The following is a 49,068-nucleotide window of genomic DNA, read 5'->3' on the forward strand; positions in this document are numbered from 1 at the left end:
CCCCGCCCGCCCATGACAGCCGACGCTGGCGCGTCCTGGCCGAGCGAATACCCACCCGCGCCCCCGACGAGGTGGTCTTCGACCACCTCTTCCGCTCCTCCCGGCACGCGTTCTGGCTGGACAGCAGCGCCACGGACGCCTCCCTCGGCCGGTTCTCCGCCATGGGCGACGCCGAGGGGCCGCTGGCCCGCGTGGCCACGGCCGACGTCTGGCAGGGCACGGTCACGGTGACCTCCGCCAACGCGGTGGAGATCGTCGGCGGCCCGTTCTTCGACTGGCTCGACCGCGACCTCGCCGGCCGCCGCGTGGACGTCCCCGAGCTGCCGTTCGCGTTCACGCTGGGCTGGGTCGGCTACCTCGGGTACGAGCTCAAGGCCGAGTGCGGCGGCGACCGCGTCCACCGCTCCCCCGAGCCGGACGCCGTCATGATCTACGCGGACCGGGCCGTGGTCTTCGACCACCTGACCGCCACCACCTACCTGCTCGCCCTCGCCGCGCCCGGCGCCGAACGCCCCGCCCGCGCCTGGCTGGACCGCACCCGGGCCGAGCTGGACCGCCTCGCCGGCCGTCGCCCCGACCCCGCCCCGGCCCCGCAGCGCCGCCTCGCCGCCCCGCGGCTGCGGCACGGCCGCGACGCCTACCTCGCCGCCATCGACACCTGCCAGGAGGCGATCGGCCACGGCGAGACCTACGAGGTGTGCCTGACGAACATGCTGGACACCGACGGCACCCTCGACCCCTGGGACGCCTACCGGTTCCTGCGCCGCACCAGCCCCGCTCCCTTCGGCGCGCTGCTGCGCCTGGACTCCCTCTCGGTGCTCAGCACCTCCCCGGAACGCTTCCTGCGGGTCTCCGCGGACGGGCTGATGGAGTCCAAGCCCATCAAGGGCACCCGGCCGCGCGGCGCCACCTTCTTCGAGGACGAGCTGCTCCGCGAGGACCTGCGCACCAGCGAGAAGGACCGCGCGGAGAACCTGATGATCGTCGACCTGGTCCGCAACGACCTCGGCCGGTGCGCGGAGGTCGGCTCGGTCCACGTCCCGGAGCTGTTCGCCGTCGAGACCTACGCCACCGTGCACCAGCTGGTCTCCACGGTCCGGGCCCGGCTGCGCCCCGGCCGTTCCGCCGTGGACTGCGTCCGGGCGGCGTTCCCCGGCGGGTCGATGACCGGGGCGCCGAAGATCCGCACCATGCGGCTCATCGACGAACTGGAGGCCGGGCCGCGCGGCGTGTACTCCGGCGCCATCGGCTACCTGTCCCTGTCCGGCGCCGCCGACCTCAGCATCGTCATCCGCACGGCCGTCGCCGCCCCGGGCCGGGTGTCGTACGGCGTCGGCGGGGCGATCGTGGCACTGTCGGACCCCGCCGCCGAGTTCGAGGAGACCGCAGTCAAGGCCACCCCGCTGCTGCGGCTGCTGGGCGCGGAGTTCCCCGGCCGCCGGCCCGCACCCGCCCACTGACGGCCCACCACCGGAAGAGAGGGAACGCCATGCGCACGGTCCGCACCCAGGTCGCGATCGTCGGCGCGGGCCCGGCCGGCCTCGTCCTGGCCCATCTGCTGCACCTCGACGGCGTACGGTCGGTCGTGCTGGAGCGGCGCGACCGCGCGTACGTCGAGGGGCGGGTGCGGGCCGGGCTGCTGGAGCAGGGCACCGCCGACCTGCTGCGCGACACCGGCGTGGGGCGGCGCATGGACCGCGAGGGCCAGGTGCACGAGGGTTTCGAGCTCCGCTTCGACGGGGAGCGGCACCGGCTGTCCACCGCGGAGCTGTGCGGCCGGACGGTGACGATGTACGGGCAGCAGGAGGTGGTGAAGGACCTCATCCGCGCCCGTACGGAGGCGGGCGCGCCCCCGTACTTCGGCGTCGACGACATCGCGGTCGGCGACCTCACCGGCGACGCCGCGACCCTGCGGTGCACCCTCGGCGGCCAACCCGCCGTCGTCCGCGCCGACTTCGTCGCCGGCTGCGACGGCTTCCACGGCGTCACCCGCCGCAGCGTCTCCGCCGGGCGCCTGACCGCCTACGAGCGGACGTACCCGTTCGCGTGGCTGGGCGTGCTGGCCGCCGCGCCGCCGGCCGGCGAGGAGCTGATCTACGCCGTCCACGAGCGCGGCTTCGCCCTGCACAGCATGCGCTCTCCCACGGTCAGCCGCCTCTACCTCCAGGTGGCGCCCGACGAGGACCTGGCCCGGTGGCCGGACGACCGGATCCGGGCCGAACTGCGCACCCGGCTCTGCCCGGCCGGCGAGCCGCTCCACGAGGGGCCGCTCAGCCGGCACGGCATCACGTCCATGCGGGGCTTCGTCGTCGAACCGATGCAGTACGGGCGGCTGTTCCTCGCCGGCGACGCCGCCCACATCGTCCCGCCGACCGCCGCCAAGGGCCTCAACCTGGCCGTGTCGGACGCCGTCGTGCTCGCCGGGGCACTGGCCGCCTGGTACGCGCGCGGCGACCGCGGGCCGCTGGACGGGTACACCCGTACCTGCCTGCGGCACGTCTGGCGGGCCCAGGACTTCTCGGCGTCGCTGACCCGGCTGTTCCACCCGTATCCCGGTGAGGACGCGATGGAGGCGCGGCTGCGGCGGGCCCGGCTGCGGCGGCTGGTCGGCTCGGGCGCCGCGGCGACGAGCTTCGCCGAGGAGTACACCGGGCTGGCCCGCGACCCGGCGGCGGCGCGGCGGGGCGCGGGCGCCTGAACCGGGCCGCCGGTGCTGTACCGGACCACCGCCCCGGCCGTTCCGTACCCCGACGCGCCCCTCACTTCATCCGCCGATCACACCGCGGGTGCCGCCGTGTCGGTTACGCTCCTTCGGTGCACGAATCCGCCGCGCCCGCCCCCGGTCCCACCGAGCGGCGCCTCGTGCGTGCCCTCGCCTCCCCCTGGTCCCGGCTGGCCCTCCTGGTACTGATCGTCGCCGGCGCGGTGGCCACCGTCCTGGCCTGCCACCCCGAGCGGCTGCTGAGCGGGGGCCTGCCGACCGGGGTGCCGTACGGCCTGGCCTTCGTCCTCTTCGCGGGTGCGTACGGGCTGTGCACGGCGGCGTTCGTGCCGCGGCCGGTGCTGAGCGTCGCGGCCGGCACCCTCTTCGGGACCCAGGCCGGCGCGGTGGCCGCCCTCCTCGGCACGGTCCTCGGCTCGGCGGTCTCGTTCGGGCTGGCGCGGCTGCTCGGGCAGCGCGCCCTGCGCCCGCTGCTGCGGGCCCGCTGGCTGCGGGCGGCGGACCGGCAGCTGAGCCGGCACGGTTTCCGCTCGATGCTGGCGGTGCGCCTGTTCCCGGGAGTGCCCTTCGCCGCCGCGAACTACTGCGCGGCGGTCTCGCGCGTCGGCTGGGGGCCGTTCCTGCTGGCCACCGCGCTGGGCAGCGCGCCGAGCACCACCGCGTACGTGATCGCCGGCAGCCATGCGGCATCGCCGGGCTCCCCCGCGTTCGTCGCCGCCGTGGCGTTCATCGCGATCACCGGCCTGGCGGCGGTACTGGTGGCCTGGCGCCGCCGAGGCCGCGCCTTCGCGGCGACGGGCCGGCAGCGGGCTTCCCGACCGGCTTCCTGACCGGCTTCCCGACCGGGCTTCCCGGCTTACGGGCGGCCGTCAGCGCCCGCGCGGCTCCTCGTCCTCGTCGTCCCGCTCGCCCTCCGCCTGGGACGGGGTGGTGTGCGGCGTGGCGGGGTGCACCCGCTCCGGGGGCTCGTCGTCCCGTTCCCCTTCGGCCTGCGACGGTGTGGTGTCGCTCATGCTGCTGTCCCTTCCGCGGCGCTCTGCGTGGACCACCCGAGTACCCGGGCCGCCGTCCGGCATGCCGGTCAGGCGCCGGTCACGGCCCGTCCCGCCGGGCGGCTTCCGGCGTCCCCTCGCGTGGGCGGCGGCCTGAGGTCGCCGCCCTTGCGGAGGACTGCGTAGCCGATGCCGATGCCGGCGGCCACCGGCCACTCCAGGACCCCCGCCACGCCGAGGGCGCCGACGCCCAGGTAGAGGGGCAGCCCGCCCTTGGCCGGGAGGATCCGCTGCGCCGCCGTGATCGGCAGTTTGACGGCCTCCACGGCGACTCCGGCGAGGGTGTCGACGGGGATGGTGACGGTGACCGTCCGCCCGCCGTCCCGGTGGACGACGCCCGCGGCGGGCCGGCGCGCCTCCGGCTCCTCGGGGCCCTGCTCCGCCCGCTCGTCCTGGGCGGGCCCGCGGTGGCCGGTGGGGTGCCGCTGCCGGGAGGAGTGCTGGTGCGACGAGTGCTTGTGGGCGTGCTTGGTGTGGTGGCTCACGGGTGTCCCTCCAATGCCCTGCCGAATTGACCGGCATTCATGCACTTTTCTCATTATGTTCATATTTGATGCGCGCGCCTCTCGCTCTTCCGGCCGGCGGGCGCCGCCTCGTGGAATGCGGTGGGTCCGACGTGCGGGAGGTGCCGGTGGGGTCGTGGAACGCGCTGGTGCCCGCCCTCGTCGGCACTGCCCTGCGGGCGGGCCCGGTCCGGGCGTGGGACACGGCGACGGGCGCCCTCGACCAAGGCCGGCGGACGGCCGGCGGAGCGCTCTCCGCCCTGACGGCCACCGTGGCGTCCGGCTTCGCCGAGGCCGCCGCCGCGCTCGCCGAGGGCGGCCGGGAGCGCACCCGGCGCCGGGTCTGGACGAGCGGCGGCCGGACGCACGTCGAGGTGCGGGGCCTCGGCCGCGGCGCGCGGCACGACCGGCTCGCGGCCGCCCTGTGCACGGCGCTGCACCGGCTGGAGGGGGTGAACTGGGCCGAGGTCAACGCCGTCCTGGGACACCTGGTGATCGACGCCGACGAGGACGCCGTCGACGCGGCGGATCTCCTGGAGCTGGTGGACCGGATCGAGGAGGAGCACTTCGGGGCGGGTCCGTTCGACTCCCATGCCCCCCGCCCGCCGTTCGACCCGGTGCCCGCCACGCTGGCGCGGGTGGCGCTCGCGGCCGACTGCGTGGGCCTGGTGTGCGCGACGGCCCGCCGGCTGTCCCCGCTGCCGGCCCTGCCGCCCGCCCTGCGGCTGCCCGTCGTGCTGGCCGAGACCCAGCCGCGGCTGCGCCGCCTGCTGGAGGACCGGCTCGGCCGCGAGCACGCCGACGTCCTGCTCGCGGCGTCCAACGCGGCGGCGCACGCGTTCACGCGCGGGGCCGGTCCGCTGGCCCTGGACCTCGTGCACCGGATCTGGCAGCTCGCCGAGATCCGGGCCCGGCGGGACGTCTGGGCCCTGCGGGAGCCAGAACTGGTGGGATGCGGCGCGGACTTGCCCCGGCGGGCCCCCGAGCGGGCCGCCCGGCCGGTGCCGCTTCCGGAGGGCCCGGTCGAGTCCTGCGGCCGGCGCACCGCGCTGACCGCCCTGCTCGGCGCGGGCGGGCTGCTCGCCTGGACCCGCGATCCCGAACGGGCCGCCCGGACCGTCGTGGCCACCGCGCCCAAGGCCGCCGAGGCGGGCCGCGAGGCGTTCGCCGCCCGGCTCGGCCGCGACCTGGCCCGGGCGGGCGCGCTGCCCCTGGACCCCGCGGCACTGCGCCGGCTCGACCGGGTCACGACGGTCCTCTTCGACGCGGCGGCGCTGTGCGCGCCACGGCCCCGGCTGCTGTCGGCCGCCCCCACGGGCGGCCTCGACGAGGCCGCCCTGTGGAGCGCCGCCCACCACGTTCTCGCCCGCTTCTCGCTCGGCGGCCTGTCCGGCCCCGGCCCCTGGACGGCCGGCGACTGGCGCCTGGAACGCCCCCGCGACGCCCCGACGGGCCGCCCCGACGCCGCCGGGGGCCTGCCCCTGGACCTGTGGGCCCCGGACGGAGCGCGGGCAGGCCGCATCCTCGTCGGCTGCGAACTGGACCCCTTGGCCGAAGCCCTCCTCACCGCCGCCCACGGCCCCACCCGCCGCGTCCTCCTCACCGAACACCTCAGCACCGCGGAACTCCTGCCCCGCGCCCACCGCACGGTGCCCGCGGGGGCCTCCCTGTACGAGGAGGTGCGGCGGCTCCAGCAGGAGGGGGAGGTGGTGCTGCTCGTCGCGTCGGGGGGTGGGGATGCGGGTGACGGGGACGACGCGGCCGGGGCCGAGGCCGGGGGCGGACCTGTCGGGGCGGGAGCCGCCCGGGCGGACGCGGCCGAGGACGGCCCTGTCGGAGCCGACACCGCGCGGGACGAAGCCGTCGGAAAGGACACCTCCCGGGCGGATACCGCTGGAGCCAACGTCGCCGGGGGCGACCCCGCCGGAAGCGGCACCGCCCGGGAACGGGCCGCGGCCGCCGCCGACGTGGCCGTGGCCGTGCCGCCGCGGCCCGGCGCGCCGGGCCGGCCGTGCTGGTCGGCCGACCTGGTCTGCGGACCCGGCCCCGCGCTGGTCTGGCGGATCCTCGCGGCGCTGGAACCGGCTCGCGAGGTGAGCGCCGCCTCCGCCCGGTTGTCCCTGGGCGGTTCCCTGCTCGGGGCACTGATCGCCACCGGCGGGGCCCGGAGCGAGCGGACGGGACTCGCCACCTCTCCGGTGCACGGCGCCGCCCTCCTGGCCATGGCGGGCGGGATGCTGGCCGCCCGCCGGGTGGCCGGCCGGCCGCTGCCGCCCGGCCGCGTCCGGGGGACCTGGCACGCGCTCGGGGCCTGGGAGACGCTGTGCCTGCTGCGGTCGTCGACCGGCCCGCCACCGGCGGCGCCGCGCCCCGCCCGGCGTCCCGCGCCGCTCGCGGCCACCGCCCGGCTTCCTGTGATCGGCCCGGCGGCCAGAGGCTCCGGCCGGCTGCTGGGCGCGGTCCGCGAGGAACTGCGCGACCCGCTGACCCCCGTCCTCACCCTCGGCGCCGCCGCCTCCGTCGCCGTCGGCTCGACGGTCGACTCCGCGCTCGTCGGCGGCGTGATGACCGGGAACGCCCTGATCAGCGGGGTGCAGCGGCTGCGCGCCGAACGCGCCCTGCGCGGGCTGCTGCTCGCCGAACGTCCCACGGCCCGCCGGCTGCACTGGTCCCCGCGCGGCGAAGCGCCGAACGGGCTCCTCTCTTCCCTGGCCGCCGCGCCCGTCCGGACCGTCCCGGCCGAGGAACTGCGCACCGGGGACGTCGTCGCGCTGGGCCCCTCCGACGTGGTCCCCGCCGACGCCCGGCTGCTGGCCGCCGACCGGCTCGAACTCGACGAGTCCCCGCTGACCGGCGAGTCCACGCCCGTCCCCAAGGACCCGCGGGCCACCCCGGCCGCCGACCTCGCCGACCGGTCCTGCATGGTCTACCAGGGCTGTACGGTGCTGGCCGGCACGGGGTACGCGGTCGTCACGGCCACCGGCGCGCAGACGGAGGCGGGCCGGGCCGCCGACCTCGTCGGCGAGGCCACGGCCGCGCCCGGCATCGAGGCCCACTTGGCGGCTCTGACCCGGGCCGCGCTGCCCGCGGTCGGCGTGGGCGGTGGCGCGGTGACGCTCCTCGGGCTGGTGCGCGGCCTGCCGCTGCGGCAGGCGGTCGCCTCGGGCGTGGCCATCGCGGTGGCCGCCGTCCCGGAGGGGCTGCCGCTCGTCGCGACCGTCGCCCAGTCGGCCGCGGCACGGCGGCTGTCGCGGCACGGCGTCCTGACCCGCTCGGCGCGGGCCCTGGAGGCCCTGGGACGGGTGGACACCGTCTGCTTCGACAAGACGGGCACCCTCACCCGCGGCCGTCTGTCCGTCACCCGCCTGGCCGCCCCGGGCCAGCCCCCGCCGCCCCTCGACAGCCCTTACGGCCGGCGCCTGCTGCGCACCGCGGCCCGCGCCTGCCCGCCGCCCGAACCCGACCGGCCACCGCCGCACGCCACCGACCGGGCCGTCCTGGACGCGGCCACCGCACACGCCGCCCCCGACCGCACCTGGCGGCTGCTCACCGAACTACCCTTCGAGACCGGCCGCGGCTACTCCGCGTCCCTCGGCACCGAGGACGGCACCCCTGTGCTCGCCGTCAAGGGAGCCCCCGAGACGGTACTCGCCCGCTGCACGGCGGTGGCCACAGGCGACGGCGACGCCTCCCTCCCCCTCGGCGCGAAACGACTGCGCGCCGCTCAGGAGCTGGTACAGGCCCTCGCCCGCGACGGACTGCGGGTACTCGCGGTGGCGGAGGCCAGGCCGGCGGGCACGCCCGCGGACGGGCGACACCGTCCCGCCCCCGAGGACCCGGGGCACCGGCCCGCCACCGCCGTGGCGGGCGACAAGGCGCGGCCCGCCGACACCGCACCGGGCAGCGAGCCCCGGCCGGCCACCGTCGACTCGGGCGAGGGGAACGGGACTTCCGTCGCCGACCCCGGGAGCGGGTCGGCCACCGCCGACTCGGGCGCGGGGGGACGGACCGCTCTTGCGGGGAGCCGGTCTTCCGCCGCCGCCGCGGGCTCCGGGAGCCGACGCCTCGTCACCGTCGCGACCGGCGAGCCTCGACTCGCCGACACCGTCCCGCACCGCGAGGCCCAGCCCACCGGCGGTGACGGCGATAGCGGCGATAGCGGCGGTGACAGCGGTGACGGTCCCGAACTCCCCGACCTCGTCCACGACCTGACACTCCTCGGCTTCCTGGCGCTCGCCGACACCCCGCGCCCCGGCGCCGCCGAGGCCGTCCGCCGACTCACGGAGGCGGGCACTCGCGTCGTCATGATCACTGGTGATCATCCGGCGACGGCCGCCGCGGTCGCCCGGGAACTCGGCGTGCCCGCCGGGGAGGTGGTCACCGGACCGCGGCTCGACACGCTCCCCGAGCCGGAGCGCACGGCCCGTGTCGCCGGGGCCACCGTGTTCGCGCGCGTCTCTCCCGAACAGAAGGCGGGCATCGTGCACGCCCTGCGCTCCGCGGGCCGGGTGGTCGCCATGACCGGGGACGGGATCAACGACGCCGCCGCCATCCGGCTCGCGGACGTGGGCATCGGCCTGTCCGCCCACGGCTCCACGTCCGCCCGGGCCGCCGCGGAGCTCGTCCTCGCGGAACCCGACCCGCGCCGCATCGTGGATGCCCTGCTGGAGGGCCGGGCGCTCTGGCGGAGCGTGCGGGACGCGGTGGCGGTGCTGGTCGGGGGCAACGCGGGCGAGGTCGCGTTCACCGTGCTCGGCACCGCCGTCTCGGGCCGGGCGCCCCTGGGCACCCGGCAGTTCCTCCTGGTCAACCTGTTCACCGACATGCTGCCCGCGCTCGCCATCGCGGTCGCCAGGACCGGCGCGGCGGAGGACGACGAACTCGCCGCGGGCCCGGTACCCGCCCCGCTGGGCCGCGAGCTGGCGCGCGCCCTGGCCGTCCGGGGCACGGCCACCGCGCTCGGCGCCGCCGCGGCCTGGCAGTGCGGGCGCGCCACCGGCCGCGCCGGGCGCGCGAGCACCATGGGACTCGCCGCCCTGGTCCTGACCCAGCTCGGCCAGACCCTGACGACGGACTGGCGCAGTCCGCTCGTCCTGACCACCGCCGGGCTGTCCGCCCTCGCCCTCGTCGGCGTGGTGCAGACGCCGGGCGTCAGCCACTTCTTCGGCTGCGCCCCGCTGGGCCCGGTGGCCTGGGGCACCGTCCTCGGCGCCTCGGCCGCCGCGACCGCCGCCGCCGCGCTCGCGCCCCGGCTGCTCACCCCGGACGGCCGCGAGCCCGGCGCCGTGGCACCGGCACCGGGCGGCGTCCCCGCGCCGGACGGCACCCCGCCGGTACGGCCGCCGTGCGACCCCCGCCCGCACTCCGGCCGATCGCCGTCGGACCGGACGGGGACCGGCTCCCCCCGGCCGCAGCCCGACGTCCCGCCCCACGCCGCGACGGCCTCCGCCCCACCATCCGGTTGATGCCGAAGTGACGCTGCCCGGAGCGGAAGCGCGCCCGTCAGAGACGCGAAGCACGGCACCATAGACCGGCCTTGGAGACCACCGGTATGCGACCACGCCGTGGACAGGGCGCTCAGCGCCGGTCGTCGACGATGACCGAGGCGTGCCGGCAGACCGGACCCGCGGCGCTGGAGTGGAGGACCGCCGGGGAGACCAGGAGGGCGCCCGGGGTGAGGCGGGTGACGGACTTGAAGTCGCGGATGAGGTGCGACTGGTCGTAGTAGCCGCAGCGGGCCGCAAGGGCAGCAGGGCTCGGAGACCCACCTCCCGGAGACCGGCCCCTCGGAAAGCCGCGGTGGCGGCCATTCCTGCGAGGCGCGGCGCCACGCTCGCCGGGATCCCGCCGCAGACCCACGGAACGTGGACGGCGCCGCCGCCTGCCCTCTGGGCACGGCTTCCGAAGCATCGCCGATCGAAGGCTGCTCAACTCCCTAGTTCTGTAACCCCTTTGGGGTTACCTTGGGGTCATGCCAAAAATCAACGTCTATCTGCCCGACGATCTCGCCGAGGCGGTCAAGAAGGCCGGCGTGCCGGTGTCGGCGGTGTGCCAGCGGGCGCTGGAGCAGGCCGTGCGCCGGGTGGCCGTCATCCGGGAGACGGTCCTGGCCGATCTCGACAACGCGCCGACTGGGGCGCCGGTGAACTTCACCGCACCGACCCGGGCCGTACTCAAACTGGCGGCGGAGCGGGCGCAGGTCGCCGGCGCGCCGATGATCGGAACCGAGCACCTGTTGGACGCCCTGCTGGCGGAGGGCAACAACCTGGCGCTTCACGTGCTCCGCGCCATGGAGATCGAACCGACCCAGGTAGGAGGCGATCTGGCTCGCCGCCGGCCTGGGAACAAGGCAGGCTCCGCGTCGGCACAGGAGAGCAGCGATCCGCGTCGGCTCGACGGGCCTGCGGCCAACGCCCTCGAACTGGCGGTCTCCGAGGCGACCGCCCTCGGCCACAACTACCTTGGCTGCGAGCACCTGCTGCTCGGGATGACCGTCGAAGCTGATGGCGTCGCCGGCCGGGTACTGCGGTCCCTGGGAGCCGATCCCAAGCTTGTCCGCCGCGCCGTCACCGCCGCACTCGCGGGCTACGTCCATCTGCGGGCCGCGGCCGGGCAGGACCGGCCGACGCCCGCCGACGTGCGGCAGGAACTCGCCACGGCCGTCCGCGCCGAACTCGCACCGCTGAACCGGCGCATCGCACGGCTGGAAGAGCGCCTCGGCCTCACGGCCGAAGGCTGACCGCCGTGGCCGACCCCTTCGACAGCCTTCCCTCCCATCCCCTCCACACCCTGGCCGCCGACCCTCAGGCGGCGGCGGAGCTGCTGGCGGCGTCGCCGTCGGTGGTGGGCGTGCAGGTCGCCGGTGTCGTCGACGGCGCGCCGGCCGTCGGCGCCGCGGGCGTGGCCGATACGGAGACCGGCGAGCCGGTGACCGCCGGCACCGGCTTCCGGATCGGATCGATCACGAAGCTGCTCACCGCCGACCTGGTGATGGGCTGCGTCCGGGACCGCCTCGTCGGCCTGGAAGACCCCTTGGCCCGGTTCGTCCCCGGCCCGTGGGACGGCGTACTCGTGCGCCATCTGCTGTCCCACTCCTCGGGGTTGGACGCCGGAGACATCTTCGTCGACACCGGGGACGACGATGAGGCCATCACCCGGTACACCGACATGCTCCGGGGAGTGGGCTCACTCTTCCCGCCGGGCGCGACGTTCTCCTACTGCAACGGCGGCATCGTCCTGGCCGGCCGACTGGCCGAGATCCTGCTGGGGCGGACGTGGCGGGAGGCACTGCGTGAGAGGGTGCTCGACCCGGCGGGTATGCGCGAGACGCGATTCGTCGCCGGTGCGGACGCCGAGCACGACACGGGTACCGTCCGAGGCCATGTGGTCCGCGACGGTGAATCGACCCCGCTGCCACGGCGGATCGGCAACCCGATGTGCACGCGGGGACTCGACCCGGCCGGCGGCACAGTGGTGTCCACCGCCGCCGACCTCGGCCGCTTCACTCAAGCACATTTGCGCACGCCCGGCACCGAGGTCATGCGGACGCTGCACGCGCCCGCCCCCGGAGGCGTGGCCGCCATGCGCGGGGCCGGGCTTGGCTGGATGGTTTGGGCCGATCCCGCCCGGTCCGGCCAGTCCGGCGTGCGCGTCGGCGGGGCCAACCCCGGCCAGTCCGGCCTGATCGCCGCCGACCCCGCCACCCAGACCGCCCTCGTCGTACTCACCAACTCCGACCAGGGGATCGACGCCGTCAACGCGCTGCTGGACGCGCCCGGACCGCCACCCGGCCCTGTTCCGGAGCCCGCCCCCGCCGATCTGTCCCGCTACGCCGGCCGGTACAGCTCACACGCCGTCGCCATGGAAGTGACCACGGGCGGCAACGGGCTGCTCGCCAGGGCCCCGGGTTATCCCGCCATCCCGCTCGCCCCGCGCGACCGCCAGACCTTCGACTCACCAGGCGGTCCCGTGGCGTTCCTCGGCTTCGACGAGCACGGCGCACCTGACAGCCTGCGCTTCCGCATGCGCGTCATGCGCAGGGACGGGCCCGCGCTGCCTCAGTGAGGTGGTTCCCGCTGAGGCGGTCGTTCACCTCGCCTCGACGAGGGCTTCCCAGCGGTCGCCCGACCGGGAAGGAAGGGGACCGTGCGGAAACCCCGCCGCGACTCCGCCTGCTGCCTGCCTATGACCCACTCCGGCTGCTCTCGTCGTAAGGCAGGCCCGCCACCGCCCGGTTGCGGAGCCAGAGGGCGGCGCGCAGTGGGGGCCAGTGGGGTGAGAAGTCGTGGGCGGCGCAGACGGGGCGGTGGGCGACCCGGCAGTCGGGGCGGCGCGCCGGTGCGCCGGGGGTGCGGGCGACAGTCCGTCCGTCGTCCGTGTCGAACCAGCGCCGGGCGGTGGGGACCTCGGCTGCCGGGTAGAGCTCCGGTTCGAGCGGGATCCAGTGGCCGGTGTCCGTCGGGCGGAGGTCGCGGGGGCAGCCGCAGTCCGGGCAGGCCGGGGTCTCCGGCCGGCGGGTGGAGAGCCCCTCTCCGTCGTCGAAGTCGAAGTCGAAGTCGGTGTGGGTGTGGGTGTGGGTGTCGATGTCGCCGTTGAAAGCGGACTCGTCAAGGTGCTCCGGCCGCGCGTGCCCTCCCTCGTGTTCCCCCATGAAACGGAGGGTGCCGCCGGAGGAGCCGCTTCACCAGGTGCGCGACCGGCCGTTCCCTGGGGCGGCCACTGCCCCGGCGTGGGGCGGAGCGCGGCTCGCGGGGCGCCGGGCGGCCCGCTGGCGGGCGGGCGGCGTGGCCGGTGCGGCGCCCTTGCCGGGGCTGCCCGCCGACACGGCCGCCGTCGTGGTCGGCGTCGTGGTCGGCGTCGGGCGGGAGCGCGCGAAACCGCTGATTCGGGCGATCCCCCGCGTCGCCCGAATCAGCGGTCATACCGGGTTCTCCCTGCTCAGCGGGCCGACCGACCGGTATGCTCCTGAGTATATTGGCTCGGAGCCAGTCAACGCAGGAGTTACAGCATGTCGCCCCGCAGTGCGTCGGTCAATGAGGAGTTGCGCCGCAGGTCCCGTGAGCGGCTCCTCCAGGCGACCGTCGAGCTGATAGACGAACGCGGTTACGAGGCGACGACCCTCGCGGACATCGCCTGCCGGGCCGGCGCCGCGCGAGGGCTCGTCTCGTATTACTTCCCCGGCAAACGGCAGTTGCTGCAGTCGGCGGTGCACCGGCTGATGCACATGGAGCTCGCGGCGGCCCTGGAGCGCGAGCCGGTGAGCCGGGACGGGCGGGAGCGGCTGGCGCGCGCCATCGACGCGGTGCTGGGCCTCGCCCGGGACCGGCCGCGGCTGATGCGCACCCACATGGCGGGCATCCTCCAGTCCGAGGGCTTCATCCAGTGCCCGGAGCAGCAGCGGCTCGCGGCGCTGCTCCGCGACACCGTCGAGCGGTACGGCTCCGCCGACCCGGAGACGGACTACCGGCTGCTGCGCGCCCTGATGATGGGCGCGGTGGTGGCGATCCTGCTCCCGGGCGCGCCGATGCCGATGGAGCGGCTCAGGTCGGAGCTGTTCCAGCGGTACGGGCTGGACTGGCGGCTCGGCCGCCCGCCCGGCGCGGAGCCACCGCCGCCCGGGGTGTGAACCGGGGCGCGGACGGCGGCGTGAACGGCGTACGGGGGGCTGCCGGGCGCGGACGCCGGTGGGATGCTGGACGCAGCCGCCGGAAGGAGACACCTCCGTGCTTCGCGTCGCAGTCGTGGGTTCCGGGCCGAGCGGGGTCTACACCGCCCAGGCCCTGGTGCAGCAGGAGGCCGTGCCCGGGGTGACGGTCGACGTGCTGGACCGGCTGCCCTGCCCGTACGGGCTGGTGCGGTACGGGGTCGCACCGGACCACGAGAAGATCAAGTCGCTCCAGCACACCCTCCGTACGGCCCTGGAGCACCCGCGGATCGCCTTCCTCGGCAACGTCCGGGCCGGTGAGGGGCCGGGCGAGGTCTCGCCACGGCGGCTGCGGGAGCTGTACCACGCGGTGGTGTACTGCGTGGGCGCCGCGTCCGCCCGCCGGCTGGGCATCCCAGGCGAGGACCTGCCGGGGAGCTGGTCGGCCACCGAGTTCGTCTCCTGGTACAGCGCGCACCCGGACGCCCCGCCGGACGGGTTCTCGCTGCCCGCCCGGTCCGCCGTGGTCATCGGGGTCGGCAACGTCGCCGTCGACGTGGCCCGGGTGCTGGCGCGGGGCGCGGACGAGTTCCGTACGACCGACGTGCCGCACGCGGCGCTGGCGGCGCTGGCCGCGAGCCGCGTGACGGACGTCCACATGGTGGGCCGGCGCGGCCCGGCGCAGGCCAAGTTCACCACCAAGGAGCTGCGCGAGCTCGGCGGCCTGAACGGGGTGCGGACGCTGGTCCGGGCCGAGGAGGCGGCGCTGGACCCGGCGTGGGACGACCCGTCCGGCCTGCCGGGCGCGGCCCGGCGCAACGTGGAGGTGCTGCGGGAGTGGGCGAGACGGCCGGCCCCCGACGACGGCCGCCGCATCCACGTGCGCTTCTTCCTGCGGCCGGTCGCCCTGCTCGGCGACGACGCCGTACGGGCGGTGCGCTTCGAGCGGACGGCCCCCGACGGCGCCGGCGGGGTGGCGGGGACGGGCGAGTTCGAGGACGTCGAGGCGCAGTTGGTGCTGCGGTCGGTGGGGTACCGGGGGGTGCCGATCGGCGGGCTGCCGTTCGACGAGGAGAACGGCACCGTGCCGCACGAGGCGGGCCGGGTGCTGCGGGACGGCGTCCCGTCGCCCGGCGAGTACGTGGCCGGCTGGATCAAGCGCGGCCCGACGGGGGTGATCGGCACCAACCGCCCCTGCGCCAAGGAGACCGTGGCCTCCCTGCTCGCCGACGCCCCCGCGCTGCTCGCGGCCCGCGGCCCGGACGCCGATCCACGCGCGGCGCTGCGGGCGGCGGGGCTCGAACCGGTGGAGTGGCACGGCTGGCTGGGCATCGAGGCCGCGGAGACCGCCCTCGGCCGGGACCTGGGCCGGGGCACGGTGAAGATCCCGGACTGGGAGGGCCTGTTGGTGGCGGCGCGCGCGGGTATCGGGGGCTGAACGCGGGCACCGGAGGCTGAACGTGAGTACCGGGGCCGAGCGCGGGCCCGTAAGCGGCGCGTGCTTGACTGGTGGGAGCCAATCACCTTGTGGGGGTGGGAACTTGGAGATCGAACTCTCGGCCGGAACGATCGACTACGAGGACACGGGTGGTGAGGGGCCGGTACTCGTGTTCGCGCACGGGCTCCCGATGAACGGCAGGCAGTGGCGCAAGGTGGTGCCGCTGCTGGACGGCTACCGCTGCGTCCTGCCCACGCTGCCGCTCGGCGGCCACCGCAGACCGATGCGCCCGGACGCCGACCTGTCGCAGACGGGAATCGCCCGGCTGCTCGACGAGTTCATGGAGCGGCTCGGCCTGGACGACGTGACGCTGGTGCTCAACGACTGGGGCGGCGGCCAGTTCATGATCTCGGAGGGACGGGCCGGGCGCCTGGCGCGGCTGGTGCTGGTGGCCTGCGAGGCGTTCGACAACTTCCCGCCGGGACCGGCCAAGGCGCTGTCGGCGGTCTGCCGCCTCCCGGGTGGGGTCCGGCTGCTGACGCGGCTGATGAGCGTCCCGGCCTTCCGCGACCACCCCAAGGGGTACGGCGGGATGAGCAGGCGCGGGCTTCCTCCGGAACTCGTCGCCGAGTGGTTCGGCCCCGCGTCCCGGAGCAAGGCGATCCGCAGGGACTTCGCCAAGTTCGCCACCTCGGCGCCGGATCGCGGCACTCTGCTCCGCTGGAGCGAGCGGCTCCGTGCGTTCGACCGCCCGGTGCTGGTCGTCTGGGCCGCCGAGGACCGGCTGATGCCGCGCGAGCACGGCCCTCGGCTGGCGGAGCACTACCCGAAGGGCCGGCTGGTGACGATCGAGGACTCGTCCACCCTGATCCCCGAGGACCAGCCGGAGCGGCTCGCCCGCGCGCTCGTCGACTTCCTCGTGGAGACCGGGGCCGAGCCGGCGGGGCGGCCCGCCGGCTGAGCGGCCCTCGGGCGTGCGTTCTCCCCGGCCTCGTACGGGTGAAGGCGGGCATGGCGAACGGCGGCGCGGGAACCTTCGTCGTGTCTCCGACTGCCCTACGAGAGAGGGCTGTTCATGCGCCGCTTCACCGCCGCACTCCTGGGGGTCGCCGCGATCGTCGCCCTGCTCGCCACGCCCGTCCGGGCCGCCGGCGTCCCCGGCCTCCACACCCTGCGGGCCCACATCCGCCCCGCCCCCGGCCACCCCGGATCCCCCCGCTCCGCGCACTCCGACCGCTCCGACCACTCCCACCGCTCCGGCACCGGCCGACCCGGGTCCGGACCGGCGGACTCCGACCACTCCCCCTGCCTCCTCAACCTCCTCGGCCTCGTCTGCCTCCTCTGACCCGCACGTGGCACGGGCGGTGCTTCCGGAGGCTCCGCCCGCACCTCCTCGGCATCTCCCCGGCGCCTCCCTGACGTGCGGCCGGCCCCGCCCGCTCGCGTACGATCTCTCCCCTACGCGGGTCCTCTGCCGGACGGACCGTGCTCCGCACACCGGCCGCGCCGGCCCCCGCACCGCTCCGCAACTCCATGGACAGGGAGGGGTCGCAGCAGTGGCTGCACGTCCCTTGCACGAGATCATCGAACCCGGCTGGGCCAAGGCGCTGGAACCGGTGGCCGGCCGGATCGCCGCGATGGGCGACTTCCTGCGCGCCGAGATCGCCGCCGGCCGCACTTACCTGCCCTCCGGCGCGAACGTGTTGCGCGCCTTCCAGCAGCCGTTCGACGACGTCCGGGTCCTCATCGTCGGACAGGACCCCTACCCGACGCCCGGCCACGCCGTGGGCCTGAGCTTCTCCGTCGCGCCCGAGGTGCGTCCGCTGCCCGGCAGCCTGGAGAACATATACCGCGAGCTCCACCAGGACCTGGGGCTGCCCCGGCCGTCCAACGGCGACCTGACGCCGTGGACCCGGCAGGGCGTCCTGCTGCTCAACCGGGCCCTGACGACCGCTCCGCGGAAGCCCGCCGCCCACCGGGGCAAGGGTTGGGAGGAGGTCACGGAGCAGGCGATCCGCGCCCTGGTCGCCCGCGGCCGGCCGCTGGTGGCGATCCTCTGGGGACGGGACGCGCGCAATCTGCGCCCGCTGCTGGGCGGCGTGCCGTGCGTGGAGTCGGCGCACCCGTCGCCCATGTCGGCGGACCGGGGCTTCTTCGGTTCGCGGCCCTTCAGCCGGGCCAACGACCTGCTGACCGGGCAGGGTTCGGCGCCGGTGGACTGGCGGCTGCCCTGACCGGGGGCGCTTCCGAGGAGTAGGGTGGCCGGCCGTGACCGGTAATCCGACTGTCCGTACGAGGCCATGGAGTTGACGCCGCGGCGGCGCCCGCCGCGGAGCTCCGCCCGGGTGCTGGCGGTCGACTCGGGGGGCTCGGGCGTCCGCGTCGCCGTCGCTCCGACGGAGGGCGACGGGCCGGTGCTCACCTGGTCCTCTCCGGAGCCGGTGCCCGTCGGCGACCGTGGGATCGACGCGCGGGTCCTGCTCGACCGGATCCTGCCGCCCGCCCGGGAGTTGCTGGAGCGAGCGGGCGTCGAGCACTGTGCGGCCGGCTGCGTGGGCGCGGCGGGCATGGTGGCGCTCGGCGCCGACCTGCGGGCCGTCCTCCCGGGTGCGCTCCGCGCCGAACTGGGCGTGCGGCGGCTCGCGCTGGCCTCCGACGCCGTGACGGCGTACGCCGGGGCCGTCGGGCAGCGCCCCGGCGTGGTTGTGGCCGCCGGGACCGGACTGGTCGCGCTCGGCACCGGGCTCGTCCCGGGCGGCGGCTGGCGGCGCGCGGACGGCTGGGGGCATCTGCTCGGCGACTGCGGGGGCGGCGCCTGGATCGGCCGGGCCGGTCTGGAGGCGGCGCTCCGGGCGTACGACGGGCGGGCCGGCGGCTCGACGGCACTGCTCGGCCGGCTGGAGGCCGTGTTCGGCCCGGCGCCGGACCTGCCGGAGGCGCTCTACCCCCGGCCCGACCGGGCGGCGGTACTGGCCTCCTTCGCCCCGGAGGTCGGGCGGTGCGCGGCGGCGTGCCCGGTGGCGGCGGACATCCTGCGGACGGCGGCCCGGCACATCGCCGAGGCCGCCGCGGCCGCTTTCCCCCCGATGAGCCGCCCTCCGGCGGGCGGGGCGGGGCAGGCGGCCGTCAGGGGCACGCGGGGCGGCTCGGCCGGCCCGTACGCCGCCGACGCCTCGGATGCCCGGGGCGCCTCCGATGTCACTGACGCCTCTGAGGCCACGAGAACCACTGACGTCACGGGAGCGCGGAGCGGCCCGGGCGTCTCGGACGGCGCAGACGCCTCGTACGCAGCGGGTGTCTCGGACGACGCCGCCCACCCCGACCGCCCGGCCGACCGCCCGGCCGAGCGAGCGGCCGCCCCCTGGCGGCAGCCCCCCGTCGTGGCGCTCACCGGAGGACTGGCGGGAATCGGCCCCCCGTTGCTGCTGCCGCTCCGTCAGGAGTTGCGAAAGCAACTTCCGTATGCCCGTCAGGTGCCCGCGGAGGGATCGCCGCTGGACGGCGCGGCGCGCATCGCCGCCGCCCTGGTGACGGGCCGTCTGCTGCTGCCCGTGGACGGATCGCTGCTGCGGGTCGCGTCAGGGGCGGCACCCGCCGCGTCACCCGGACACACCTTCGGGTGATCGGATCAGCCACCGAATAAATCAGGACAGAGGCAGGTCAAACGCCCCCCGCCCGAACAGGGCCGTTCCCGACCGGATAACATGCGGCGCCATGAGCTCCCCCACAGGGCCCACGTCCGGCCTGCCTGTACGAATGCCCCGACCCCGCCAGTCCGGACGGCACCGGAGGCCGGAGCCCGTGACCGCACCGGTGGCCGCGCCGCCGCTCGTGCTCGCGGTGCCCGGCGCCCCCGGCCCGGCCGCGCGCCGGCTGGCCGAGGAGACCCTGAGCATCGCCCGCTCCGAGCTCCCCGGCCTGGACGCCCGGATCGGCTACGTGGACGTCGAGGGCGACGCCGGCGGGTATCCCGCGCTGGACTCCGTCCTCGGCTACGCCGCCGCCCAGCACACCGCTCGCACGAGCGAAGCGCAGGCCCTCTCGGACGAGGAGGCCGCCGCCTGGGCCCGCGGGCCCGCCGCCGTCGTGGTGCCGCTGCTGGCGGGCCCCGACACGGCCGTGCTGCGCCGCATACGCCAGTCGGTCGTGAGCAGCGGCTCGGCCTTCGAGCTGACGGACACCCTCGGGCCGCACCCGCTGCTGGCCGAGGCCCTGCACGTGCGCCTCTCGGAGGCGGGCCTGGCCCGTGCCGACCGCGCCCGGCTGTTCACCGTCGCAACCGCCGCCGACGGGATCGTCCTGGCCACGGTCGGCGGCCCCGAGGCGGTGCAGGCGGCCGGCATCACCGGCATGCTGCTCTCGGCGCGCCTGGCCGTCCCCGTGCTGGCCGCCGGCCTGGACGAGGAGGGTGCCGTGGCCCGCGCCGCCGACGAGCTCCGCTCCTCCGGCTCGCGCAACCTGGCCCTCGCGCCGTGCCTGATCGGCCCGGAGGCCGACGAGGCGCTGCCGTCCATGGCCGCGAAGGAGGCGGGCTGCGCGGCGGCGGAGCCGCTGGGCGCGTACCCGGCGATCGGCAAGCTCGTCCTCGCCAAGTACACCGAGCTGCTGGGCATCGCCTCCCAGCCCTCGCCGGCGGGCGCGCCGCTGCGCTGAGCCCGTACAACGAGCACGACCGCACGTCGAGCACGACCGAGTGACCGCCGGGAAGGGCCTCTGAGGAGGCCCTTCCCGCGTTTCACGGCCGGGTGTCCCCCGCGCCGGTGCTCAGCGGAAGACCACGCACGAGGCGGCCGGCGCCGCGACCGAGCCGGCCCGCTCCGGTATGCCGGTGCCGGGGTCGACCGCGAACCAGGTGATGTCGCCCGACCGCTCGTTCGCCGCGTACAGCAGCCCCCCGTCCGGGTGGGCGGCGAGGTGGCGCGGCCAGTGCCCGCCGCAGCTCACGGTGGAGATCAGCCGGGGCCCGTCCCCGGAGGGGTCGAGGGTGAGGGTGGCGAGGGTGTCGTCGCCGCGGTTGGCCGCCCACAGGAACCGGCCGTCGGCGGAGAGCACGGGCGTCGACGGGTACGTGGGGTCGGGCGCGCCGGCGGTCACGACGGACGTCGTCTCCAGCGGCTCCAGCGCGCCGGAGCCCGCGTCCCAGCGGCAGACGGTCACCGTCGCGTCGAGCTCGTTGAGGACGTAGGTCCGGTCGCCGTTCGGGTGGAAGACGAGCGTCCGGGGGCCGCTGCCGGGCCGGAGGCGCGTCTCGCCGTGGGGCACCGGCTCGCCCGTCGCGGGGTCGAGCGCGGAGAGGTGGACGGAGTCGGTGCCGAGGTCCACGGCGAGCAGCCAGCGGCCGGTGGGGTCGGGCGCCACGGCGTGGGCGTGCGGGCCCGCCTGCCGCGCGGCGACCGGGCCGCTGCCCTGGTGCCGTAGGACCGCCTTGGGCGCGCCGAGGCTGCCGTCTCCGGCGACGGGCAGGGCGCTGACGCTTCCGGAGCGGTAGTTGGCGGTGAACAGCCAGGCTCCGGCGAGCGCGAGGTGGGTGGGCGCGTCGCCCTCGACGGGCACGGCCGGGCCGAGCGGTTCCGGCCGGTCGGGGTCGGCGAGCGAGAAGGCCGTGGCCGTGCCCCCTTCGGTCTCCCCCACCGCGTACAGCACGTTCCCGTCGTCCGACAGGGCCAGGAACGAGGGGTCCGCGGCGACGGCGGTGGAGTGGACGGGGGTCAGCGCACCCGTCTCACCGTCCACGTGCGCCACGGTGATCCCCGGGCCTCCCGCCCTCGTGAACGAGCCGATGTAGGCGCGCCGTTCGCGCCGTCCGGTGGCCGTCATCGCGGTCCCTCCCCCTCGTGTCCCCATCACGTCCCCGTCACGTCGATGGCCCAGACGCTACAGGGCGCCACTGACAACGCCCGGCGCCACCCCGGCCGGGGCCGCCCCGCGGCTGGTCCGTTGGCCCTGCGCACAGCGGGTTACCCGGCGGTAAAAGCGGGCCGATGGCCCACTTCCCCAGCCATCTCTTGAGCCATATGGCCCGCGGATGCTTTGATGAACCCGTCAATGGCGCTGCGGGATCTCCGCGGCGCCTCTTTTGTGCGCTCGATCGGACACCGATCACGAGGCGATCGCACGACGCGATCGGAAGAGAAGAGGTGGAGGAAGCTGAAGAGGATGTTCGCGGCCCCGGATCCGGGGCGCGTCCGGCTGCGGAGCGCGGCCCGTGCCGTCCTCGGCGTGGGCCTGGCCGTGGCGGTCTCGCACCTGGCGACCGGTTCCATCGGCGCCACCATCGCCGGCGGCCTCACCGCGCTGCTGGCCCTCTTCACCGTCACCGACGCCCGGGTCCGCGACCAGGCGGTCACGACGGCGTGGCTGCCCGCGGTGGGCGCCCCCGTGCTCGCGCTCGCGACCGTCCTGCACGACCTCCCCGTCGCGCGGGACACGGCGTTCCTCGGCGTCGTCCTCGCCGGGGTGTACGCGCGCCGCTGGGGCCCCCGCGGCCAGGCCCTGGGCATCTTCGGCTTCATGATGTTCTTCATGGCGCAGTTCCTGCACGCCGTGCCCGAGGGGCTGCCGGAGCTGTACGCGGCCATGGCACTGGCCCTCGCCTCGTCGGCGCTGGTCCGCTTCGGGCTCTGGTGCTGGGAGCGGCGGCTGCCGCCGGTCGCCGTCCCCGCTCCCGCGGCGGCGCGCGGTCTGGCGCGTCCGACGACCCGGCAGGCGTTCCAGAACACGTTCGCGTGCGCGCTGGCCCTGGGCGTCGGCCATCTGGTCTCGGACGAGCGCTGGTACTGGGCCGTCGGCACCGCGTGGTGGATCTTCGTGAACACCGCCTCGCGCGGGGAGACCCTGGTCCGGGGCTTCCGCCGGGTGGTGGGCACGGTGGCGGGCATCGCCGTCGGCCTGGTCGTCGCGGTGCCGCTGCACGGCGCGCCCGCGCCGACCGCCGTCCTGGTCGCGCTCTGCGTCTTCGGCATCTTCTACACGGCCGCCCCCTCCTACAGCTGGATGATGTTCTTCGTGACCGTCATGGCGTCCCTGCTGTACGGACTGCTGGGCGTCCTCCACCCCGGTCTGCTGCTCCTGCGCTTCGAGCAGACCCTCGTGGGCGCGGCGGCCTCGGCCCTCGCGGTCGCGCTGGTGCTGCCCGTGACGACGCATGCCGCCACCGACGCCTGGATCCGCCGGGCCATGCTGGCCGTGCGGCACTGCACCGCCGAGTCGGCGCGGCGGCTGGCCGGGGAGGCGTCCGCCGACCCGGCGCCGTACGTCGCCGAGCTGGAGCTGCTGCTGGCCCGGGTGCGGATCTCGCTCGCGCCGCTGCTGCACCCGCTCAGCCCGCTGCGGGCGCGCAAGGAGCGCGCCCGGCAGGTGACGGCGCACCTGGACGACTGCGTGCGGCAGGCGCGCGGCCTGGCCGAGGTCGCCGCCGACCCGGACGCCTCGCACGACGCCCGGCTGACCGCCGCCTGCCAGCGCGTCGAGGCGGCCCTGCGCGCCCTGCTGCCCGCGGCGGAGGCACCGGCCTCGGCCGCGGACCTCGGTCTCGCGGCCCCGCAGCACCATCCGGGCGCGGAGCGGGCCCTCGCCCACCTGCACGACCTGGAGCGGGCGGTCGCGAACCTCGCCGGTCCCGTCCTGAGCAGCCCGCGCTCGCCGCTGCGGGAGGCCTGAGAGGACCGTTCGAACGCCCATCGGCTCAGCCCGCCGCCCGGCCACGGGTGGCGGGCTGAGCCATTGGTACAGTGACCGCCCGGCACCCGAGTACGAGGGAGTGTCAGCCGATGGCTGTAGACGCCCTGGACACCAGGATCCTGCGCCTCCTGCTGGAGCAGCCACGGACCAGCGCACGGGAGTACGCCCGCCTGCTGGGCATCGCGCGCGGCACCCTCCAGGCCCGGCTCGACCGGCTGGAGCGGGACGGCGTGATCACCGGGACCGGCCCCCGGCTGTCCCCCGCCGCGCTCGGCCACCCCGTACTGGCCTTCGTGCACATCGAGGTGACGCAGGGCCACCTCGACCCGGTGTCGGACGCGCTGGCGGAAGTCCCGGAGATCATAGAGGCGTTCTCCATCACCGGCGGCGGCGACCTGATGGCACGGGTCGTCGCCCGCGACGCCGCCCATCTGGAGGACGTCATCCAGCGGCTGGTGCAGTTCCCCGGCGTGGTGCGCACCCGCACCGAGATGGCGCTGCGCGAACGCGTCCCCTACCGGATGACGGGCCTGCTGCGCGCCGTGGAGCAGGACGTCCGCCGGAAGGACACGGGCCGCTCCCGAGGGCGTTCCGCCGCCCCCGCGGCCGACGGCGGCGTATGACGTCCGCGCCGGCTCCGGCCGTCCCACCGGCCGCCCGGCCGGCCGTCTGACCGGCCGTCTGACCGGCCCTCACGTCCGGTCGCAGGCACCGCTTCCCGCGTCTCCCGGCCGTCCGTCGCCCGGTGGCCGCCGCTGTGGTGCCCGGGTTTCCGCCGTGCCGCGGAAGGGTGGGAGGATCTGGGGGTTCCACCCGGCCATGAGAGGCCCGGGACACCTCGTGAGGAATGAGACGCACTATGCAGCAAACTGGGGGAAGACGGGTCCGCCGGTGGGGGGCCGCGGTGACCGCGTCGACCGCCGCGTTCGCGGTCGCCGTGCCCGCGGCCACGGCCGAGGCGGCGACCGGCCCGGCGGGCATCGCCGCCAAGGGCGCGTTCCTGCTCGACAGCGGTGCCAACAAGCAGCTGTGGGCGAAGGATGCCGACACCAAGCGGCAGATGGCCAGCACCACCAAGATCATGACGGCCGCCGTGGTCCTGGACACGCGGGGCGTCAACCTGAACAAGCAGATCACCATCAAGAAGTCCTACCGGGACTACGTGGCGAAGAACGGCGCGAGCACCGCCGACCTGCGCACCGGTGACAAGCTGACGGTCCGGCAGCTGCTCTACGGCCTGATGCTGCCCTCCGGTTGCGACGCGGCGTACGCGCTCGCCAACACCTTCGGCACCGGCAAGACCGAGGCCGCGCGCACCAAGTCGTTCATCGCCCAGATGAACAAGAAGGCCGCCGCGCTCGGCATGAAGAACACCAAGTACGACTCGTTCGACGGCATATCGCAGGCGGGGTCGAACGTCTCCACCCCGCGCGACATCGCCAAGCTCGCCCGGCACGCGATGGGCAACGGCACGTTCGCCACGGTCGTCAAGGCGACCAGCACCCGCCAGAAGGCGACGAACGTCAACCGCACGTACACCTGGTACAACACCAACAAGCTGCTGGGGTCCTACAAGGGCGCCATCGGCATCAAGACCGGCACCGGCACGGCCGCCGGTCCGTGCCTGGTGTTCGCCGCCCAGCGCGGCAAGCGCACGGTCGTGGGCGTGATCCTCAACGACCCGACCAAGCGCTACCCCGACGCGGTCAAGATGCTCGACTGGTCGTTCAACACCTCCTCGCAGGTGAAGATGCGCAAGCTGCCCAGCTTCGCCCAGCAGGACTGAGCCGCCGCCCTCGGCCGGACGGCGCGCGGACGGCGGCCCCCCTGCGGGCCGCCGCGGCACGCCGCCCCGGCCGTGGGCCCGGCCGGTTCCTCCGGCTCTTCGGGCCGAATGCGTCAGGTCCGCGTCAGCCGAGGAACGAGAGCCGCACCTTCCGGTGCGGATTGTCCACGTTCGTGTCGACGAGGACGACGCTCTGCCACGTCCCCAGCTCCAGCTCGCCGCCGACGACCGGCAGCGTGGCGTGCGGCGGGACGAAGGCGGGCAGGACGTGGTCGCGGCCGTGGCCCGGGCTGCCGTGCCGGTGCCGCCAGCGGTCGTCCTTCGGCAGCAGGTCGCGGAGGGCGGCCAGCAGGTCGTCGTCGCTGCCCGCGCCGGTCTCCAGCACCGCGAGCCCGGCGGTCGCGTGCGGCGTGAATACATTGAGCAGGCCGTCCCGGCCTGCCGCCACCTCCCGCAGGAAGCGGGCGCAGTGGTCCGTGAGGTCGTACACGGTCTCGGTGGAGCCGGTCGTGATGTCCACCGTGCGGGTGGTGAAGGTGTCGGTCATGCACCACCCCTTACCCGCACCGGCCGGAGATCGGCAAGCCGAGGCACACCGAGGCGAACCCCGGCGAACCGCGGCGAACCGGGGCAAGCCGAAAACCTGCGGATCAGGCGCGGCGGGCGCGCCATTCGGGCGCGAGGATCGCCCAGTACTGCTTGTCGTAGCGGGCGCCCTCGTAGGGCCAGTAGTCGCGCTGGACGCCCTCCAGCGTCATGCCGAGCCGTTCGGCCACCGCGGAGCTGCGGGCGTTGTCGGCACGGCAGCGCCACTCGGCGCGGTGCAGGCCGCGGGTGGTGAGGGCCCAGTCGAGCAGGGTGGCGCAGGCCGCGGTGATCAGGCCGTGGCCCTCGCCGGCCGGCTCCAGCCAGCAGCCGATCTCGCAGGAGCCCATGGCGGTGCTGAACTCCACGAACATCACGCCGCCGACCAGGGTGCCGTCCCGCCAGATGCCGTACAGGCCGGCCTGGTCCGCGGCCCGGCGCTCGGCGTAGCGGCGCAGCGTGGCGCGCGCGCCGTCCAGGTCGTCCGTGACGAAGGCGGGCCCGACCCAGGGCCGGATGTGCTCGCGGGCCCGGTCCAGGTGGGCGGCGAACTCCTCGGCGTGCCATACGTCCAGCGGGCGGAGCACGGCGTCGTCCCGCAGCGGGAGGGAGAACATGATGACCCCATTCACACAACAAGCGTTACGGTTATGTACGGTGGCAGCATGCCACGAACCAAGGGTGATCATGAAGCCCGGCGCCGCGAGGTCTCCGAAGCGGTCTGGCGGGTGCTGGCCGCGCACGGCTTCGACGGGCTGACCCTGCGCGCGGTCGCCGCCGAGATGGGCGCGACCACCGGCCTGCTCACCCACTACTTCCCCGCCAAGCGGGACCTGCTGGCGCACGCCCTCGACCTGCTCGACCGGCGGAGCGCCGCCCGGCCGCGCCGCGTCGCGGCCCGCGGCCTGCCCGCCGTACGCGCGGCGTTGCTCGACATCCTGCCGCTGACCCCGGCCGCCACGGCCGGCAACCGCGTCTGGGTGTCCTCCTGGGACACCGCGCTGGCCGACCCCGGGCTGAGCGCGGGCCACGCGGAGCGGTACGCGCGCGGCCGCGAGAAGCTGCGCGAACTCGTCGCCGCGGCCCAGGAGCTCGGCGAACTGCCGCCCGGGGATCCGGAGGGGATCGCGGCCGGCGCCCAGGCCTTCGCGCTCGGGCTGGTGGTGCAGGCCCTGTTCGACCCGGCGGCGTTCCCGCCCGACCGGCAGACCGAGCTGCTGGACGCCTACCTGGCCGGGCTGAGCGCCGCGCCGGCCCGGCCCTGAGGCCCGGGAAGAGATCCGCCGGCGGGCTCGTTCGTAGAAGCATGAACGAAATGGTGCGGTCCGTGGACGTCGTCGTCGTGGGCGCGGGCCAGGCCGGCCTGGCCGCCGCCTACCACCTGCGGCGCGCCGGTCACGAGCCCGGCCGGGACTTCGTCGTGCTGGACCACGCGCCGCGCCCCGGCGGCGCCTGGCAGTACCGGTGGCCGACGCTGACGTACGGCAGGGTGCACGGGATGCACGCACTGCCCGGGATGCCGCTGACCGGCGCGGACGACGCCCGGCCGTCGTCCGAGGTGATCGGGGACTACTTCGCGGCGTACGAGGCGGAGTTCGGCCTGCGGGTGCGGCGGCCCGTGGACGTACGGGCCGTCCGCTCCCCGGAAGAGGACGGCGCCGGGCGGCTGCGCGTCGAGACGTCCGCGGGCGTGTGGTCGGCGCGGGCGCTGATCAACGCCACCGGCACCTGGGACCGACCGTTCCTGCCGCGCTATCCCGGGCAGGAGCTGTTCCGGGGCCGTCAGCTGCACACCGCCCGCTATCCGGGTCCGGAGGCGTTCGCGGGCCTGCGGGTGGTGGTCGTCGGGGGCGGCACGTCCGCCGTCCAGCACCTCCTGGAGATCTCCGAGGTGGCGGCGGCCACCACGTGGGTCACGCGGCGCCCGCCGCTGTTCCGGGAGGGGCCGTTCGACGAGGACCGCGGCCGGGAGGCCGTGGCGCTGGTGGAGGAGCGCGTCCGCAAGGGGCTGCCGCCGCGCAGCGTGGTGTCGGTCACCGGGCTGCCGATGACCGCCGCCATGGCACGGGCACGGGAGACCGGCGTCCTCGACCGGCTGCCGATGTTCGACCGCGTCACCCCCGACGGCGTCGCCTGGGCCGACGGCAGGACCGTTTCCGCCGACGTCATCCTGTGGGCCACCGGGTTCCGGGCCGCGCTCGACCACCTGGCGCCGCTGCGGCTGCGGGAGCCCGGTGGTGGCATCCGCCTCGACGGCACGCGCGTGGTCCGCGACCCGCGGATCCACCTCGTCGGCTACGGGCCGTCGGCGAGCACCATCGGCGCCAACCGGGCCGGGCGGAGCGCGGTGCGGGAGATCCGCGCGCTGCTCGCCGCGGAGGACGCTTCGGTGCGGGAGGCCGTGGCGGTGGGATGAGCAGGCTGGGCCGCGCCGGAAAGGCGCCGCGGGCCGTGCCCGTTCCGTCGCCCGACCCTGATCCGTAGCATGCGTCTCATGCTGCGACGCTCCCGTGGTCCTCGTGGTCCCCGCCGTACGCCCGGTCCTCCCGGAGATCCGGGGGCACCAGCCGTCGGACTTTTCGTCACATGCGTCAACGACATGGTGTATCCGGAGACCGGACGGGCCGTGGTCACGCTGCTGGAGCGGCTGGGGGTGCGCGTCGGGTTCCCGGCGGAACAGAGCTGCTGCGGGCAGCCGTTCTTCAACACCGGCTACCGGCGGGCGACCGAGCCGCTGGTGCGCCGCTACGCCGCCGCCTTCCGGGGGTACGAGCACATCGTCACGCCGTCCGCCTCCTGCGCCGCCATGGTCCGGGAGCAGTACCCCCGGATCGCGGCCCGGGCGGCGGCCGAGGGCCGGGACGACGGGCTGACGGAGGCGGTGGCCGAGGTCGTGCCGCGCACCTACGAGCTGACGGAATACCTGGTGGACGTCCTGGGGGTGACGGACGTCGGCGCCCACTACCCTCACACCGTCACCTACCACCCCACCTGTCACGGACTGCGCGCGTTGGGCCTGGGCGACCGGCCGCGGCGGCTGCTGGAGCGGGTCAAGGGCCTGGAACTGCGGGAGTTGGCGGGCGCCGAGGAGTGCTGCGGCTTCGGCGGGACGTTCGCCGTCAAGAACGCCGCCGTCTCCGTCGCCATGGGCACCGACAAGGCCCGCGCCGCCGTCGCCACGGGTGCGGCGGCCCTCTGCGCGGCGGACAACTCGTGCCTGGCGCACATCGGTGGCATCCTCACCCGGCGGGGAGCGGCGGTGCGGCCGGTGCACATCGCGGAGATCCTGGCGTCGACCGGGCCGGGGACGGCCGGCGGGCCGGAAGGAGCCGCCCGATGACCGGTCGTCCCGTACCGCTCGGCATGCCCTCCTTCCCCCGCGCCGCCGCCGTCTCCACGCGCGACGCGCGGCTGCGCGCCAACCTGAAGCACGCCACCGGCACCATCAGGGCCCGGCGCGCGGCCGCCGTGGCCGAACTCGACGACTGGCGGCAGCTCCGCGCCGCCGCCGCGGCCGTCAAGGAGCGGACCCTCCGCCACCTCGACCACTACCTCGTCCGCCTGGAGGAGCGCGTCACCGCGGCGGGCGGGACGGTGCACTGGGCGGCCGACGCGGCGGAGGCGAACCGGATCGTCACCGAGCTCGTCCGGGCGACCGGCGAACGGGAGGTCGTCAAGGTCAAGTCCATGGTGACGCAGGAGATCGGCCTCAACGAGGCCCTCGCGGCGGCCGGCGTCCGGGCGTACGAGACCGATCTCGCCGAGCTCATCGTGCAGTTGGGCGACGACCTGCCGTCCCACCTCCTCGTCCCCGCCATCCACCGGAACCGCGACGAGATCCGGGAGATCTTCCGCGAGCGGATGGCCGACTGGGGACGGCCCGCGCCCGAGGGGCTGACCGACCGGCCCGCCGACCTCGCCGAGGCCGCCCGGCTGCACCTGCGGGAGAAGTTCCTGCGCGCGAAGGTGGCCGTGAGCGGCGCCAACTTCATGGTCGCGGAGACCGGGACGATGGTGGTGGTCGAGTCCGAGGGCAACGGGCGGATGTGCCTGACCCTGCCCGAGACGCTGATCTCCGTCGTAGGGATCGAGAAGGTGGTGCCCACCTGGCGCGACCTGGAGATCTACCTCCAGGTGCTGCCCCGCTCCTCCACCGCCGAGCGCATGAACCCCTACACGTCGATGTGGACGGGCACCACGGACGGCGACGGGCCGCGCGCCTTCCACCTGGTGCTGCTGGACAACGGCCGCACCGACACGCTGGCCGACACCGTCGGCCGCCAGGCGCTGCGCTGCATCCGCTGCTCGGCCTGCCTCAACGTCTGCCCGGTGTACGAGCGGGCCGGCGGGCACGCCTACGGCTCCCCCTACTCCGGTCCCATCGGGGCGATCCTCGCCCCGCAACTGCGCGGCCTGGCGGGGCCGCTGGAGGAGTCGCTGCCCTTCGCGTCCTCGCTGTGCGGGGCCTGCTACGAGGTGTGCCCGGTGGCCATCGACATCCCTGAGGTCCTCGTCCACCTGCGGGAACGGGTGGCGGAGGGCGGCGAGGCGACCGTCCGGGGCACGCGGGCGGTGGTGCGCCCGGCCCGGCGGCATGCCTTGGAGCGGCGGGTGGTGGCGGGCGCCGCCTGGGCCCTGGACCGGCCGGAGCTGCTCCGCCGCGGCCGCCGGCTCGCGGGCCGGGCGGCCCGGTTCGCGCCCCGGCGGCTGCCGGGTCCGGGCCGGGCGTGGACGGACGGGCGGGACCTGCCCGAGATCCCGGAGGAGTCGTTCCGGGACTGGTGGGCGCGGACACGAGCGCAGGAGTCCTCGCAGGAGTCCTCGCACGAGTTCTCGCACGAGTTCTCGCACGAGTTCTCGCACGAGTTCTCGCACGAGTTCTCGCACGAGTTCTCGCACGAGTTCTCGCACGAGTTCTCGCACGAGTCTTCCAAGGGAGGCGACCGATGAGCGGTGACGCGAGCCGGGCGCGGGTCCTCGGGCGGGTGCGGCGGGCCCTCGCCGACGTCCCCGCCTACGAGCGGCCGAGCGACCACCCCGTGCCCCGCGACTACCTGCGGGTCCACGGCCGGCGGACGCCCGCCGAGTCGGCGGCCCTGCTCGCCGCGCACCTGGCGGACTACCGGGCGACGGTCCACCGCACCGGCGCGGACGGGCTGCCGGCGCTGCTCCGGGAGGTGCTGGCCCGGCGGGGCGCCCGCCGGGTGGCCGTGCCGGCCGGGCTGCCGGACGGCTGGCTGGCCGGGGCGGACGTGGAGGTGGTCGCCGACTCCCCCGGGCTGACGGTGCGTGAGCTGGACGCCGTGGACAGCGTCGTCACCGGGTGCGCGCTGGCGGTCGCGGAGACCGGGACCGTCGTCCTCGACGGGGGCCCGGGCCAGGGGCGGCGGCGTATCACGCTCGTCCCGGACCACCATGTGTGCGTGGTACGGGCGGCGGACCAGATCGTGGACTCCGTTCCGCAGGCCCTCGAACGCCTCGATCCCACACGGCCGTTGACGTGGATCTCGGGTCCGTCGGCGACGAGCGACATCGAGCTGGACCGGGTGGAGGGCGTGCACGGGCCGCGGGTGCTGGACGTCGTACTGGTCGCCGGGGACGTCGGTATTCCCGGGGAGCCGGCGCGAGGGTGACCCTGGCGGTGGTACGCACGGGGCGCGTACGAAGCGGCGGGGTCTGGGTGATCCGCCTCCGGACCGGCAGGCTCTTCCTTGTCAGCGGAGATCACGCGAACGAGGAGCAAGGCCATGACGGTTCGGGAAGCGGAGCACACGGGGACGACGGCGGCCGGCGAGGCGCGGACGGCCTGGGCGGCCGGGTGGGCGGCGGCGGTGCAGCGGCCCAGTGCCGGCTTCGGGGAGAACTGGTCGGAGACGGGGTTCGCGCGGCAGTCCGTGCGCCAGGTCGTCCGGGTGACGGGCGGCGGCACGTCGGTCCGCGTCCGGCTGTCCCACCGCTACGGCACCGGGCCGCTGACCGTGGACGGGGCTGCGCTGGCGCTGAGCGCGGGCGGGGCCGCGGTCCGGCCGGAGTCGCGGCGGGCCCTCACCTTCGGCGGCGCGCCGTCGGTGCGGATACCGGCGGGCGGCGAGGCGGTGAGCGATCCGGTGGAGCTGCGGGTGGCGGCCTTCGACTCCGTGGCCCTGTCCCTGTACTTCGATGCTCCGACGGGTCCCGTGACCTTCCACTCGCAGGCGTGGGCGGAGACCTACCGCGCCGCGGGTGATCGGACGGGGGATGCTTCGGGGGCGGGCTTCGACGAGGTCACGCACTCCTGGTACCTGCTGTCCGACATCGAGCTGGCCGGGGAGGGCGCGGCCGAGGGGGCGGTCGTGGCCCTGGGCGACTCGATCACGGACGGCTTCGGCTCCTCCGTGGGGACGAACGGGCGCTACCCGGACGCCCTCGCCGAGCGGCTGGCGGCGGCGGGCCGGCCGTGGGCCGTGCTCAACTCCGGGATCGGGGGCAACCTGCTGCTCCACGACTCCCCGTCGTTCGGCGAGCGGCCCGCCGCGCGGCTGGAGCGGGACGTGCTCGACAAGCCCGGGGTGCGCGCGGTGATCGTGCACGTCGGTCTCAACGACATCGGTTTCAGCGAGGTCGACCTGCCGCTGTACAAGCCGTCGGTGGACGTGTCGGCCGAGGAGCTGATCGCCGGCTACCGGGAGCTGATCCGGCGGGCCCGTGAGCGCGGACTGAAGGTGATCGGCGGGACCATCCTCCCCTTCAAGGGTTCCGAGTACCACACGCCGCGGGCGGAGGCGAAGCGCGTGGCGGTCAACGAGTGGATCCGTACGTCGGGCGAGTTCGACGCGGTGGCGGACTTCGCCGCCGTCCTGGCCTCGGCCGAGGACCCCGAAGTCCTGTCGCCGGTCCACGACTCGGGCGACCGGAAGCACCCGGGCGACGCGGGGTACCGGCTGATGGCGGAGGCGGTGGACCTCGCCGCGCTCTGAGGGGGAACCGGGGATGCCGGCGGGTGGGGCCGTGGCGAACGGCCCCGCGGCCCGCGGGCGTTCCGCTCGGACCGGCACGCGCGTTCAGACCGGCACTGCGCGTTCAGACCGGCACCGCGAGGCGGGCGTCGCCGCGCACCAGCGCCGCGTACCGTCCGTCGGCGGCGAGGAGTTCGCGGTGCGTCCCCCGCTCGGCTATGCGCCCGCCGTCGAGGACCACGATCTGGTCCGCGTCGCGGACGGTGGAGAGGCGGTGCGCGATGGTGATGGTGGTACGGCCTTCGGACAGCGCGTCGATGGCCTTCTGCACGGCCTGTTCGGTGCGGGTGTCCAGGGCGGAGGTGGCCTCGTCCAGGATGAGGACGGGCGGGTCGCGCAGGATGGTGCGGGCGATGGCCAGCCGCTGCTGCTCGCCGCCGGAGAAGCGGTGTCCGCGCTCACCGACGAGGGTGTCGTAGCCGTCGGGCAGGGAGGCGATGTGGTCGTGGATCTGGGCGGCCTCGGCGGCGGCGCGGATCTCGTCGTCGTCGGCGTCCGGCTTGGCGAACCGCAGGTTGTCGGCGACGGAGGCGTGGAACAGGTAGGTCTCCTGGGAGACGATGCCCACGGCGCGGCTGAGGGTGTCGAAGTCGAGGTCGCGGACGTCGGCCCCGTCGATGAGGACGCGGCCGCCGGTGACGTCGTAGAGCCGGGGTACCAGCTGTCCGAGGGTGCTCTTGCCGGAGCCGGTCGGGCCGACGACGGCCAGGCTGCCGCCGGCGGGGACGGTCAGGTCGATGCCGGTGAGGGTGGACCGGGCGGCGTCCGGGCCGTCGTAGGCGAAGTCGACGTCCTCGAAGCGGACCTCGCCGCGGATCTTCTCCAGGCGGACCGGGTGCTCGGGTTCGGTGATCTCCACCGGGAGGTCGAGGTACTCGAAGATGCGCTGGAAGAGGGCGAGGGACGTCTGCACCTGGACGCCCGTGGACAGCAGGGCGACGGTGGGGCGCAGCAGGCCCTGCTGGAGGGAGACGAAGGCGACGAGGGTGCCGATCGACAGGGCGGGCCCGCCGGTCTCCAGGGAGAGGCCGGCCGCCCAGTAGAGGAGCGCGGGCATGGCGGCCATGACGATGCCGATGGTGGACATCCGCCAGCGGCCGGCCATGTTGGCCCTGACCTCCAGGTCGACCAGGCGCTCGGACTCCTTGCCGAAGGCTGCCGTGAGCGAGTCGGCCCGGCCCATGGTCCGGCCCAGGACGATGCCGCTGACGGAGAGCGACTCGGTGACGATCGCGGCCATGGAGGCCATCTGCTTCTGCCGCTGCGAGGCGACCTTCTTGCGCTCGCGGCCCACCCGGTGGCTGATCCAGACGAAGAGCGGCAGCAGGAGCAGCGAGACGGCGGTCAGCCGCCAGTCCAGGGCGAGCATGGCGGCGACCGAGGCGACGACGCTGGTGAGGTTGGAGACCAGCGAGGTGGCAGTGGAGGTGACCGTGGCCTGCATGCCGCCGATGTCGTTGGCGATGCGGGACTGCACCTCGCCGGTGCGGGTCCGGGTGAAGAAGGCGAGGGGCATGCTCTGCAGCCGGGCGTAGACGGCCGTCCGCAGGTCGTGCATGACCCGCTGGCCGACGGTGGTGGACACCAGGGTCTGGAGCACGCCGAAGACGCTGGTGACGACCGCGGCGGCGATCATGCCGAGGGCCAGCAGGGTGAGCAGGCCCGTACGGCCCTCGGGGATGGCGACGTCCAGGATCTCCCGCAGCAGGAACGGCGAGGCCACGGTGACCAGGGAGGAGGCGGCCACGAGCAGCCCGACGAAGGCGAGGCGGCCGCGGTAGGGGCGGAAGAGGCGCAGGATGCGCCGGACTTGGGCGGGTTGTTCGGGGTCGGGGGGTGGTGGGGTCCATTCGGGTTCGTGGGGACGCAAGGGGCTCCTTCGGCGCGTCGCGGTGTCGGCGCACGGCGGTTCCGTCACTTGGCGGCCTCATGGCCGATGACGGTCGCCGAGCTTCGATGAGAGCATAGCTCACTGTTACCTATGCTCACAATGCACTTGCTCTTGCTAATCTGGCCCGATGACCGTCCCCGACACGTCCGGACAGCTCGCCGAACAGCTCCTGCGGCTGACCCGAAGGCTCAATCGCGCGCAGAAGCGCTATCTGGACCCGGTCGGCATCACGCCCGCCCAGTCCCGCCTGCTGCGGTCCGTCGCGCACTGCGAGGAGCCGCCGCGCATGGCCGACCTGGCCGAGCGGCTGGAGGTGGTGCCCCGGGCGGTCACCACCCTCGTCGACGCCCTGGAGGCGTACGGCGCGGTGCGCCGCGTCCCCGACCCCTCCAACCGCCGGGTCATAAGGATCGAGCTCACCGAGCGGGGCCGGGAGACCCTGCGCGCGATGCGCGAGGCGCGGCGCGCCGCGGTGGAGGAGATCCTGTCCCCGCTGACCGCCGAGCAGCGGGAGCTGCTCGGCGGCCTGCTGGACGAGCTCATGCGGGGGCAGCTCCCCCGCCACCCGCCGCGCTGACCGGCGTCAGCAGCGGCTCCGGTCCTCCGTGAGCGCGCCCTGGGCTGTCGCGATCGTCCGGTCGTGGCAGAGGCCCGGCCCGGTCAGACGGTAGCGCTCGCGCGAGACGCCGGTCGCGTGCCGCTGGTCGCGCGGCACGTTCTGGTTGTACGCGGCGTCGCCGGTGTACGTGTCGTCCAGCCGCGACCACCCGGTCCGTACGCCGCCGCGCAGGGTGACGCTCTCGGCGCGGTCACCCGTCGTCAGCACCGTCCGCAGGCGCGGCCCGGTGGCCCCGGTGATCTCGCCGTCGAGGGTGTACGCGCGCTGGGTGCGGGTGGCCGTGGCGGGGCCGCGGCCGCGGACGGTGACCGTCTCGTCGTCGGTCCACCGGGCGCGCAGCCCGTCCGTCGCCTCGCCCTCGGTCCAGTGGTGCGCGGAGTCGGCCCCGACCGCGCGGCGCACGGTGGTCGCGACCCTGCCGTGCGAGGTGTCGAGGTATCCGGAGACGGTCAGGGAGTGGCCGCCCTTCGCCGTGAACCGGTGGGTGGCACCGGGCGTGTACGCCGTGTCGTTCTCGGGCGTGGTCTCGGTGTGCCCGGTGAGCGCCCCGGTGACGCGGGACGCCTTGGCGTCCTGCCAGACGAGGATGTTGGTGGGGGTGCTCCAGCCGCTCTGCCCGGCGGGGACCCCGGCGACCGAGACGGTGATCCGGTGCGGCCGGCCGTCGTTGAGCAGCCCGGCGAACGGGGTGAGGTCGTACTCCAGCGGGCGCACGTCGAAGGCGCGCGGGGCCGGGATCACGTACCAGAGGAAGGGGTTGGACCAGCCGCCGGTCCAGATGGTCGGGTGCGGGGCGGCGATCCCCGCGAGCCGGCCGTCGACGGCCACCCGGACCTCGCGGTACGGCCCGTCGGCGGCCTTGCAGGAGTACGGCGCCGCGTCCGGCACGGTGAGGTACCAGAACTCCTCGCAGCCGCCGCCGGATCCGGTCGCGTAGACCTCGGCGACGATCCGTTCGCTGTTGCGCGGCGTGGTCACCGTGCCCTCGTACGCCGTGCCCGCCTCGTGGGCGCCGTCGAGCGTCAGCACCCGGTCGGGGGCGGCGGCCGGGCGCGCCCGGCCCTCGGCGGCGTGGAAGGTCAGCGTCGCCTTGACCTTGATGACGCCGGTGTACGTCTCGTTGACGAGGTTGCCGATGAGCATCTCGACGGGCTGCGGGGAGCGCAGCGTGGCGGCGTACCGCGTGACGTCCTTCTCGACCTTCCAGGCTATGCCGTCCGGCGACGGCTCTGGGGTGGAGGTGCGCAGCACCTCGACGCCGCCGACGCGCAGGTAGCCGAGGCGGTCGTACTGGCGTCCGGCGACCGAGCCGTCGAGGCGCAGGACGACCTTGTTCCAGCGGTCGCCGCAGCCCTTGGGGGGCGTGTAGGTGCTCTTGTAGGGCGTGTAGTCGCGGAATTCGGTGTCCGCGAGGGTGACGGTGCAGGAGGTGGTGCCCGGTACGGCCACCGGCGGCGCGGCGGTGACGGGGTCGTGCCAGTCGGTGCCGAACTCGGCGGGCGGTTCCGGCGGTCCGGCGGCCACGGCCGGTCCGGTGCCCAGGGCCAGGGCCGCGGCCCCGACGCACAGTGCGCGCAACAGTCGTCTCATGCGGCAGGAGTGAAGCGCGTCGGCGCGCGGCGCACCAGTAGACCTTTGGCCTGATCCTTGCGTGGAGTGCCGGACCGGCGTACCGGGACGGCGGAAATTCGGTTGAACTCGGCGTGGTGGCGGGGCGACGCTGTCACGGCTCCCCTTCTTCCCCTCCCCCTTCGCGCCCTTGGGACGTCATGCGTATTGCCGATCTTCCCTATGCCGATCCCGGAGTGCCGGACGCCCGCTCCGGCCCCCGCCTGCTCTGGTGGCTGAGCCGCCGCCAGCTGGGCGGGCAACTGGCGGCCCTGGGGTGGGGGGTGCTGCACATGGCCGCCGTGGCCCTGTTCCCGCTGGCCGTGGGCATGACGGTGCAGGCCGTGGTCGACCGCTCGGGCTCCCGGCTGGCGGCGGCGGGCGGCCTGATGCTGCTGCTGGGCGCACTCACCGCGCTAGGCGACACCATGCTCCACCGGGTGTCCGTCACCAACTGGATCACCTCCGCGGCCCGGCTGCAGCAGTTGCTGGCCCGCAAGGCGGCCGAGTTGGGCTCTGCGCTGACGCGGCGCGTCGCCGCCGGTGAGGTCGTCACGGTCTCGACGGCGGACGTGGAGCACATCGGCTGGTTCGTGGAGACCCAGTCGCGGTTCCTCTCGGCGGTGGTCACCACGCTCGCCGTCTGCGTGGGCCTGGTCTTCTACCAGCCGGTCCTCGGCGCGGTGGTGGCGGTCGGCGTGCCGCTGCTGGTGCTCGCCGTCCTGCCGCTGCTGCCGCCGGCGACGCGCCGGGCGGACGAGCAGCGGGAGTTGGCGGGGCACGCCACGGAGCTGGCCTCGGACACGGTCGCGGGCCTGCGGGTGCTGCGCGGCATCGGCGGCGAGGAGCTGTTCCTCACCCGGTACCGCCGGGCGTCGCAGGAGGTGCGGGGGGCCTCCGTGCGCAGCGCCCGGATGTGGGCGTTGATCGCGGCGGTGCAGGTGCTGCTGCCGGGGCTGCTGATGATCGCCGTCGTCTGGCTCGGGATCGGGCTGGTGCGCGACGGCCGGGTCGGCGTCGGCGAGTTGGTGACCGTCTACGGCGTGGTCACGTTCCTGCTCTTCCCGCTGCGGCAGGTGGAGGAGGCGGCCATGGCGTACTCCTTCTCGCGGCCTTCGGCCGAACGGGCGGCCCGGCTGCTGGCGCTGCGGCGCACGGCCGAGCCGGCCGACGCCGATGCCGATGCTGCCGCTGATGCCGGCCGCGCGCTCGGCGGCGACCTCCACGACCCGGTGACGGGACTGCGGGCCCGGGAAGGGGAGTTGACGGCCGTGGTGTGCGGGGACCCGGACGCCGCCGGGCTGCTCGCCGACCGGCTCGGCGGCCACGCGCCGCAGGCCGCGGCCGGGACGCCGTCGGTGCTGCTCGGCGGCGTGCCCCTGGACGGGGTGCCACTGGCGGCCGCCCGGGAGGCGGTGCTCGTGCAGGACAAGGACCCCGTGCTGCTCTCCGGCACCCTGGCCGAACTGCTGGACGTACCGGCCCCGGGCCGCGTCTCGCCGGAGGCCGCGCTGGCGGCGGCGCGCTGCGACGACGTCCTGGACTCGCTGGAGCGCTCCTCGGCCGATCCGTCGGCCGGGGCCATGGCCGCCCACATCACCGAGCGGGGCCGGTCGTTGTCGGGCGGCCAGCGGCAGCGGCTGGCGCTCGCCCGGTCCCTGGTGGCGGATCCGGAGGTGCTGGTGCTGGACGAGCCGACGTCGGCGGTGGACGCGCACACCGAGGCCCGGGTCGGCGAGGGCGTGCGCGCCCTGCGCGCGGGGCGCACGACGGTGGTGTTCACCTCCAGCCCGCTGCTGCTCGACCGTGCGGACCGCGTGGTGATGGTGCGGGACGGACGGGTGGTGGCCGTGGGACGGCACGACGAACTGCTGCGCACGGACCGCGCCTACCGCGCCGCGGTCACCCGCGCGACGGACGACGCCCCGGACGACGCCCCGGACGCCGCGCCGGACACCGCCCCGGACGCCGTCCTCACCCGGGCGGGCGGTACATCAGCGGACGGACGGATCGGGGAATCGGAATGATCGGCGTCGCACCACCCTCCTACGACCCGGCGGCCCCGGAGTCCGCGACCACCCTGCCGGTCGGCGGGCCGGCGACCGTACGCCGTTGCGTACGCGAACTGGCGCGCAGGCACCGGCGGGCGCTCGTCCTGCTGGTCGTCGTCAACTCCGTCGCCGTGACGGCGTCGATGGTGGGCCCGTACCTGCTGGGCGGCCTCGTCGAGGACCTGTCGGACGGCGCGGCCGTCCGCCTGGGCCCGGTGATCTCCCTGTTCGCGGTGGCCCTGGCCGTACAGACGCTGTTCACCCGCATGACGCGGGTGCGCGGCGCGATGCTCGGCGAGGAGATGCTCGCGGACCTGCGTGAGGACTTCCTCGTCCGCTCGGTGCGGCTGCCGCCGGGCGTCCTGGAGCGCGCGGGCACCGGCGACCTGCTGTCCCGGATCACCACCGACGTCGACCGGCTGGCGAACGCCATGCGGGAGGCGGTCCCCGAGCTGGCCATCGGCGTCGTGTGGGGCGTACTGCTGCTGGGCGCCCTGACCGTGACCGCGCCGCCGCTGGCGCTGGCCGTGCTGGTGGCGCTGCCGCTGCTGATCGCCGGCTGCCGCTGGTACTTCCCGCGCGCCCCGCGCGCCTACCGTGCGGAGGCGGCGGGCTACGCCGCGGTCTCCGCGTCCCTGGCGGAGACGGTGGACGCCGGACGCACCATAGAGGCGCACCGCCTGGGCGCGCGCCGGGTCGCGCTCTCCGACCGGCGGATCCTGGAGTGGACCCGCTGGGAGCGGTACACCCTCTGGCTGCGCACGGTGTTCTACCCCGTGGTCAACATGACGCACGCGCTCGTGACCGGTTCGGTACTGCTCCTCGGCGGGGTCTTCGTCCTGCAAGGGTGGATCTCGGTCGGCCAGTTGACGACCGGCGCGCTGTTCGCCCAGATGTTGACCGAACCGGTGGGCATCGTGCTGCGCTGGTACGACGAGCTCCAGGTGGCCCAGGTGTCGCTGGCCCGGCTGGTGGGCGTCCGCGAGATCGAGCCCGCCGGGGGCGACGCGGCGGTCCGGCCGGAGGGGCGGGCCGTACGGGCGGAGGACGTGCGCTTCGGCTACGCCCCGGGGCACGACGTGCTGCACGACGTGTCCCTGGACGTGCCGCCCGGTACGCGGGTGGCACTGGTCGGCCCGTCCGGCGCGGGCAAGTCGACGCTGGGACGGCTGCTGGCGGGCATCTACGCGCCGCGCGCCGGCGCCGTGACCCTGGGCGGCGCCGAGCTGTCCCGGATGCCGGCCGAGGAGGTACGTCGGCACGTGGCGCTCGTCAACCAGGAGCACCACGTCTTCGTCGGCTCGCTCCGCGACAACCTGCTGCTGGCCCGATCCGGCGCCGGGGACGAGGAGCTGTGGGCGGCGCTGAAGGTGGTGGACGCCGAGGAGTGGGCGCGGGCGCTGGACGAGGGGCTGGACACCGAGGTGGGCTCGGGCGGGCTCGCCCTCACCCCCGCCCAGGCCCAGCAGATCGCGCTGGCGCGGCTGGTCCTGGCCGACCCGCACACGCTGGTGCTGGACGAGGCGACGTCGCTGCTGGACCCGCGGGCGGCCCGGCGATTGGAGAGCTCGCTGGCCAGGGTGCTGGAGGGGCGGACGGTCGTGGCCATCGCGCACCGGCTGCACACGGCGCACGACGCCGACGTGATCGCGGTCGCGGAGGACGGCCGGATCAGCGAACTGGGCAGCCACGACGAACTCGTCGCGGCGGACGGGACGTACGCGGCGCTGTGGCGGTCCTGGCAGCGGTAGGCGAAGGCCGCGCGGCGGCAGCGGTAGGCGAAGGCCGCGCGGCGGCAGGTGAAGGCCGCGCGGCGGTAGGCGAGGGCCGCGCCGGGGCCGTCAGGGAGACGGCGCTCCCGTGAGCGCGGCGAGGGCCCGGCGGAGGACGTCGTCGTCCGCCGGGCGGCCGGTCCAGCGGGCGCCGACGTACCCGTCGGGCCGGACGAGCAGCGCTCCGTGCGGGCCGAGGCCGCAGGGCCCGGCGTGCTCGGGCGGCAGCGGCTCGACGCGCAGCGGCCAACGGGTGGCGGCGCCGCTCTGCCGCCCCCACCGCACCGGGTCCGGGGTGAGGACGGTGAACCACTCGCCGAGGGCGTCGAGCGTGGAGCGGCCGGGCGCGAGCCAGTGGTGCGGCAGCCGGTGCCCCGGCTCGGCGGTGGGGACGTAGTCCGTGCCGCCGACGGGCTCGGACGGGGCGTCGGGGCCGGTACGGTCGGTGCGGACGGCGGCGGAGCGGTAGGCGGCGCCGAGGACGAGGCCGAGCTGGGCGAAGTACTCCTCCGACCAGGGCAGTTCGACCCGCTCGGGCGCCACGTCGCCGGCGCGGAGCTGCTCCTGTCGGTGCCGCTGCACCTGCTGGAGCAGCCGGGTATTGGCCACGGTCTGGTCCAGCGTCCGCAGGGCGACCGGCCGGCGTTCCGCCGCGTAGGTGTCCAGGAGGTCCGGTCCGGCCCAGCCTCGGAGCACCCCGGCCAGTTTCCAGCACAGGTTGTGCGCGTCGGCGACGCCGGTGTTCATGCCCAGGCCGCCGATGATGGGCATCGCGTGCGCGGCGTCGCCGGCCAACAGGACGCGGCCGTGCCGGAGGCGTTCGGCGACGAACGCGTGCATCACCCAGTGCTGCACGCGCAGCACCTCGATCCCCGCCGGCGCCCCGGGCCCGAGGGCGTGCGCGACGAGCCCGGCCCAGTCGGCGTGCTCGGTGTCGCCGGGGCTGGGGGCGAACCACGACCAGCCGCCTTCCGGGTAGAGCGGGAGGAAGGAGCCGTGCGCGGTGAAGTAGACCCCGGCGGGCCGGTCGGCGCTCCAGCGGCCGAGGTCGGCGTCGAAGACGACGGTGGTGATGTCCCCCAGGACCCCGGGGCCCGTGGTGCCGATGCCCAGCAGACTCCGGACGGTGGAGCGCGCGCCGTCGGCGGCGAGGACGTACCGGGCGCGGATCCGCGTCTCGACGCCGCCGTCCCGGTCGTGGAGCACGGCCGTGACGCCGTCGGCGTCCTCGGTCAGGCCGGTCAGCTCCGTGCCGAACCGGACGGGCGCGTCCGCCGCGTCCAACAGGATGGGTTCCAGGCGGTCCTGCGAGGTGACGACGCCGCGCAGCGGACTCTGCGGCACCGGCGCGTCGATCCCGACCATGGCCGCGGTCGCGAAGTCGCGGCCGTCGAGGGTGTCGCGGAAGCGGATGCGGCCGTACTCCGGCGGGAAGGCGGCGGCGGTGATCCGGGCGGCCGTTCCGAGCCCGCGGAAGATCTCCATCGAGCGCACGTTGACCAGCCGGGACCGCGGGAAGGGCGACAGCGCGCGGTGCTTCTCGACCAGCAGCGCCCGGACGCCCCACCGCTCCAGGAGGGCCCGCGCGGTAAGCCCGACCGGGCCGCCCCCGACGATCAGCACCTCGGTCGCGGTCCCGGCGTCCGGTACGGGCATGCCGTGGTCCTCCCGCGTCGTCGGCCGAGGGCTCCGGCCGAAGCCGCCGAGCCGCACCCCACCGTCCAGGGGACCAGGGACGGGGTGCCCGCGCCAGCGCCGCGCCGCCGTTCGTGCGCTTTTCGAGGATCGGGACCCCATATCCGATACCGCCCAGTATGGGAAGCAGTGATTCAAGTCATGGTTGGCTTGCCGCCGTTGATCGGGTAGGTTCAATAACGATCTTGGTCGTGCGGGTCCGATGCACCCGGACGACAGAACGGCCGCCGGCAGGCGGCCGAGTGACAACGTTGTGCCTAATCGGGGGGTAAGGCATGAGACTGCGGACGCGAGCGCGCGACGGTCATCGGCCACACATCCACTGACAAAACCCGGCGGCGGGTAACCGCGCCGCTTTCCCATGTCATGCACTGGACATACCGCCCGGTCTGTGCGGGCGACGGACGAGCCCGTCGCCGCCGGGCAGCCGCGGCGATGCCGCCATGCGTTCCCTCCGACAAGCCCGAGAAGGCGAGGAGACAATGAGCAATCCGTTCGACGCCGAAGACGGCAGCTACTTCGTGCTCACGAACGACGAGGGACAGCACTCCCTCTGGCCGGCCTTCGCCGAGATCCCGGCCGGCTGGTCGGTGGCCTTCGGCGCGGCCGACCGCACGGCGTGCCTGGAGTACGTCGACGAGACGTGGACCGACCTGCGCCCCAAGTCGCTCGTCGAGGCGACGGCGGGCACGACGGGTACGGCGGGCACGACGGGTACGGCGGGCACGGCTTCTCCCGCGACCTGACGTGAGGAGAGAGCGTGCGGGCTCGGTTCCTCGGTGAATTTCCGCGCAGCGGCTGCGCGAAGCAAGCGAGATCGGAAGGCAGTTACTCCATGACGGCACGCCCAGACTCATCCGCAGGAGACGTAGTAGACGTTGTCGGGATCGGGTTCGGCCCTTCCAATCTCGCACTCGCCATCGCTCTTGAGGAAACCGCGGAATCCGCCGGGCAACCCAGCATGCGCTTCTACGAGCGGCAGCCCCGCTTCGGCTGGCACCGCGGCATGCTGATGGAAGACGTCACCATGCAGGTCTCCTTCCTCAAGGACCTGGCGACCATGCGCGACGCGACGAGCCGGTACACGTTCGTCTCCTACCTCCAGGAGAAGGGCAGGATCGCCGAGTTCATCAACAGCAAGACGCTGTACCCCCTGCGGGTCGAGTTCCACGACTACCTCGAATGGGCGGCCCACCGCTTCCGTTCGCACGTGACGTACGGCACCGAGGTCACCGCCGTCCGGCCGGTGACCGAGGACGGCGTGGTGACCCACGTCGACGTGGTGGCCCGTCCCGCGTCCGGGGGCCCGGAGACCGTCGTCCAGCGCGCCCGGAACGTCGTGATCGGCCTGGGTCTGACGCCGCACCTGCCGGAGGGCGTCCGGGAGACCGAGCGCGTCTGGCACAGCTCGGGGCTGATGCACCGGACCCGCGATCTCGCCTACGCCCCGCGGGACTTCGTCGTCGTGGGCTCCGGCCAGAGCGCCGCCGAGGCCGCCGGCTACCTGCACGGCACCTTCCCCGACGCCACGGTGCACACGGTGCTCTCGCGCTACGGCTACAGCGTCGCCGACGACAGCCCGTTCGCCAACGGCGTCTTCGACCCCGAGGCGGTCGACCGCTTCTTCGCCGCTCCGGACGACGCCAAGCGGCGCCTCCTCGACTACCACGGCAACACCAACTACGCGGTGGTGGACCTCGACCTGTCGCAGGAGCTGTACCGCAGGAGCTACCAGGAGAAGGTCCTGGGCCGGCAGCGGCTGCGGATGCTCAACACCTCCCGCGTCACCTCCGTCGACGAACACGCCGACGGTGTACGGGTGGTCGTCGAGTCGACCACCTCCGACGAGGTGCGGACCCTCGACGCGGACGCCGTCGTCTACGCCACCGGCTACCGGCCGAGCGACCCGGCGCCGCTGCTCCGGGAACTGCTCCCCGAGTGCAAGCGCGACGAGCGGGGACGGCTCGACGTGGCGCGGGACTTCCGCGTCACCACGTCCGACGCGGTGCGCTGCGGGATCTACGTCCACGGAGCGAGCACCGAGCACTCCCACGGTCTGTCGGCCGGCCTCCTGTCCACCACCGCGGTCCGGTCCGGCGAGATCGCCGACTCCCTCACCAGGAGGTAACCATGTACGTCCCCACGATCTACCAGGCGGAAGACCGCACATGGCTCCGCCGCGTCGTCGAGCGGTACCCGCTCGCCACGCTGATCACCAACGGGCCGGAGGCGCCGTACGCCACCCATCTCCCGGTGATCTTCACCCCGGGCGGCACCCCCGAGACCGGGGCCCCCGAGACCGGCGGCCCCGAGACCGGCGGACCCGAGGGCGCCACCCTCCTCGGGCACATGAACCGGTCCAACCCCCACTGGGAGGCGCTGGCCGACGGCGTCCAGGCACAGCTGGTCTTCACCGGCCCGCACGGTTACGTCACCCCCGCCGTCTACGAGACGACGCCGGCGGCACCGACCTGGAACTTCGTCTCCGTGCACCTCCAGGGAACGCTGCGGCTCATCCCCGATTTCGAGGAGACGCTGAACGTCGTCCGCATGACGGTCCAGGCGTACGAGAAGGAGTTCGGCGACGGCTGGGAGACGGAAGGGTCGCTGGACTACTTCCGGCAGATCGGCCCGGCGGTCGGGGCCTTCCATTTCGACGTGCGGTCGGCGGACGGCATGTTCAAGCTCAGCCAGGAGAAGGACCCGGACGTCCGGGAGAAGGTCGCCGCCCGGTTCGGCACCGGCGGCACGGGACGCGGCGCCGAACTCGCCGCCTTCATGCGCGAGTTCCTCGGCACCGACCGCGGCACCGACCGCGCCGGCGCCTGAGCGCACGCGTCCCCCACCCCATTCACCCCCAGCAGAGGAGCGCCCGTGCCCGCCACCGATGTGACCCCTTCCACCCCTTCCGTCACTTCCGCCCCTGAGCACGGCCGACGCCGGGAGGCGACCCCGCGCCGCCTCCTGATGTGCCGTCCCAGCCACTACGGCGTCGTCTACTCCATCAACCCGTGGATGCACCCGGACAAGCCGTGCGACACCGGCCTGGCGCTCGCCCAGTGGGAGGAGCTGCGCCGGCTCTACACGTCGCTCGGCCACACCGTCGACGTCATCGACCCGATCCCCGGCCTGCCCGACATGGTGTTCGCCGCCAACGGCGCGACGGTCGTCGACGGCAAGGTGCTCGGGGCGCGGTTCCGCCACGCGGAGCGGACGGCCGAGGGACCCGCCTACCTCTCCTGGTTCCGGGAGCAGGGGTTCGAGGACTTCCTGTGGCCGGAGTTCATCAACGAGGGCGAGGGCGACTACCTCCTCGTCGGCCGCCGCCTCCTGGCCGGCACCGGGTTCCGCACCGACCCGCGCTCGCACGCCGAGGCACAGGAGTTCTTCGGCGTCCCGGTCACCGGCCTCACGCTGGTCAACCCGCGCCACTACCACCTCGACACCGCGCTGTCCGTGCTGTCGGAGGACGAGATCATGTACTACCCGGACGCCTTCTCGCCGGGCAGCCGGTCCGTGCTCGCGGAGATGTTCCCCGACGCGATCCTGGCGTCCCCCGAGGACGCGGCGGTCTTCGGGCTCAACGCGTTCAGCGACGGCTACAACGTCGTCCTGCCGCAGGCGGCCACCGGTCTCGCCGCGCAGCTCCGGGAGCGCGGCTTCAACCCGGTCGGCGTCGACCTCTCCGAACTGCTCAAGGCCGGGGGCAGCGCCAAGTGCTGCACCCTCGAACTGCGGTCCGCCCAGGCCCCGCGGGCGTCGGTCTGACCTCGGTCCGACCCGCACGAGCACAGGCCGGGACAGGCCGGAACAAGGGGGAATCCGTGGAGAGTTACGACATCGTCGTGGTGGGCGCGCGCTGCGCCGGCGCGTCGACCGCGCTGCTGCTGGCCCGGCAGGGACGGCGCGTCCTGCTGGTCGACAAGGCGTCCTTCCCGTCGGACACCATGTCCACGCTCTACATCCACCCGCCGGGCGTCGCGCGGCTGGCGCGGTGGGGGGTGCTCGACGACGTCGTGGCCTCCGGCTGCCCGCCGCTGGACACCATCAGCCACGACGTCGACGGGCTCCGGCTGGCCGCCGCCGTGACGCCGGTGGACGGCGCGACCGCCGCCTACGCGCCGCGCCGGCACGTCCTCGACGGCCTGCTCGTGCGGGCCGCCGTGGCGGCGGGCGCCGAGTTCCGGGACGGGACGCGGGCGGAGGAGCTGGTGTGGCGCGACGGCCGGGTCACCGGGGTCCGCCTGCGGACCGGCGACTCCGTACGGACCGTGTCGGCGGGGCTGGTCATCGGGGCCGACGGCATGCGGTCCAAGGTGGCGGAGCTGGCCGACGCGCCCGTCGTCCGCTCCGCGCCCCTGGCGACCTGCGTGTACTACACGTTCTGGAGCGGGCTGCGCACGGGATTCGGCTTCCACGAGAGCGTCGGGCGCTGGATCGCCCGGATCCCGACCCACGACGACCTCACGGTCGTCGCCGCGTACCTGCCGCAGGACGAGTTCCAGGCCGCCCGCCGCGATCCCGCCGAGGCGTACCTGTCGGCGGTCAAGTCGACGGCCCCGGACCTGTACGAGCAGCTGATGGCCGGCGAGCGCGCCGACCGGTGGCGCGGGACGGGCGACCAGCGGAACTACTTCCGCCAGGCGCACGGCCCGGGCTGGGCGCTGGCCGGTGACGCGGCCCACCACCTCGACTCGATCACCGCCCGCGGCATCACCAACGCGCTGATCCAGGCCGAGCTGCTGGCCGGCTCCCTGGCCGGAGTGGACGTCGCGGACACGGCGGCCGTCGACGAGGCGACGGCGCGGTTCGGGCGGGACATGGCCGCCGCCCTCGCCGAGCCGTACGCGAGCACCCTCGAACTGGCCAAGCTCCGGCCGACGAAGGCACGGCTGCGCATGCTGCGCGCGGTCGCCGCGTCGCCGGAACTGACGTCGCGTTACTTCGCCCTGTCCTCCGGCGCCATCAGGATGCGCGAGTTCATGACGGCCGACGTGGTGGACCTGCTGTAGACCTCGCGCGTCCCCAAGCCGCCGCACCCCCCATCTCCCGCCGGCAGCCCACCGCTGCCTGCCGCACGTAAGGTTGAGCATTGATCCCGTTGTCCTTCGCGCAGCGCCGGTTGTGGTTCGTCCACCAGTTGGAGGGACTGTCGGCGACGTACAACATCCCCCTGGTGCTGCGGCTGACCGGTGGGCTCGACGACCGGGCGCTGGGTGCGGCGGTCGCCGACGTCGTGGGCCGGCACGAGAGTCTGCGGACCGTCTTCCCGGCCGTGGACGGCGTGCCCGAGCAGCGCGTCCTCGACATGGACGGTGCGGACTTCGGCTGGGACGTCGTCGACGCCTCGGGGTGGCCGAAGGACGCCCTGGACGACGCCGTGGCGCGGGTCACCGGGTACGCGTTCGACCTGGCCGCCGAGATCCCGTTCCGCGCCCGGCTGTTCCGGGTGGCGGCCGACGAGCACCTGCTGGTGCTCGTGATGCACCACATCGCGTCGGACGGCCTGTCGATCCCCCCGTTCCTGCGGGACGTCGAGCAGGCGTACGGCGCCCGTCTCGCCGGGCAGGCCCCCGGCTGGGCGCCGCTGCCGCTGCGCTACACGGAGCACACGTTGCGCCAGCGCGAGGCGCTCGGCAGTGAAGACGACCCCGGCAGCGTGCTCAGCCGCCAACTGCGGTTCTGGGACAGGACGCTCTCCGGCTACGAGGGCCGGCTGGAGCTCCCGACCGACCGGCCGTACCCGGCGGTTGCGGACCACCAAGGCGCCCGCATCCCCGTCGAGTGGCCCGCGTCGCTCCAGGAGCAGGTCCGGCGGGTGGCGCGGGAGCACCGGTCGACCGGCTTCATGGTGGTCTCGGCGGCCCTGGCGCTCCTGCTGTCCAAGCTGAGCGGCGGCCCCGACGTGGCGTTCGGCGTGCCGACGACGGGCCGGCGCGACGCCGACCTCGCCGGCCTGGTGGGGTTCTTCGCCAACACCCTGGTGCTGCGGGCGGACGTCTCCGAGCGGCTGACCTGCGGTGAGCTGCTGCGGCAGGTCCGGGACCGGACGCTGGACGCGTCGGCGCACCAGGACGCGCCGTTCGACACCCTCGTCGACCTGGTCAACCCCGCACGCTCGGCGGCCCACCACGCGCTGGTGCAGGTCATGCTCGGCTGGCAGAACCACATCACGGCCGAGCTCGACCTGCCGGGGGTGCGGGCGGAGACCGTGCCCACCTCCTCCCGTCAGGCCCGGATGGACCTGACCTTCGCCCTGGGCGAGCGGTACACCGGCTCCGGCGAGCCGGCGGGCATCGGCGGCGTGGTCGAGTACCGCACCGACGTGTACGACGCGGCGACGATCGAGACGCTGGTGGACCGGCTGCGGCGGGTCCTCTCCGCGATGGTCGCGGACATGGACCGGCCGGTCGCCTCGGTGGACGTGCTGGACGACGACGAGCGCGCCCGGCTCGACGAGCTGGGCCGGCGCTCGGTGCTCGCGGAGGCGGCCGGCGGTACCTCCGTCCCCGAGCTGTTCGCGGCCCGGGCGGCCCGGCGGCCGGACGCGGTGGCGCTGACGTTCCGGGACCGCTCGTGGACGTACCGCGAGCTGGACGAGGCGTCCACGCGGCTGGCGCGGCTGCTGGAAGGCCGGGGCGTGGCCGCGGGCGACGCCGTCGCCCTGCTGCTCCCGCGCTCGGCCGAGACGGTGGTCGCGGTCCTGGCCGTGCTGAAGCTGGGCGCGATGTACGTGCCGGTCGACGTCAAGCACCCGGACGAGCGGGTGGCGTTCGTCCTCGGCGACGCGGCTCCGAAGGCCGTGCTGACCACGGCCGGGCTGGCCCACCGGGTCGAGGGCACCGGCGTGCCGGTGGTGGACGTCGCCGACCCCGGCCTGTCCGGCGAGTCGGCCGCGGCCCTGCCGTTCCCGGACGCCGAGCGCGTCGCCTACATCATCTACACCTCGGGCACGACCGGCCGCCCCAAGGGCGTCGCGGTCTCCCAGGCGAGCGTCACCCGGCTGTTCACCTCGACGGCCCCGGGCT

The 49,068-nt window shown here is 75.0% G+C and carries 39 protein-coding genes and 2 pseudogenes; 31 read left to right on the forward strand and 10 right to left on the reverse strand.

From position 1 onward, the window contains the following. The 3 genes from pabB to JNW98_RS08980 all read left to right on the forward strand — a co-directional run. Positions 1-1,460 (forward strand): aminodeoxychorismate synthase component I (gene pabB, locus JNW98_RS08970; RefSeq protein ID WP_223767581.1); only part of this gene is annotated, 1,460 nt, incomplete at its 5' end. Between the two features lie 29 nt (positions 1,461-1,489). Next, the gene (locus JNW98_RS08975; protein ID WP_223767582.1) at positions 1,490-2,698 is read left to right on the forward strand and encodes a 4-hydroxybenzoate 3-monooxygenase; all 1,209 of its coding nucleotides are present in this window, start codon (positions 1,490-1,492) and stop codon (positions 2,696-2,698) included. Positions 2,699-2,814: 116 nt separating this feature from the next. Then, a complete protein-coding gene (locus JNW98_RS08980; protein WP_223767583.1) occupies positions 2,815-3,552 on the forward strand; it encodes a TVP38/TMEM64 family protein in 738 nt (245 codons plus the stop codon). Between the two features lie 39 nt (positions 3,553-3,591). Here JNW98_RS08980 and JNW98_RS08985 read toward each other — a convergent pair whose 3' ends face one another. After that, complete coding sequence (locus JNW98_RS08985; protein ID WP_223767584.1) at positions 3,592-3,735, reverse strand: hypothetical protein; 144 nt, start codon at positions 3,733-3,735, stop codon at positions 3,592-3,594. A 68-nt stretch (positions 3,736-3,803) separates the two neighbouring features. Then, positions 3,804-4,259, reverse strand: a complete 456-nt coding sequence (locus JNW98_RS08990) for a hypothetical protein (RefSeq protein ID WP_223767585.1) — start codon at positions 4,257-4,259, stop codon at positions 3,804-3,806. A 146-nt stretch (positions 4,260-4,405) separates the two neighbouring features. Here JNW98_RS08990 and JNW98_RS08995 point away from each other — a divergent pair, with 146 nt between their 5' ends. From JNW98_RS08995 to JNW98_RS09005, 3 genes are all read left to right on the forward strand, one after another. Next, positions 4,406-9,742 (forward strand): cation-translocating P-type ATPase, encoded by a 5,337-nt coding sequence (locus JNW98_RS08995; protein ID WP_223767586.1) that lies wholly within the window; start codon positions 4,406-4,408, stop codon positions 9,740-9,742. 506 nt (positions 9,743-10,248) lie between these two features. Then, complete coding sequence (locus JNW98_RS09000) at positions 10,249-11,016, forward strand: Clp protease N-terminal domain-containing protein (protein ID WP_223767587.1); 768 nt, start codon at positions 10,249-10,251, stop codon at positions 11,014-11,016. Positions 11,017-11,021: 5 nt separating this feature from the next. Further along, positions 11,022-12,341: a serine hydrolase domain-containing protein gene (locus JNW98_RS09005; protein ID WP_223767588.1), complete on the forward strand. Its 1,320-nt coding sequence runs from the start codon at positions 11,022-11,024 to the stop codon at positions 12,339-12,341. Between the two features lie 118 nt (positions 12,342-12,459). Here JNW98_RS09005 and JNW98_RS09010 read toward each other — a convergent pair whose 3' ends face one another. Then, positions 12,460-12,927, reverse strand: a complete 468-nt coding sequence (locus JNW98_RS09010; RefSeq protein WP_223767589.1) for a DUF6083 domain-containing protein — start codon at positions 12,925-12,927, stop codon at positions 12,460-12,462. A gap of 357 nt (positions 12,928-13,284) precedes the next feature. Here JNW98_RS09010 and JNW98_RS09015 point away from each other — a divergent pair, with 357 nt between their 5' ends. The 7 genes from JNW98_RS09015 (at position 13,285) to JNW98_RS09045 (ending at position 20,011) form a co-directional block, all read left to right on the forward strand. After that, entirely contained in the window at positions 13,285-13,902 is a 618-nt protein-coding gene (locus tag JNW98_RS09015; RefSeq protein WP_223767590.1) for a TetR/AcrR family transcriptional regulator, read from the forward strand. A gap of 97 nt (positions 13,903-13,999) precedes the next feature. Beyond that, positions 14,000-15,358, forward strand: a complete 1,359-nt coding sequence (locus JNW98_RS09020; RefSeq protein WP_223767591.1) for an FAD-dependent oxidoreductase — start codon at positions 14,000-14,002, stop codon at positions 15,356-15,358. Between the two features lie 103 nt (positions 15,359-15,461). Next, positions 15,462-16,319, forward strand: a complete 858-nt coding sequence (locus tag JNW98_RS09025) for an alpha/beta fold hydrolase (RefSeq protein WP_223767592.1) — start codon at positions 15,462-15,464, stop codon at positions 16,317-16,319. Between the two features lie 114 nt (positions 16,320-16,433). Then, entirely contained in the window at positions 16,434-16,703 is a 270-nt protein-coding gene (locus JNW98_RS09030; protein ID WP_223767593.1) for a hypothetical protein, read from the forward strand. Positions 16,704-16,914: 211 nt separating this feature from the next. Continuing rightward, positions 16,915-17,592: a uracil-DNA glycosylase gene (locus tag JNW98_RS09035; protein ID WP_223767594.1), complete on the forward strand. Its 678-nt coding sequence runs from the start codon at positions 16,915-16,917 to the stop codon at positions 17,590-17,592. 66 nt (positions 17,593-17,658) lie between these two features. Beyond that, positions 17,659-18,981, forward strand: a complete 1,323-nt coding sequence (locus JNW98_RS36850) for an N-acetylglucosamine kinase (protein WP_372459192.1) — start codon at positions 17,659-17,661, stop codon at positions 18,979-18,981. Positions 18,982-19,072: 91 nt separating this feature from the next. Further along, a complete protein-coding gene (locus JNW98_RS09045; protein WP_223767595.1) occupies positions 19,073-20,011 on the forward strand; it encodes a sirohydrochlorin chelatase in 939 nt (312 codons plus the stop codon). Between the two features lie 111 nt (positions 20,012-20,122). Here JNW98_RS09045 and JNW98_RS09050 read toward each other — a convergent pair whose 3' ends face one another. After that, positions 20,123-21,175 carry a lactonase family protein gene (locus JNW98_RS09050; protein ID WP_223767596.1) on the reverse strand — a complete coding sequence of 351 codons (1,053 nt, stop codon included), beginning with the start codon at positions 21,173-21,175 and terminating at the stop codon, positions 20,123-20,125. A gap of 339 nt (positions 21,176-21,514) precedes the next feature. Between JNW98_RS09050 and JNW98_RS09055 the strand changes: the two genes are divergently transcribed. From JNW98_RS09055 to JNW98_RS09065, 3 genes are all read left to right on the forward strand, one after another. Further along, the gene (locus JNW98_RS09055; RefSeq protein WP_223767597.1) at positions 21,515-23,017 is read left to right on the forward strand and encodes an FUSC family protein; all 1,503 of its coding nucleotides are present in this window, start codon (positions 21,515-21,517) and stop codon (positions 23,015-23,017) included. A 110-nt stretch (positions 23,018-23,127) separates the two neighbouring features. Further along, positions 23,128-23,661: an Lrp/AsnC family transcriptional regulator gene (locus JNW98_RS09060; protein WP_223767598.1), complete on the forward strand. Its 534-nt coding sequence runs from the start codon at positions 23,128-23,130 to the stop codon at positions 23,659-23,661. Between the two features lie 236 nt (positions 23,662-23,897). Beyond that, the gene (locus JNW98_RS09065; RefSeq protein ID WP_223767599.1) at positions 23,898-24,824 is read left to right on the forward strand and encodes a D-alanyl-D-alanine carboxypeptidase family protein; all 927 of its coding nucleotides are present in this window, start codon (positions 23,898-23,900) and stop codon (positions 24,822-24,824) included. Positions 24,825-24,948: 124 nt separating this feature from the next. On the opposite strand, the gene JNW98_RS09070 is transcribed toward JNW98_RS09065, so the two are convergent. Together JNW98_RS09070 and JNW98_RS09075 are read right to left on the reverse strand one after the other, a co-directional pair. Then, entirely contained in the window at positions 24,949-25,371 is a 423-nt protein-coding gene (locus tag JNW98_RS09070) for a YjbQ family protein (RefSeq protein WP_223767600.1), read from the reverse strand. Positions 25,372-25,474: 103 nt separating this feature from the next. Continuing rightward, complete coding sequence (locus JNW98_RS09075; protein ID WP_223767618.1) at positions 25,475-26,026, reverse strand: GNAT family N-acetyltransferase; 552 nt, start codon at positions 26,024-26,026, stop codon at positions 25,475-25,477. A gap of 48 nt (positions 26,027-26,074) precedes the next feature. On the opposite strand from JNW98_RS09075, the gene JNW98_RS09080 reads away from it, so the two are divergent. The 4 genes and pseudogenes from JNW98_RS09080 to JNW98_RS09095 all read left to right on the forward strand — a co-directional run bounded on the left by JNW98_RS09080 (position 26,075) and on the right by JNW98_RS09095 (position 30,359). Then, positions 26,075-26,674, forward strand: coding sequence for a TetR/AcrR family transcriptional regulator (locus JNW98_RS09080; RefSeq protein ID WP_223767601.1), 600 nt, complete (start codon positions 26,075-26,077; stop codon positions 26,672-26,674). Between the two features lie 50 nt (positions 26,675-26,724). After that, on the forward strand, positions 26,725-27,825 hold the full coding sequence (locus JNW98_RS09085) for an FAD-dependent oxidoreductase (protein ID WP_372459194.1): 1,101 nt from the start codon (positions 26,725-26,727) through the stop codon (positions 27,823-27,825). Positions 27,826-27,978: 153 nt separating this feature from the next. Beyond that, positions 27,979-28,749: pseudogene (locus JNW98_RS09090) on the forward strand ((Fe-S)-binding protein); the annotation flags it as partial. Continuing rightward, a complete protein-coding gene (locus JNW98_RS09095; RefSeq protein WP_223767604.1) occupies positions 28,746-30,359 on the forward strand; it encodes a lactate utilization protein B in 1,614 nt (537 codons plus the stop codon). The pseudogene JNW98_RS09090 and the gene JNW98_RS09095, both read left to right, overlap by 4 nt. On the opposite strand, the pseudogene JNW98_RS37050 reads toward JNW98_RS09095, so the two are convergent. Beyond that, positions 30,266-30,475: pseudogene (locus JNW98_RS37050) on the reverse strand (hypothetical protein); the annotation flags it as partial. The gene JNW98_RS09095 and the pseudogene JNW98_RS37050 overlap by 94 nt on opposite strands. On the opposite strand from JNW98_RS37050, the gene JNW98_RS09100 reads away from it, so the two are divergent. Both JNW98_RS09100 and JNW98_RS09105 read left to right on the forward strand, forming a co-directional pair. Continuing rightward, positions 30,395-31,042, forward strand: a complete 648-nt coding sequence (locus tag JNW98_RS09100) for a LutC/YkgG family protein (RefSeq protein ID WP_504754559.1) — start codon at positions 30,395-30,397, stop codon at positions 31,040-31,042. The pseudogene JNW98_RS37050 and the gene JNW98_RS09100 overlap by 81 nt on opposite strands. A gap of 114 nt (positions 31,043-31,156) precedes the next feature. Then, positions 31,157-32,365, forward strand: coding sequence for an SGNH/GDSL hydrolase family protein (locus JNW98_RS09105; RefSeq protein WP_223767606.1), 1,209 nt, complete (start codon positions 31,157-31,159; stop codon positions 32,363-32,365). Positions 32,366-32,468: 103 nt separating this feature from the next. Here the strand turns inward: JNW98_RS09105 and JNW98_RS09110 are convergent, their stop codons facing one another. Beyond that, a complete protein-coding gene (locus tag JNW98_RS09110) occupies positions 32,469-34,274 on the reverse strand; it encodes an ABC transporter ATP-binding protein (RefSeq protein WP_223767607.1) in 1,806 nt (601 codons plus the stop codon). A 148-nt stretch (positions 34,275-34,422) separates the two neighbouring features. Between JNW98_RS09110 and JNW98_RS09115 the strand changes: the two genes are divergently transcribed. Next, positions 34,423-34,872, forward strand: coding sequence for a MarR family transcriptional regulator (locus tag JNW98_RS09115; RefSeq protein WP_223767608.1), 450 nt, complete (start codon positions 34,423-34,425; stop codon positions 34,870-34,872). Positions 34,873-34,878: 6 nt separating this feature from the next. On the opposite strand, the gene JNW98_RS09120 is transcribed toward JNW98_RS09115, so the two are convergent. After that, a complete protein-coding gene (locus JNW98_RS09120) occupies positions 34,879-36,504 on the reverse strand; it encodes a peptide-N4-asparagine amidase (RefSeq protein ID WP_223767609.1) in 1,626 nt (541 codons plus the stop codon). Between the two features lie 179 nt (positions 36,505-36,683). Between JNW98_RS09120 and JNW98_RS09125 the strand changes: the two genes are divergently transcribed. Continuing rightward, on the forward strand, positions 36,684-38,549 hold the full coding sequence (locus JNW98_RS09125) for an ABC transporter transmembrane domain-containing protein (RefSeq protein WP_223767610.1): 1,866 nt from the start codon (positions 36,684-36,686) through the stop codon (positions 38,547-38,549). Then, positions 38,546-40,324: an ABC transporter ATP-binding protein gene (locus JNW98_RS09130; protein ID WP_223767611.1), complete on the forward strand. Its 1,779-nt coding sequence runs from the start codon at positions 38,546-38,548 to the stop codon at positions 40,322-40,324. The genes JNW98_RS09125 and JNW98_RS09130 overlap by 4 nt, the downstream gene beginning before the upstream one ends. Before the next feature lie 90 nt (positions 40,325-40,414). On the opposite strand, the gene JNW98_RS09135 is transcribed toward JNW98_RS09130, so the two are convergent. Further along, the gene (locus JNW98_RS09135) at positions 40,415-42,001 is read right to left on the reverse strand and encodes an FAD-dependent monooxygenase (protein ID WP_223767612.1); all 1,587 of its coding nucleotides are present in this window, start codon (positions 41,999-42,001) and stop codon (positions 40,415-40,417) included. Between the two features lie 521 nt (positions 42,002-42,522). Between JNW98_RS09135 and JNW98_RS09140 the strand changes: the two genes are divergently transcribed. The 6 genes from JNW98_RS09140 to JNW98_RS09165 form a co-directional block, all read left to right on the forward strand. Further along, positions 42,523-42,786, forward strand: a complete 264-nt coding sequence (locus JNW98_RS09140) for an MbtH family protein (protein WP_223767613.1) — start codon at positions 42,523-42,525, stop codon at positions 42,784-42,786. 89 nt (positions 42,787-42,875) lie between these two features. Beyond that, on the forward strand, positions 42,876-44,168 hold the full coding sequence (locus tag JNW98_RS09145) for a lysine N(6)-hydroxylase/L-ornithine N(5)-oxygenase family protein (RefSeq protein ID WP_223767614.1): 1,293 nt from the start codon (positions 42,876-42,878) through the stop codon (positions 44,166-44,168). Between the two features lie 2 nt (positions 44,169-44,170). Further along, on the forward strand, positions 44,171-44,869 hold the full coding sequence (locus JNW98_RS09150) for an FMN-binding negative transcriptional regulator (RefSeq protein ID WP_223767615.1): 699 nt from the start codon (positions 44,171-44,173) through the stop codon (positions 44,867-44,869). 60 nt (positions 44,870-44,929) lie between these two features. Next, positions 44,930-45,808: a dimethylargininase gene (gene ddaH, locus JNW98_RS09155; RefSeq protein ID WP_372459195.1), complete on the forward strand. Its 879-nt coding sequence runs from the start codon at positions 44,930-44,932 to the stop codon at positions 45,806-45,808. Positions 45,809-45,864: 56 nt separating this feature from the next. Continuing rightward, positions 45,865-47,052 (forward strand): FAD-dependent oxidoreductase, encoded by a 1,188-nt coding sequence (locus JNW98_RS09160; RefSeq protein WP_223767616.1) that lies wholly within the window; start codon positions 45,865-45,867, stop codon positions 47,050-47,052. A gap of 80 nt (positions 47,053-47,132) precedes the next feature. Further along, a partial coding sequence (locus JNW98_RS09165) for a condensation domain-containing protein (protein ID WP_223767617.1) occupies positions 47,133-49,068 on the forward strand: 1,936 nt, incomplete at its 3' end.

Origin of the sequence: Streptomyces huiliensis (assembly GCF_020037025.1) — a bacterium.
In the GTDB taxonomy this organism is placed as follows: domain Bacteria; phylum Actinomycetota; class Actinomycetes; order Streptomycetales; family Streptomycetaceae; genus Streptomyces; species Streptomyces huiliensis.

What these genes read in the sequence shown, in the direction of transcription:
- JNW98_RS36850 (WP_372459192.1), top strand. Translation starts at nt 17,659, where the DNA reads ATGGAGTTGACGCCGCGGCGGCGCCCGCCGCGGAGCTCCGCCCGGGTG.
- JNW98_RS09120 (WP_223767609.1), bottom strand. Translation starts at nt 36,504, where the DNA reads ATGAGACGACTGTTGCGCGCACTGTGCGTCGGGGCCGCGGCCCTGGCC.
- JNW98_RS09130 (WP_223767611.1), top strand. Translation starts at nt 38,546, where the DNA reads ATGATCGGCGTCGCACCACCCTCCTACGACCCGGCGGCCCCGGAGTCC.
- JNW98_RS09115 (WP_223767608.1), top strand. Translation starts at nt 34,423, where the DNA reads ATGACCGTCCCCGACACGTCCGGACAGCTCGCCGAACAGCTCCTGCGG.
- JNW98_RS09080 (WP_223767601.1), top strand. Translation starts at nt 26,075, where the DNA reads ATGCCACGAACCAAGGGTGATCATGAAGCCCGGCGCCGCGAGGTCTCC.
- JNW98_RS09030 (WP_223767593.1), top strand. Translation starts at nt 16,434, where the DNA reads ATGCGCCGCTTCACCGCCGCACTCCTGGGGGTCGCCGCGATCGTCGCC.
- JNW98_RS09145 (WP_223767614.1), top strand. Translation starts at nt 42,876, where the DNA reads ATGACGGCACGCCCAGACTCATCCGCAGGAGACGTAGTAGACGTTGTC.
- JNW98_RS08975 (WP_223767582.1), top strand. Translation starts at nt 1,490, where the DNA reads ATGCGCACGGTCCGCACCCAGGTCGCGATCGTCGGCGCGGGCCCGGCC.
- JNW98_RS09135 (WP_223767612.1), bottom strand. Translation starts at nt 42,001, where the DNA reads ATGCCCGTACCGGACGCCGGGACCGCGACCGAGGTGCTGATCGTCGGG.
- JNW98_RS09060 (WP_223767598.1), top strand. Translation starts at nt 23,128, where the DNA reads ATGGCTGTAGACGCCCTGGACACCAGGATCCTGCGCCTCCTGCTGGAG.
- JNW98_RS09105 (WP_223767606.1), top strand. Translation starts at nt 31,157, where the DNA reads ATGACGGTTCGGGAAGCGGAGCACACGGGGACGACGGCGGCCGGCGAG.
- JNW98_RS09015 (WP_223767590.1), top strand. Translation starts at nt 13,285, where the DNA reads ATGTCGCCCCGCAGTGCGTCGGTCAATGAGGAGTTGCGCCGCAGGTCC.
- JNW98_RS09070 (WP_223767600.1), bottom strand. Translation starts at nt 25,371, where the DNA reads ATGACCGACACCTTCACCACCCGCACGGTGGACATCACGACCGGCTCC.
- JNW98_RS09075 (WP_223767618.1), bottom strand. Translation starts at nt 26,026, where the DNA reads ATGTTCTCCCTCCCGCTGCGGGACGACGCCGTGCTCCGCCCGCTGGAC.
- JNW98_RS09125 (WP_223767610.1), top strand. Translation starts at nt 36,684, where the DNA reads ATGCGTATTGCCGATCTTCCCTATGCCGATCCCGGAGTGCCGGACGCC.
- JNW98_RS09045 (WP_223767595.1), top strand. Translation starts at nt 19,073, where the DNA reads ATGAGCTCCCCCACAGGGCCCACGTCCGGCCTGCCTGTACGAATGCCC.
- JNW98_RS09000 (WP_223767587.1), top strand. Translation starts at nt 10,249, where the DNA reads ATGCCAAAAATCAACGTCTATCTGCCCGACGATCTCGCCGAGGCGGTC.
- JNW98_RS09150 (WP_223767615.1), top strand. Translation starts at nt 44,171, where the DNA reads ATGTACGTCCCCACGATCTACCAGGCGGAAGACCGCACATGGCTCCGC.
- JNW98_RS09050 (WP_223767596.1), bottom strand. Translation starts at nt 21,175, where the DNA reads ATGACGGCCACCGGACGGCGCGAACGGCGCGCCTACATCGGCTCGTTC.
- JNW98_RS09055 (WP_223767597.1), top strand. Translation starts at nt 21,515, where the DNA reads ATGTTCGCGGCCCCGGATCCGGGGCGCGTCCGGCTGCGGAGCGCGGCC.
- JNW98_RS09010 (WP_223767589.1), bottom strand. Translation starts at nt 12,927, where the DNA reads ATGGGGGAACACGAGGGAGGGCACGCGCGGCCGGAGCACCTTGACGAG.
- JNW98_RS08985 (WP_223767584.1), bottom strand. Translation starts at nt 3,735, where the DNA reads ATGAGCGACACCACACCGTCGCAGGCCGAAGGGGAACGGGACGACGAG.
- JNW98_RS09095 (WP_223767604.1), top strand. Translation starts at nt 28,746, where the DNA reads ATGACCGGTCGTCCCGTACCGCTCGGCATGCCCTCCTTCCCCCGCGCC.
- JNW98_RS09085 (WP_372459194.1), top strand. Translation starts at nt 26,725, where the DNA reads ATGGTGCGGTCCGTGGACGTCGTCGTCGTGGGCGCGGGCCAGGCCGGC.
- JNW98_RS09065 (WP_223767599.1), top strand. Translation starts at nt 23,898, where the DNA reads ATGCAGCAAACTGGGGGAAGACGGGTCCGCCGGTGGGGGGCCGCGGTG.
- JNW98_RS09140 (WP_223767613.1), top strand. Translation starts at nt 42,523, where the DNA reads ATGAGCAATCCGTTCGACGCCGAAGACGGCAGCTACTTCGTGCTCACG.